The sequence below is a fragment of the Hymenobacter cavernae genome, from assembly GCF_014641455.1.
GTDB lineage: Bacteria > Bacteroidota > Bacteroidia > Cytophagales > Hymenobacteraceae > Hymenobacter > Hymenobacter cavernae.
The window spans coordinates 230,014-287,684 of the sequence record NZ_BMHT01000001.1 but is presented as its reverse complement, the minus strand read 5'-3'; the positions used below and the strand labels follow the sequence as shown (position 1 = coordinate 287,684).

The 57,671-nt window shown below is 53.7% G+C and carries 47 protein-coding genes (1 of these 47 running past the window's edge); 22 read left to right on the top strand and 25 right to left on the bottom strand.

Annotated features, from left to right (window positions below):
- Nucleotides 1-101 carry the 5' portion of a methylmalonyl-CoA mutase family protein gene (locus IEX74_RS01160; RefSeq protein WP_188810131.1) on the bottom strand. Its footprint begins 1,678 nt before the window's first position, so only the first 101 of its 1,779 coding nucleotides appear in the window; the start codon lies at nucleotides 99-101; its stop codon lies beyond the left edge, outside the window.
- A 247-nt stretch (nucleotides 102-348) separates the two neighbouring features.
- On the opposite strand from IEX74_RS01160, the gene IEX74_RS01155 reads away from it, so the two are divergent.
- The 3 genes from IEX74_RS01155 to dnaA all read left to right on the top strand — a co-directional run bounded on the left by IEX74_RS01155 (nucleotide 349) and on the right by dnaA (nucleotide 3,828).
- Nucleotides 349-1,110, top strand: a complete 762-nt coding sequence (locus tag IEX74_RS01155) for a 5'-nucleotidase C-terminal domain-containing protein (protein WP_188810129.1) — start codon at nucleotides 349-351, stop codon at nucleotides 1,108-1,110.
- A 158-nt stretch (nucleotides 1,111-1,268) separates the two neighbouring features.
- Nucleotides 1,269-2,189 (top strand): bifunctional metallophosphatase/5'-nucleotidase, encoded by a 921-nt coding sequence (locus tag IEX74_RS01150; protein ID WP_188810128.1) that lies wholly within the window; start codon nucleotides 1,269-1,271, stop codon nucleotides 2,187-2,189.
- Nucleotides 2,190-2,331: 142 nt separating this feature from the next.
- Nucleotides 2,332-3,828, top strand: coding sequence for a chromosomal replication initiator protein DnaA (gene dnaA, locus IEX74_RS01145; RefSeq protein WP_188810126.1), 1,497 nt, complete (start codon nucleotides 2,332-2,334; stop codon nucleotides 3,826-3,828).
- 70 nt (nucleotides 3,829-3,898) lie between these two features.
- Here dnaA and IEX74_RS01140 read toward each other — a convergent pair whose 3' ends face one another.
- Together IEX74_RS01140 and IEX74_RS01135 are read right to left on the bottom strand one after the other, a co-directional pair.
- Nucleotides 3,899-4,387 carry a hypothetical protein gene (locus tag IEX74_RS01140; protein ID WP_188810124.1) on the bottom strand — a complete coding sequence of 163 codons (489 nt, stop codon included), beginning with the start codon at nucleotides 4,385-4,387 and terminating at the stop codon, nucleotides 3,899-3,901.
- A gap of 114 nt (nucleotides 4,388-4,501) precedes the next feature.
- On the bottom strand, nucleotides 4,502-4,930 hold the full coding sequence (locus IEX74_RS01135; RefSeq protein ID WP_229755070.1) for an OsmC family peroxiredoxin: 429 nt from the start codon (nucleotides 4,928-4,930) through the stop codon (nucleotides 4,502-4,504).
- Between the two features lie 198 nt (nucleotides 4,931-5,128).
- Here IEX74_RS01135 and IEX74_RS01130 point away from each other — a divergent pair, with 198 nt between their 5' ends.
- The 7 genes from IEX74_RS01130 (at nucleotide 5,129) to IEX74_RS01100 (ending at nucleotide 12,032) form a co-directional block, all read left to right on the top strand.
- Nucleotides 5,129-6,622, top strand: coding sequence for a GH3 family acyl-acid amido synthetase (locus IEX74_RS01130; protein WP_188810122.1), 1,494 nt, complete (start codon nucleotides 5,129-5,131; stop codon nucleotides 6,620-6,622).
- A gap of 521 nt (nucleotides 6,623-7,143) precedes the next feature.
- Nucleotides 7,144-7,608, top strand: a complete 465-nt coding sequence (locus tag IEX74_RS01125) for a nucleotidyltransferase (RefSeq protein ID WP_188810120.1) — start codon at nucleotides 7,144-7,146, stop codon at nucleotides 7,606-7,608.
- Nucleotides 7,609-7,667: 59 nt separating this feature from the next.
- The gene (locus IEX74_RS01120) at nucleotides 7,668-8,291 is read left to right on the top strand and encodes an SMI1/KNR4 family protein (protein ID WP_229755069.1); all 624 of its coding nucleotides are present in this window, start codon (nucleotides 7,668-7,670) and stop codon (nucleotides 8,289-8,291) included.
- On the top strand, nucleotides 8,275-8,724 hold the full coding sequence (locus IEX74_RS01115) for a 3-oxoacyl-ACP synthase (protein ID WP_188810117.1): 450 nt from the start codon (nucleotides 8,275-8,277) through the stop codon (nucleotides 8,722-8,724). The genes IEX74_RS01120 and IEX74_RS01115 overlap by 17 nt, the downstream gene beginning before the upstream one ends.
- 31 nt (nucleotides 8,725-8,755) lie before the next feature.
- Nucleotides 8,756-9,925, top strand: coding sequence for a 1-deoxy-D-xylulose-5-phosphate reductoisomerase (locus tag IEX74_RS01110; RefSeq protein ID WP_188810116.1), 1,170 nt, complete (start codon nucleotides 8,756-8,758; stop codon nucleotides 9,923-9,925).
- A 151-nt stretch (nucleotides 9,926-10,076) separates the two neighbouring features.
- The gene (rseP, locus tag IEX74_RS01105) at nucleotides 10,077-11,417 is read left to right on the top strand and encodes an RIP metalloprotease RseP (protein ID WP_229755068.1); all 1,341 of its coding nucleotides are present in this window, start codon (nucleotides 10,077-10,079) and stop codon (nucleotides 11,415-11,417) included.
- 120 nt (nucleotides 11,418-11,537) lie between these two features.
- Nucleotides 11,538-12,032: a DUF6702 family protein gene (locus IEX74_RS01100; protein WP_188810115.1), complete on the top strand. Its 495-nt coding sequence runs from the start codon at nucleotides 11,538-11,540 to the stop codon at nucleotides 12,030-12,032.
- A 92-nt stretch (nucleotides 12,033-12,124) separates the two neighbouring features.
- On the opposite strand, the gene IEX74_RS01095 is transcribed toward IEX74_RS01100, so the two are convergent.
- Nucleotides 12,125-14,128 carry an OmpA family protein gene (locus IEX74_RS01095; RefSeq protein WP_188810114.1) on the bottom strand — a complete coding sequence of 668 codons (2,004 nt, stop codon included), beginning with the start codon at nucleotides 14,126-14,128 and terminating at the stop codon, nucleotides 12,125-12,127.
- 276 nt (nucleotides 14,129-14,404) lie between these two features.
- On the opposite strand from IEX74_RS01095, the gene lon reads away from it, so the two are divergent.
- The 4 genes from lon to IEX74_RS01075 all read left to right on the top strand — a co-directional run bounded on the left by lon (nucleotide 14,405) and on the right by IEX74_RS01075 (nucleotide 20,477).
- A complete protein-coding gene (gene lon, locus IEX74_RS01090) occupies nucleotides 14,405-16,912 on the top strand; it encodes an endopeptidase La (RefSeq protein ID WP_229755067.1) in 2,508 nt (835 codons plus the stop codon).
- 125 nt (nucleotides 16,913-17,037) lie between these two features.
- The gene (porQ, locus tag IEX74_RS01085; RefSeq protein ID WP_188810113.1) at nucleotides 17,038-18,096 is read left to right on the top strand and encodes a type IX secretion system protein PorQ; all 1,059 of its coding nucleotides are present in this window, start codon (nucleotides 17,038-17,040) and stop codon (nucleotides 18,094-18,096) included.
- A gap of 129 nt (nucleotides 18,097-18,225) precedes the next feature.
- Complete coding sequence (hslU, locus tag IEX74_RS01080) at nucleotides 18,226-19,641, top strand: ATP-dependent protease ATPase subunit HslU (protein ID WP_188810112.1); 1,416 nt, start codon at nucleotides 18,226-18,228, stop codon at nucleotides 19,639-19,641.
- A 104-nt stretch (nucleotides 19,642-19,745) separates the two neighbouring features.
- On the top strand, nucleotides 19,746-20,477 hold the full coding sequence (locus IEX74_RS01075; RefSeq protein ID WP_188810110.1) for an SDR family NAD(P)-dependent oxidoreductase: 732 nt from the start codon (nucleotides 19,746-19,748) through the stop codon (nucleotides 20,475-20,477).
- A gap of 56 nt (nucleotides 20,478-20,533) precedes the next feature.
- Here the strand turns inward: IEX74_RS01075 and IEX74_RS01070 are convergent, their stop codons facing one another.
- Genes IEX74_RS01070 through IEX74_RS01060 form a run of 3 tightly spaced genes read right to left on the bottom strand, consistent with a single transcriptional unit; the run spans nucleotide 20,534 to nucleotide 26,000 of the window.
- Entirely contained in the window at nucleotides 20,534-21,169 is a 636-nt protein-coding gene (locus IEX74_RS01070) for a hypothetical protein (RefSeq protein WP_188810108.1), read from the bottom strand.
- A 38-nt stretch (nucleotides 21,170-21,207) separates the two neighbouring features.
- Nucleotides 21,208-22,800 (bottom strand): SusD/RagB family nutrient-binding outer membrane lipoprotein, encoded by a 1,593-nt coding sequence (locus IEX74_RS01065; RefSeq protein WP_188810106.1) that lies wholly within the window; start codon nucleotides 22,798-22,800, stop codon nucleotides 21,208-21,210.
- Between the two features lie 20 nt (nucleotides 22,801-22,820).
- Complete coding sequence (locus tag IEX74_RS01060; RefSeq protein WP_188810104.1) at nucleotides 22,821-26,000, bottom strand: SusC/RagA family TonB-linked outer membrane protein; 3,180 nt, start codon at nucleotides 25,998-26,000, stop codon at nucleotides 22,821-22,823.
- A gap of 404 nt (nucleotides 26,001-26,404) precedes the next feature.
- Between IEX74_RS01060 and IEX74_RS01055 the strand changes: the two genes are divergently transcribed.
- Nucleotides 26,405-26,845 (top strand): hypothetical protein, encoded by a 441-nt coding sequence (locus IEX74_RS01055; RefSeq protein ID WP_188810102.1) that lies wholly within the window; start codon nucleotides 26,405-26,407, stop codon nucleotides 26,843-26,845.
- A 138-nt stretch (nucleotides 26,846-26,983) separates the two neighbouring features.
- Here the strand turns inward: IEX74_RS01055 and IEX74_RS01050 are convergent, their stop codons facing one another.
- The 3 genes from IEX74_RS01050 to IEX74_RS01040 are packed head-to-tail and all read right to left on the bottom strand — an operon-like array spanning nucleotide 26,984 to nucleotide 32,372.
- On the bottom strand, nucleotides 26,984-27,637 hold the full coding sequence (locus IEX74_RS01050; protein ID WP_188810100.1) for an immunoglobulin-like domain-containing protein: 654 nt from the start codon (nucleotides 27,635-27,637) through the stop codon (nucleotides 26,984-26,986).
- A gap of 25 nt (nucleotides 27,638-27,662) precedes the next feature.
- Nucleotides 27,663-29,138 carry a SusD/RagB family nutrient-binding outer membrane lipoprotein gene (locus tag IEX74_RS01045; RefSeq protein ID WP_188810098.1) on the bottom strand — a complete coding sequence of 492 codons (1,476 nt, stop codon included), beginning with the start codon at nucleotides 29,136-29,138 and terminating at the stop codon, nucleotides 27,663-27,665.
- 21 nt (nucleotides 29,139-29,159) lie between these two features.
- Nucleotides 29,160-32,372, bottom strand: coding sequence for a SusC/RagA family TonB-linked outer membrane protein (locus IEX74_RS01040; protein ID WP_188810096.1), 3,213 nt, complete (start codon nucleotides 32,370-32,372; stop codon nucleotides 29,160-29,162).
- A 744-nt stretch (nucleotides 32,373-33,116) separates the two neighbouring features.
- Between IEX74_RS01040 and IEX74_RS01035 the strand changes: the two genes are divergently transcribed.
- On the top strand, nucleotides 33,117-36,386 hold the full coding sequence (locus IEX74_RS01035; protein WP_188810094.1) for a SusC/RagA family TonB-linked outer membrane protein: 3,270 nt from the start codon (nucleotides 33,117-33,119) through the stop codon (nucleotides 36,384-36,386).
- A gap of 12 nt (nucleotides 36,387-36,398) precedes the next feature.
- Nucleotides 36,399-38,009, top strand: a complete 1,611-nt coding sequence (locus IEX74_RS01030; RefSeq protein ID WP_188810092.1) for a SusD/RagB family nutrient-binding outer membrane lipoprotein — start codon at nucleotides 36,399-36,401, stop codon at nucleotides 38,007-38,009.
- Between the two features lie 84 nt (nucleotides 38,010-38,093).
- Here IEX74_RS01030 and prfB read toward each other — a convergent pair.
- The 8 genes from prfB to IEX74_RS00990 all read right to left on the bottom strand — a co-directional run bounded on the left by prfB (nucleotide 38,094) and on the right by IEX74_RS00990 (nucleotide 46,884).
- Nucleotides 38,094-39,171 (bottom strand): peptide chain release factor 2 gene (gene prfB, locus IEX74_RS01025; RefSeq protein WP_188810090.1). Its coding sequence is split into 2 segments (ribosomal slippage): nucleotides 38,094-39,119 and nucleotides 39,121-39,171, totalling 1,077 coding nucleotides; the frame shifts between segments, so codons are not numbered across the junction.
- A gap of 212 nt (nucleotides 39,172-39,383) precedes the next feature.
- Entirely contained in the window at nucleotides 39,384-40,448 is a 1,065-nt protein-coding gene (locus IEX74_RS01020) for a branched-chain amino acid aminotransferase (protein ID WP_188810088.1), read from the bottom strand.
- A gap of 73 nt (nucleotides 40,449-40,521) precedes the next feature.
- The gene (locus IEX74_RS01015) at nucleotides 40,522-41,070 is read right to left on the bottom strand and encodes a cob(I)yrinic acid a,c-diamide adenosyltransferase (protein ID WP_188810087.1); all 549 of its coding nucleotides are present in this window, start codon (nucleotides 41,068-41,070) and stop codon (nucleotides 40,522-40,524) included.
- Nucleotides 41,071-41,193: 123 nt separating this feature from the next.
- The gene (locus tag IEX74_RS01010) at nucleotides 41,194-41,919 is read right to left on the bottom strand and encodes an ABC transporter ATP-binding protein (RefSeq protein ID WP_188810085.1); all 726 of its coding nucleotides are present in this window, start codon (nucleotides 41,917-41,919) and stop codon (nucleotides 41,194-41,196) included.
- An 8-nt stretch (nucleotides 41,920-41,927) separates the two neighbouring features.
- A complete protein-coding gene (locus IEX74_RS01005) occupies nucleotides 41,928-44,987 on the bottom strand; it encodes a tetratricopeptide repeat protein (RefSeq protein WP_188810084.1) in 3,060 nt (1,019 codons plus the stop codon).
- Between the two features lie 3 nt (nucleotides 44,988-44,990).
- Nucleotides 44,991-45,278: an Asp-tRNA(Asn)/Glu-tRNA(Gln) amidotransferase subunit GatC gene (gene gatC / locus IEX74_RS01000; RefSeq protein ID WP_188810083.1), complete on the bottom strand. Its 288-nt coding sequence runs from the start codon at nucleotides 45,276-45,278 to the stop codon at nucleotides 44,991-44,993.
- Between the two features lie 18 nt (nucleotides 45,279-45,296).
- Nucleotides 45,297-46,166, bottom strand: coding sequence for a lysophospholipid acyltransferase family protein (locus IEX74_RS00995; protein WP_229755066.1), 870 nt, complete (start codon nucleotides 46,164-46,166; stop codon nucleotides 45,297-45,299).
- Nucleotides 46,167-46,308: 142 nt separating this feature from the next.
- Nucleotides 46,309-46,884, bottom strand: coding sequence for an NUDIX domain-containing protein (locus IEX74_RS00990; RefSeq protein WP_188810082.1), 576 nt, complete (start codon nucleotides 46,882-46,884; stop codon nucleotides 46,309-46,311).
- A 376-nt stretch (nucleotides 46,885-47,260) separates the two neighbouring features.
- Here IEX74_RS00990 and IEX74_RS00985 point away from each other — a divergent pair, with 376 nt between their 5' ends.
- Together IEX74_RS00985 and rnhB are read left to right on the top strand one after the other, a co-directional pair.
- Nucleotides 47,261-47,497 (top strand): hypothetical protein, encoded by a 237-nt coding sequence (locus tag IEX74_RS00985; protein ID WP_188810081.1) that lies wholly within the window; start codon nucleotides 47,261-47,263, stop codon nucleotides 47,495-47,497.
- 99 nt (nucleotides 47,498-47,596) lie between these two features.
- Complete coding sequence (gene rnhB / locus IEX74_RS00980) at nucleotides 47,597-48,172, top strand: ribonuclease HII (RefSeq protein ID WP_188810080.1); 576 nt, start codon at nucleotides 47,597-47,599, stop codon at nucleotides 48,170-48,172.
- Between the two features lie 146 nt (nucleotides 48,173-48,318).
- Here the strand turns inward: rnhB and IEX74_RS00975 are convergent, their stop codons facing one another.
- The 3 genes from IEX74_RS00975 to IEX74_RS00965 are packed head-to-tail and all read right to left on the bottom strand — an operon-like array spanning nucleotide 48,319 to nucleotide 50,753.
- Nucleotides 48,319-48,762 carry a response regulator gene (locus tag IEX74_RS00975; protein WP_188810079.1) on the bottom strand — a complete coding sequence of 148 codons (444 nt, stop codon included), beginning with the start codon at nucleotides 48,760-48,762 and terminating at the stop codon, nucleotides 48,319-48,321.
- A gap of 55 nt (nucleotides 48,763-48,817) precedes the next feature.
- On the bottom strand, nucleotides 48,818-50,362 hold the full coding sequence (locus IEX74_RS00970) for a sensor histidine kinase (RefSeq protein ID WP_188810077.1): 1,545 nt from the start codon (nucleotides 50,360-50,362) through the stop codon (nucleotides 48,818-48,820).
- A 28-nt stretch (nucleotides 50,363-50,390) separates the two neighbouring features.
- Nucleotides 50,391-50,753 (bottom strand): CZB domain-containing protein, encoded by a 363-nt coding sequence (locus IEX74_RS00965; protein ID WP_188810074.1) that lies wholly within the window; start codon nucleotides 50,751-50,753, stop codon nucleotides 50,391-50,393.
- A gap of 189 nt (nucleotides 50,754-50,942) precedes the next feature.
- On the opposite strand from IEX74_RS00965, the gene gcvT reads away from it, so the two are divergent.
- Nucleotides 50,943-52,043 carry a glycine cleavage system aminomethyltransferase GcvT gene (gene gcvT / locus IEX74_RS00960; protein WP_188810072.1) on the top strand — a complete coding sequence of 367 codons (1,101 nt, stop codon included), beginning with the start codon at nucleotides 50,943-50,945 and terminating at the stop codon, nucleotides 52,041-52,043.
- Nucleotides 52,044-52,264: 221 nt separating this feature from the next.
- Nucleotides 52,265-52,975, top strand: a complete 711-nt coding sequence (locus IEX74_RS00955) for a 2-phosphosulfolactate phosphatase (RefSeq protein WP_188810070.1) — start codon at nucleotides 52,265-52,267, stop codon at nucleotides 52,973-52,975.
- Nucleotides 52,976-53,087: 112 nt separating this feature from the next.
- Here the strand turns inward: IEX74_RS00955 and IEX74_RS00950 are convergent, their stop codons facing one another.
- Together IEX74_RS00950 and dtd are read right to left on the bottom strand one after the other, a co-directional pair.
- Entirely contained in the window at nucleotides 53,088-53,420 is a 333-nt protein-coding gene (locus IEX74_RS00950; protein ID WP_188810068.1) for a nucleotide pyrophosphohydrolase, read from the bottom strand.
- A 69-nt stretch (nucleotides 53,421-53,489) separates the two neighbouring features.
- Nucleotides 53,490-53,945, bottom strand: a complete 456-nt coding sequence (gene dtd, locus IEX74_RS00945; protein WP_188810066.1) for a D-aminoacyl-tRNA deacylase — start codon at nucleotides 53,943-53,945, stop codon at nucleotides 53,490-53,492.
- 256 nt (nucleotides 53,946-54,201) lie between these two features.
- Between dtd and IEX74_RS00940 the strand changes: the two genes are divergently transcribed.
- Nucleotides 54,202-55,674, top strand: a complete 1,473-nt coding sequence (locus IEX74_RS00940; RefSeq protein WP_188810064.1) for a hypothetical protein — start codon at nucleotides 54,202-54,204, stop codon at nucleotides 55,672-55,674.
- A gap of 74 nt (nucleotides 55,675-55,748) precedes the next feature.
- Here IEX74_RS00940 and mltG read toward each other — a convergent pair whose 3' ends face one another.
- Both mltG and IEX74_RS00930 read right to left on the bottom strand, forming a co-directional pair.
- Nucleotides 55,749-56,819 (bottom strand): endolytic transglycosylase MltG, encoded by a 1,071-nt coding sequence (mltG, locus tag IEX74_RS00935; protein ID WP_188810062.1) that lies wholly within the window; start codon nucleotides 56,817-56,819, stop codon nucleotides 55,749-55,751.
- 20 nt (nucleotides 56,820-56,839) lie between these two features.
- Nucleotides 56,840-57,616 carry a class I SAM-dependent methyltransferase gene (locus IEX74_RS00930; protein WP_188810059.1) on the bottom strand — a complete coding sequence of 259 codons (777 nt, stop codon included), beginning with the start codon at nucleotides 57,614-57,616 and terminating at the stop codon, nucleotides 56,840-56,842.
- Nucleotides 57,617-57,671 lie beyond the last annotated feature (55 nt).

The window sequence follows — 57,671 nt, the reverse complement described above, 5'->3', positions numbered from 1 at the left end:
GCGCCTTTCAGGTCACGGCGGATGCGCTCCTGCCAGGCGGCCGTGGTTAGCGGCTCGAATTCAGAAAAGGAAACCGGGGTGGGCTGCGGCGTATCGGGCATAAAGCAAGCTGGGTGGTAAGCCGTTTATACGAAAAGGCTAGGGGCTAAAGATACCGTATTGGCTCAGAACCGGCGTGCTCTGGGTGGGGTTGTGCCGGTAACGCAAAAAGGAAGCAGCATGTAGGCTCCCGATTGAACAACTACCTGCAAGCATCTGGCGTTAGTCGCAGTTCTGCGCTTTCTTCTGCACATAACCTTCGTTGAAGTTATCTTTGCGGTTTCGCTTTTTCTTTTTTCTCATCCACCGATGTCTTTCCTTCATTCACGCGTTGCTGCCCTAGGTCTGTTGGCGTCCGTGGTGTTGGCACCCGCTTGTCAACGCGCTGTTTATCAACCCAGGCCGCAGCTAGCGCCGGTTACGGCGCAGCCCGTCGGCAAAGCGCAGCCAGAAGATGCTCAGGTATCTGCCGTTATTGAGCCGTACCGCCAGCGCGTGACGCAGCAAATGAGCGAAGTGCTGGGCACCGCGCCAGTGCCGCTCAGCAAGAACTCCGGCGAGTCGCCGTTGGGCAACTTTGTGGCTGATATTCAGCGGCAGCGGGCCTCCGCGGCGCTCCGTCAGCCCGTCGATGTGGGTGTCGTAACTAACGGTGGTTTGCGTACCTCGCTGCCCGCCGGCTCGATTACCCTAGGTTCAGTGTTTGAACTAATGCCGTTCGAGAATGAGTTGGTGGTTCTCGATACGCCGGGGTCCGTCATGCAGCAGCTCTTCGACTACGCGGCCCGCATCAAGATGGCACTTTCCAATGTTACCTACACCGTAGATGCCGCCGGGAAACCCACAAACATTCGGATTGGCGGTCAGCCCTTCAATCCGAGTAAAACGTACACCGTCGCTATTTCGGACTACCTGGCCGGGGGCGGCGACAACATGGTGTTCTTCAAAACCATCAAGCCCCGCGACACAGGCGTGCTGCTGCGCTCGGCCATCACCGACCACATTCGGCAGCTTACCAAGCAAGGCCAACCCGTAACCGCCAAAGTAGAAGGAAGAGTGAAAGTCATTTGACAGTTAACATTTATCAGTTAACATCTACCATTTAACAGTGACCAATCTTAGAAGCCTATAGGCGGACAAAAATTGGTAAACGTTCACTGAGAAGCGAGCAAATGGTAATTGATAACTAGTAATGGATAATTGTTAAATGGTAACTGTTAACTGAAAAAATGAATCGCCGCGATTTTCTTAAAAACTCGACTCTCGGAGCTGCAAGCCTAGGTTTGCTCGGGCTGAGTCTGCCTGCTAACGCTGCCAGTGAAGCCAAGCTTACCATTCTGCATACCAACGACATGCACTCGCGCATCGACCCTTTCCCGGAGAGCGATAAGCAATGGGGTGGGCTAGGGGGCATGGCCCGGCGCGCGGCGATGATTGAGCAAGTCCGGAAGCAGGAGCCGCATGTGCTGCTCCTCGACTCGGGCGACATCTGGCAGGGCACGCCGTACTTCAACTTCTTCGGTGGCGAACTGGAGTACAAGCTTATGACCCAGATGGGCTACGACGCCACTACCTTCGGCAACCACGACTTCGACAATGGTCTGGAAGGCTTGCAGAAGCAGCTACCCAACGCGGGTTTCCCCTTCCTCATTGCCAACTACGACTTCTCTCAAACGCCGCTGGCCGGTCGGTTTCAGCCGTACAAAGTGTTTGAAAAAGCTGGGCACCGCATCGGAGTGTTTGGCCTAGGTATCGAGCTGAGCGGCTTGGTAGCTGATAAGAACTTTGGTGCTACGCAATACCTCGACCCCGTAGCGAAGGCTAAGGAGATGGTAACGCAGTTGCGCGGCCCCGAGCGTTGCGATATGGTTATTTGCCTTTCGCACCTAGGTTATAAATACGAAAGCCAAAAAATTGACGACCGAAAGCTGGCCGCGCAGGTCAGTGGCATCGACCTGATACTAGGTGGGCACACGCATACGTTCATGGATGCCCCCGAGCCAATCACCAGCCCCAACGGTCGAGCTACGCTGATTAATCAGGTGGGCTGGTCCGGCATCAACCTAGGTCGGTTAGATTACACCTTTGCCCGCGGCACGCGCCAGCCTACGGTGGCTATGGCCTCGGTGCTCCCCGTGTTATCTGCGTGACAATCGCAAGAGTTTGGAGGTTTTTTTGTCTCCTGACTTTTCCACATTTTTGTCTCCCCTTGTCAAAAACGGGCTCGATTATGCCCGTGCCTACGCCCTTTGTTTTCTACGTTGCACCTGCTGTTTTTGCTATAACTGATTGATGCTGAAGGATTGTCGAACCGTATGGGTGAACTGCCTTCGTGTCATCAAGGCAAACGTGGGGGAGCAGAGCTTCCGCACTTGGTTCGAGCCTATCGTGCCCGTGCAGCTCCACAATAATGTTCTCATCATTCAGGTGCCCAGCCAATTCTTTTATGAATGGCTGGAAGAGCACTACGTGGATGTGCTGAAGAAAAGCATCTACCAGGAGCTAGGTCCGGACGGGCGCCTGGAGTACAGCATCGTTGTAGATCAGGGAAATAGCCAGAATAAGCCGCGGACGGTCAACATCCCGACAGCCCGCAAAGCCGCGGCGCCGGCGCAAGCCGCGACGGATGCAGCCGTAGTTGCGGCTGGTGCTATGACGTCCTCGGCGCGCAACGTGGCCGCGGCAGCTGGTGCCCCGGTTAAGTCGGCCGACATGCTGCGCAACCCTTTCGAGGCGACCAAAGGCATCGACCGGAACTACCTACAGTCGCAGCTCAACAACACGTATTCGTTCGATAACTACGTGGAAGGCAGCTGCAACCGGTTGGCGCGCTCAGCGGGCCTTGCGGTTGCGAATAAGCCGGGTACCACGAGTTTCAACCCGCTGATGATTTATGGCGGCGTGGGTCTAGGTAAGACGCACCTGGTGCAAGCTATCGGCAACCACATCAAGGCCACCAACGCCGATAAGTTCGTGCTGTATGTGTCGGCCGAGAAGTTCACGAATCAGTTTATCGAGAGCTTGCGCAACAACGGTGTGCAGGATTTTGCTAATTTCTACCTGTTGGTCGATATCCTGATTCTAGACGACGTGCAGTTCTTAGCGGGCAAGGACAAGACCCAGGAGATGTTTTTCCACATCTTCAACCACTTGCACCAGGCCGGCAAGCAGATCGTGATGACCTCCGACCGGCCACCGCGCGACCTGAATGGTCTGGAAGACCGTCTGCTTTCACGCTTCAAGTGGGGTCTGACCACCGACCTGCAAAGCCCGGACTTCGAGACGCGCATGGCCATCATCCAGAACAAAATGGAGCAGGATGGCATCGATATCCCGCCGCAGGTGGTAGAGTACCTGGCGCATTCGGTGCACACCAACGTGCGCGAGCTCGAAGGCGTGCTCATCTCGCTGGTGGCGCAATCGAGCCTCAACCGGCGCGAGATTGACCTCGAAATGGCCAAACAGGCGCTGCGGCACATCATTGAGGAAGTAGAAGCCGAGGTGAACCTAGACTTTATTCAGAAGACGGTAGCCGAACATTTTGGCATCTCGCTCGATCTGATGAAGGCCAAGACGCGCAAGAAGGAAGTCGTGACGGCGCGGCAGGTGGCCATGTACTTTGCCAAGGAGCACACTAGTCATTCGCTCAAGAGCATTGGTCATAACTTCGGCGGACGCGACCACAGCACCGTGATTCACTCCGTGCAAACCGTTTCGGACCTGATCGACAGCGACAAGAGTTTCCGCAGCACCATTCAGGAGCTACGTAAGAAGTTTGCTGGTAAATAGGAATCGTAACAACCTAGGTTGCACAACAAAAAAGCCCGCTATAAGCGGGCTTTGTATTTCCTGATAGCTATTAAACCGGCGGCAGATTATCGTGGAGTGGGATGTTGTTCTTGCTGGCAAAGCTGCGAACCTGCTCGCGAAGAATACGCTTGCGGCGCGAGCCTTTTACCTCGCGTAGGCTCAGGGCATACATTTCCCCGTTTTTCAGACTCACGCGCAGCTGTTGGGGCACAAATTCCAACAAACCGATTTCTTCTACCGGAAATACCTGCTTGGCCCGGAACAAACCGCTTTTGTGCACAATGTAGCCCGGCGTAAACTCTAAGTAGCTCTGAGTGCCAAATATTGGGGCGTTGTGTACTAGCACGTAGCCCACGTACACGAAGCTGAAGATCAGGAATAAGTAGTGCAGAAAGTGGTAGTCGTTCAGACCCGAGTCGGACCAGATCAGGAAAATCGTGTAGAGAATCCAGAGGGTACCAATGAACAGCTGACCCCAAAACGGAATGCGGGCCGTGTTGGCGGGCTGAAGACGAATACGCGTAAAAGCTGGAGGCATAGAGGCAGAAAACGGTGCGAAGAAAGGAGTTGCCAGTCGCCGGGCGCGAATAAGCTAGGTTATTCAGCGGCCAAAACTACAACCGACAACTGGCAACTCATAGTTAAGCCCTGATTACTTCAGGGTGGCAGAGGCTAGCTCCATTTCAGGCACGGCGCTCAACACCTGCGAAACCGGGCAGTGCTCCTTAGCTTTTTGGGCGTATTGCTGAAATTCTTCCTGCGAAACGCCTTCAACTTCGCCTTCCGTGGTTAGGGAAATCTTGACGATTTTCGGAACCTCGCCCGACGTATCCAGGCTCACCTTCGACTCGGTGCGGATTTGCTTTACTTGCTTGCCGTCTTTGGTCAGGATGCTGGTCAGGAACATCGTGTAGCAGCCGGCGTGCGCCGCCCCGATCAGCTCCTCGGGGTTGGTGCCTTTCTGGCCTTCAAACCGGGCGCCGACGGAGTAGGGCGCGCTGACCGTGCCGCTCTGGGTGGTGATGTTGCCGCTGCCTTTGATGTCGCCGTTCCAAACGGCGTTGCCACGTTGGTTAATCATAATAGAGTAACTGAGTAGGTGAGTAAGTGAGCTAGGCATACGTGCCAAGCCCCGCGAAAGATAGGAACTCAACCATGATTTGGTAGAACAGCCTATACCTTTGCCACAAACACGTTTCTTACGTAAGAAACTGCGTTGTACGCTGCCAGGCACTAAAACCTAGGTTCGCGTATTCACTTACTCCGTTACTCCAACAGAATGGGTTTGAAATCGGCGCTTAGTCGCCCGCTGGCAGCGCTTGTGCATCGGCAGTATCAGCAGTGGATGCAAAATCCGGTGGCTACGCAACAACACGTACTGGCCGACTTGCTGGCACAAGGTACGCGTACGGCCTTCGGTCACGACCATGACTTCCGCGCCATTGCTACCGCCACCGACCTAGCCCGCCAGGTGCCCGTGCGCGACTACGAGGCGCTGTACCCGTACATCAGCCGCGTGAAGGAGGGCGAAGCCGACGTGCTCTGGCCGGGCCAGCCGCTGTATTTGGCCAAAACGTCGGGCACCACCTCCGGCGCCAAGTACATTCCGCTGACAAAAGCGAGCATCCCGAACCATATCAACGGCGCCCGCGATGCGCTGCTGCACTACATCTACCGCACCGGCCGCAGCCAGTTTCTCGATGGCAAGCTGATCTTTTTATCCGGCAGCCCGGAGCTAGAGCAGGTGAATGGCATTCACACCGGGCGGCTTTCGGGTATTGTCAACCATCATGTGCCAGCTTACCTGCGTCGTAACCAGCTGCCTAGCTATCAAACCAACACCATCGAGGATTGGGAAACCAAGCTCGACCACATCGTAGGCGAAACCCTAGGTCAGCGCATGACGCTGATTTCGGGTATTCCGCCGTGGGTGCAGATGTACTTCGACCGCATCACGCAGCGCACTGGCAAAGCCGTGAAGGATGTGTTTCCCGACTTCAACCTGTTCGTGTACGGCGGCGTCAACTTCGAGCCGTACCGCAAGAAACTTTTCGATACCATCGGCCGGCCGGTGGATAGCATCGAGACGTTTCCGGCTTCCGAAGGCTTTATTGCTTTCCAGGATGAGCCCGGCAACCCCGGCCTGCTGCTGCTGCTGAATGCGGGTATTTTCTACGAGTTCATCCCGGCCGAGCGGTTCTTTGAGGCAAATCCACCTAGGCTCACGATTGGCGATGTCGAGCTGGACAAGCAATACGCCCTCGTACTCAACACCAACGCCGGCCTGTGGGGCTACAGTCTCGGCGACACCGTGCGCTTCGTGAGCAAGAACCCGTACCGCGTGGTGGTGAGCGGCCGTATCAAACACTTTCTCTCGGCTTTCGGGGAGCATGTTATTGGGGAGGAAGTGGAGCAAACGTTGCGCGAAGCGATGGTGCAATTTCCGGAGGTCGATGTGGTCGAGTTTACCGTGGCGCCCCGCGTGAGCGACAATCCTGCCGAGCCTTCGCAGCACGAGTGGCTGGTAGAATTCGCCACGCCGCCGCGTGATGCCGCTGCTTTTGCCGCCGCATTGGATGCTGGTTTGCGCCGTCGCAACGTGTACTATGATGATTTACTCAGCGGTAATATTTTGGCGCCACTCCGGCTCACGGCGCTGCCGACGGGAGCGTTTCAGCGCTACATGAAAAGCCTCGGAAAGCTAGGTGGACAGAACAAAGTACCTAGGTTAAGCAATGATCGGAATGTAGCTGAGGGGTTACTTTCTACCTGATGCGTGATAAAGCGGTATGTCTAAGTTAGCTCGCTTACTTTGCTCATATCCAGTAACCTGTGTTGGACTCTTGCTGTATTGCACTGGCTGGTTTCGCGTATATCAAATAATCACGGCTGACCACTCTCGCTTAGATGAGTGCGGCCGAGGCACAATTATCGTCTACCCGGTTTTACTTGCTTTGCTTGTCTCGCTATTTTACTGGCTGGTGATTGGAAGTTTTGCCTTATTCAGTAGCTCCAAGCGCTTCTACGGCTGCTTGTTAGCATTGAGCTTTTTAGCACCTGTATTGGTGATAAAGTTTGGCTGGTGATTCAAGCAAAGGGTCACAACACAGTACCGAATAAACCCCGTACCTTGAGTCATGATCAAATTCGACCGCACTGCTGCCCGCAAGACCTCGCTGCATCACGATCAGGATGCCGATGACGCCGCTTATTGGCGCACGAAAACAGTGGAGGAGCGTATGGAGGCATTAGAATTTCTCCGGCGGCAAGTATATGCCTTTTACTTTCTCAGCAATGGCACAAGCCAACCAGCTTACAGAGGAATACAAAGAGTTTGTCGAGTTATTAAACGCCAACCGCGTTGAGTACCTGATTGTAGGTGCTTACGCAGTAGCCCGCTACGGCTACGTGCGTGCCACCGGCGACATTGATGTGTGGGTGAAACCAACCGCTGATAATGCCCAACGCGTTGTCGCAACTTTACAGCAGTTTGGCCTGGGAGGCTTGGGCTATACCGTTGCTGATTTCAGTACCCCCGATACCATCGTCCAATTAGGCGTAGCCCCGCTGCGAATTGATCTGCTTACTTCCGTTGATGGAGTCGACTTCGACCACTGCTATGCGCAACGGGAGACAAAGGTTTTAGACGAAGTGCCGATCAACTTCATCAGCTTGGCCGATTTGCGTCAGAACAAAGCCAGCACTGGCCGCCTCAAAGACCAATTGGATCTGAAAAACCTTGCCGATACTGATTTATAGCTACTGCTTGCAGCCCTTTTAACGATAAAGCAGCCGAAATGCTAGAAACCAAAATTATCGTGAATTGGCCCGATCTTCTGAAACAGATCAGCCAAGAAGTTCTATCTGATCCAGAATTTATAGACGGTAATGCGTCAAACATTCTGAGAAACAAGTATCGACAAAGTGGATGGTTAGGCGAACCGGGTGCAACCGAGCAGGAAATTTTGAATTTGGAGCAGCGATTAGGAGTAAAGTTGCCTTCATCTTACCGAGAGTTTCTGCTAACAGCAAACGGGTTTGGACCCATTGACTATTTTACTTACTGGTTGCGCTCTTGCACGAAAGTAGATTGGCTGGTAAATACTGATAAAGACTTGGTGGAACTTTGGGAAAGCGATGTCGAGACAATTCCCAGCGTACCGGATGAGGAATACTTCCGCTATGATGATAGCCAGATTGATGGACAAGTGCGTGGAGAATACTTTCGAGGCTGTCTGATGATTTCTGATTGGGGAGACGCCGGGTTCCTAGCCTTAAATCCGGCAGTACAGCACGATGGTGAATGGGAAGCATGGCATTTCGCCAATTGGATGCCAGGAGCGAACCGCTACCGTTCGTTTGCCGAGCTAATGCAGGAAGCATTAAGTAGTTACAGAGAACTCAAACAGGAGGAGTCGGAATCGGATGAGTCTGAAAAGTAAACTCCACGCCGCCTGCCAAGACTACGTGCAACAGCGCATCGATGCTTCCCAGCAGGCTATGCAGGCTGCCCAGGAATCCGCCAACAACGAAACCAAAAGCAGCGCCGGCGACAAGTACGAAACAGGCCGCGCCATGGCCCAGGAAGAGCGTAACCGCAACGCCGTGCAGCTGAACGAGGCCCTAAAGCTGCAAGCCGAGCTAGCACGCATCGACCCCGAAAAGCTGTGCGACACCGTGCGGCCCGGCGCCTTGGTACAGACCAACCTAGGTTTGTTTTACCTCAGCATCAGCGCGGGCAAGCTGGCGGTAGATAGCAAGGAATACTTTGCTGTATCAGCCGCGGCACCCATAGCCGTTGCTTTAAGTGGTAAACGCGCAGGCGAGGAAGCGCTATTTAATGGGAAGAAGATTCAGGTGGAGCAGGTGCAATAACGCGTAACCAATTTGCGCGCTACTTTTGTATATGTCCTTCACCCACCCCAAACGCGTCACGCTGCTCGGCTCTACTGGTTCTATCGGTACGCAGGCGCTCGACGTTATCCGTGCGTATCCTGGCCGTTTCACGGTTACGGCTCTTTCTGCGCAGTCCAACGCTGATCTGCTGGTGCAGCAAGCACGCGAGTTTCAGCCGGCCGTCGTAGTTATCGGCGATGAGGCGAAGTATGAAATTGTAAAAACGGCCCTGGCGCAGCAGCCAACGGAGGTGCTGGCTGGCCCTGCCGCCCTGGCCGACGTAGCCGGCCGCGACGATGCCGATGTGGTGCTTACCGCAATGGTTGGCTATGCCGGGTTGCTGCCCACAGTGCGCGCTATCCGAGCCGGCAAGACGATTGCGCTGGCGAATAAAGAAACGCTGGTAGTTGCCGGACAGCTAATTACGCAGTTAGTCAAAGAGCACGGCGTAGGCTTGTACCCCGTCGATTCAGAGCACTCCGCTATTTTTCAGTGCCTGGTAGGGGAGGAGCGGAACCCCATTGAAAAGATTATTCTGACGGCTTCCGGCGGACCGTTCCGCGGCCGCACGGCCGAGCAGCTCGCTACTGTCACGAAAGCCCAAGCGCTGAAGCACCCGAACTGGGACATGGGCGCCAAGATCACCATCGACTCGGCCTCGCTGATGAACAAAGGCTTGGAGGTGATAGAGGCCAAGTGGCTGTTCAATCTCACCGATGAGCAGATTGACGTGGTCGTGCATCCGCAGAGCATCATTCACTCGCTCGTGCAGTTTGAAGATGGTTCGTTGAAAGCGCAGCTAGGTCTGCCCGATATGAAGCTGCCTATCCAATACGCCCTAGGTTACCCCGAGCGTTTGCCGTCCAGCTTTCCCCGTTTCTCCTTCCTCGACTACCCGCAGCTCACCTTCGAGCAGCCCGACCGCGCCACGTTCCGCAACCTTCCCCTAGCTTTTGAAGCTATGCGCCGGGGCGGCAATGCGCCTTGCGTGCTCAACGCTGCCAATGAAATTGCCGTGGCCAGGTTCTTGCGCGACGAAATCGGCTTTCTGCAAATGCCGGATCTGGTGGAAAGCTGCCTCACAAAGGTTTCGTACCTTGCCGAACCGTCGCTCGACGATTATGTGCTCACCGACCAGGAAACCCGGCGCGTGGCGCAAGAACTAGTCAAGCGGTTGTAAGTGTTCTTACACAGCTACCTACGATACAACGTCATGCTGACGCAAGGAAGCATCTCGCGTGCAATGCTAATCTCAATTCTTGGGGATTAACCGCGCAACCTCAGCATGACCGACGTTTTTACCTTCTCCTTAACTCCATTCCCTTCTCCTCTTGGAAATTCTCATCATGGCCGGCCAAATGTTGCTTGGCCTTTCCATATTGGTCGGCTTGCACGAATTCGGGCACTTCGCTTCCGCCAAATACTTCAAGATCCGCGTCGATAAGTTTTATATCTTTTTCGATTTCCTGTTTCCGCTGCCGGGTGTTGCCAACTTCGCTCTTTTCAAGAAGAAAGTCGGGGAGACAGAATATGGCCTAGGTTGGTTTCCGCTGGGTGGCTACGTGGCCATTCACGGCATGATCGACGAAACCCAGGATGCCGATTCGCTGGCTGCTGAGCCTCAGCCCAACGAGTTCCGCGCCAAGCCAGCCTGGCAGCGCCTGATTGTGATGCTGGGTGGCATCATCATGAACGTGATTACCGGCATCGTCATCTTCTCCGCCCTCACGTTCAAGTACGGTGAAAGCTACCTGCCCGCTTCCGAGGTTCGCTTTGGCGTAGTGCCCAATAAGCTAGGTCAGGAAATCGGCTTCCGTACGGGCGATAAGATCGTGAAGATTAACGGTCGGCCGTTCACCGAATTCAACGACGTGTACAGCGCTGATGTAGTTCTCGGCAACCATAGCTACTACACCGTCGACCGCAACGGGCAACTCATCGACATCCGGGTACCGGCTGATTTTATGGACCGCCTCTCCGATCAGGACCAGGCAGCTTTCGTGGTGCCGCTCGATCCGTTTCAGGTAGATGAGGTAGTGCCAGGCGGACCTGCCGCGAAAGCTGGTTTGCAGCCCGGCGACCGAATCACGCAGGTAGGTAAGCAGAGAATTCAATTTTTTCCGGAATTACAGCAAGCCTTAAAAACCAACGCCAGCAAGCCCACGCCCTTAGTCGTGGAGCGGAGCGGAGCACCTGTGACTCTCACCGTGAACGTGGATGAGGAAGGGAAAGTAGGTTTCCGGCCCAAGTCGCTGCTGAACTATGCCACGCGCAACTACAGCCTGGCCGAGTCGGTGCCGGCGGGTGCGAAACAGGCGTTTGGCGTGATTGGTACGCAGGTGAAAGCCTTCGGCAAAATCTTCCGCGGTGAGGCTTCGGCTCGTAAGTCGCTGGGTGGCCCCATGGCGATTGCGCAGCAATACGGTGGCAAATGGGACTGGATTCGCTTCTGGACCCTAACGGGAATGCTCTCGATGGTGCTGGCCTTCATGAACCTGCTGCCCATCCCGGCCCTCGATGGCGGCCACGTCCTGTTCCTGCTCTACGAGATGATAGCCGGCCGCAAGCCTTCCGACAAATTCCTGGAAAACGCCCAGAAAGTAGGAATGGTGTTGATTCTGAGCTTAATGGTCTTTGTGATCTTCAACGACTTGTTTAAGTCGCTGTTTTAGAATAAATAATTGTCATCCTGACGAAGGAAGGACCTTTTAGTGCCAGAACGAGCCGTTGTATGGGTAGTGTTTGGTACTAAAAGGTCCTTCCTTCGTCAGGATGACAGTTTACAGAATGTTATGCGCCACTTTGCTGTCCTGTTCTTCGCGCTCCTCGTTAGCCTTGTGGCTGCGGCTCATGCCTACCATGCCAGCATTATGGAGCTGCACTACAACCCGCCTAAGCAGCAGCTTGAGGTTTCGCTCAAGGTCTTCACCGATGACTTTGAAAAGGCGTTATCCGTTGGGCAACCTAGCTCCATTAGCCTCGATCAGTCGCCCAAGCCGCAGGTGAATGCACTGGTGACAGCACTGCTCCGGCGTTCCATTATCTTCGGAACCAAGCCCGGCGAGGCGCTGCCCATCCAGTTTATCGGCATTCAGAAAGAAACCGACGCACACTGGCTGTACTTCGCCGTGAAGCTAGCAAAGCCAGTAAATGGCATCTACTTGCGCCACTTGCTGCTAGAAGATACCTTCCCCGACCAGATGAACATCGTGAACGTGGAGGCCAACGGCAAAAAGCAAAGTGCCCTGTTCAAAGAAGGCGACGAAAGCCAGAAGCTGACCTGGTAACCTAGGTTGTCATTCCGAGCAGCGCGAGGAATCTAAGTTACAAACCTAGGTGTCTAATCCAGATTCCTCGCGCTGCTCGGAATGACAGTTGACTACCAACCCGCGCCAGCACCGGCGGCCGGTTTGTCGCCGTCCGGCTTAATAAGTCGGAATTCCACTCGGCGGTTAATGCGGGCATCTTCCTCCGTTACTTCGGGTTTCAACGGCTGCGTACTGCCGTAGCCCATACTTTCGATGCGGTTGGGCTTGAGCTTGCCTTTCTGCTCGATGTAGCGGCGGATAGCTTCGGCGCGGTCTTGCGACAATTTCTCGTTCACGTCCGGGTCGCCGTTGCTGTCGGTGTGACCCGAGATGCTGAGGCGAAAGCTAGGGTTCTCGCCCAAAAACAAGGCAATACGATCGAGGGTGCTGTGCATAGAAGGCCGAATGGTGGCCTTGCCCGCGTCGAACTCGATGTTCTTGAAAATCAGGGGCAGCTTGTAATCAATGGAGTTGGTCAGCAGCTTCATCACCGTGTCGCCTTTTAGCACGAACTCGCGCTGCACGCTGAAGGATTCGGGGCTTTGGATGAGCATAACGTAGTGCGAGCCTTCGATCAGGTCGAAGTCGAAAGAGCCATCGGGGCGCACATATTTGCTGGCGACCTCAATGCCGTTGTCCGTGTCGATGATGCTGACGGTACCGTTCAGTGGTTTGTTAGATACTGAGTCGATCAGGCTGCCTTCAACGTGCGTGGTGGCGAGCGGCTGGGCTTCCATCGGCAGCGGGAAGGAGTAGAGGTCCAGGTTCTTCATGTCCTGCGTCTCCGAGCGGGCGTAGTACAGGTTCTTCGATTCGCCATCAATAGTGAAGTAGTATTCTGAACCTTTGCCGTTCACGAGCGGGCCAATGTTGCGCGGCTCCTGCCAGCGACCCTGCACCCGATAGGTTTTGTAGATGTCGAAGTCGCCGTAGTTGAGCAGCTGACCGCGCGAGCTGAAATATAGTACGTTGTACAGCGGGTGGAAGTACGGGCTTACCTCACTCTCCCGCGTGTTCACCACCGGACCCATATTCTCAGCCTTCGCCCATTGGCCATTTTTGAGCTTGTGCGTGTACCAGATATCCGACAAGCCAAAGCCGCCGAGGCGGTCGGAGGCAAAATACAGCGTGTCCTCGCCCGGCGACAAGGTCGGCTGCGAATCCCAGGCCGACGAGTTGACTTGCATACCTAGGCTCCGGGGCACCGACCACTGCCCGTCCTTGAAGGTAGAAGTGAATAAGTCGCAGTTGCCGTGGCAGTTGGGGCACTCGCATCGGGCGAAGTAGATGGTGCGGCCGTCTTTAGTGATGCAGGCCGAGCCTTCGTTGTAGGAACTGTTAATAGGCTTCGGCAGCGGCTCGGCATCGGTCCACGACACACCTTCTTTGCGCGACGTGTACAGATCTTCATCAATTACACCATGTATGCCGCGCATCTTCCGCTTGGAAGAGAAGATAAAGATGCCCGCCTCGGAGTTCAGCGTCGGGCCATAATCTTCGACTTTGGAGTTGATGGCGTCGCCCATGCTCGTATAAACGCCCTTGGGCGGATGAAACGTCGCGATGCTCTTGCGGTACTCCACCAAGTCATAATACACCTTGAGCGGCACGTAGAAATCAGCCTTCTTTTGCTCCAATGAATCGTAGTAGAGCTGAACTTTGGTCATATCCTGGCGGCGATGCTTCAGCGCCAGCCGGAAATAGGCCTTGGCTTTTTCCTCGTTGCCGGTCCGCTCCCAAAGCTGGCCCAAGCGCCAAAGTAAAGGCGTATCTTTATAGAAATTCTGAATGCCAAACTGCCCCACGTACGCCGTCAGCAGATTGCGTGCCTGGTTCCAGTTGTGTCGCTTTTCGGCTTTTTGAATGGCTTTCAGCTCTTTTTTGTTCTGATAATACGCCGTGCGATTTACGTTCGGGAAGTCGGGAGTAGCATCGGAGTGCAGGCGCAAGCGAGGACTGACTTTTCCGGTGAGCTTGCGCTGCTGCAACGGAGCGGAGCTAGGTTGCTGGGCATAAATGCCCTCCGATAGCGATAAGAGCAGCAAAAGCAGGAATAAGCGTAAAGAACAAAGCATAAGGAATTATCAAACTAAAACTGACCCAAAAAGACAGGGGAAATCAAAAATAGCAGTTTTTTGATGCCCCTGAGCGTACCTGTAATCTGCCGCGCTGGCTGATCCTCAAGTTGCTTTTGTGCCGCCTTGGCGGAGTGAAAAGCCAAAATTGAGCCGGCCTGGACGTGGCATAGCACTTGACAAACCTGTATTTTTCGGAAAACGCTCTTCCCCGAGCGTATAGGTGCCTCGTTTAACTGTCATTCTGACAACGGCGCCTTTTTCGCCTTTTCTTCCATGAGCCAAAATCGCAATTCGCGTAAGCCCAAACCGTTTTCCTCGCTATTGATGGCCGATGACCCGACCGAAATGGTGTCCATCGTAGCTACTGACCCCGACCAGCCCATGAACGAGCAGGACGCGCCTGCCGAGCTGCCGCTGCTGCCGGTGCGCAATACGGTCCTTTTTCCCGGCGTCGTATTGCCCGTTACGGTCACTCGTAAGAAGAGCATTCGCCTTGTGCGCAAAGCCTACCGAGGAAATAAGATTGTCGGCGTAATCGCGCAGCGCAGCCAAAGCGACGACCCTGGCTTGGCCGACATCTACGAAATAGGCACGATGGCGCGCATCCTGAAGCTGCTGGTGCTGCCGGATGGCAACACCACCATCATCATTCAGGGGCAGAGCCGCTTTAAGATTGAAGAAGCCACGCAGGATACGCCCTATCTGACGGCGCGCGTTAGCTACTTCCCCGAAACGTTCCCGAATAAGAACTCGCAGGAGGTAAAAGGCTTGGTATCGTCGCTGAAGGATGCGGCGGTGAAGATGCTCAAGCTGAATCCCGAGATTCCGCAGGAAGCCCAGGTCGCCCTCGATAACATTGATTCGCCCTCTTTCCTGACGCACTTTCTATCCTCAAACATCAACGTAGAGGTTGGCCTGAAGCAGAAGCTGCTGGAAATCAACGACGGCGTGGAGCGCGGCACCACGCTCCTGGAGATGATGCTGAAGGAGATTCAGCTGCTGGAAATCAAGCACGAAATTCAGAGCAAAGTCCACACCGACATCGACCAGCAGCAGCGTGACTACTTCCTGCGTCAGCAGATCAAAGTGCTGCAAGACGAGCTAGGTTTCGACGGCCCTGATCAGGAAATTGAGAAGCTGCGGGTACGCGCCAAAGACAAGCAGTGGCCCGAAGCCGTTGCCAAGCACTTCAACAAAGAGCTGGATAAGCTAGGTCGCATCAACCCGCAGGCGGCCGAGTATCCGGTGAGCCTGAACTACGTGGAGTTTCTGCTCGACCTGCCCTGGGCCGAGTACACCAAGGATAACTTCAACCTGAAGCGTACTAAGAAGATTCTTGATGCCGACCACTACGGCCTTGAGAAGGTAAAGGAGCGCATCATCGAGTATCTGGCCGTGCTGAAGCTGAAGCAGGATATGAAGGCGCCGATTCTGTGCCTTTATGGCCCGCCCGGCGTGGGCAAGACTTCGTTGGGGCGATCCATTGCCAAGTCGCTGGGGCGCAAGTACGTGCGCATGTCGCTGGGTGGCGTGCGCGACGAAGCCGAGATTCGCGGCCACCGTAAAACCTACGTGGGTGCTATGCCGGGTCGCATCGTCTCGCAGATCAAAAAAGCCGGCGCCTCTAACCCGGTTATCGTGCTCGATGAGATTGACAAGATTGCTTCCGACTTCCGCGGCGACCCTAGCTCGGCGCTGCTCGAAGTGCTCGACCCGGAGCAGAACTCGACCTTCACCGACAACTACCTGGAGGTGGAGTACGACCTGTCGAAGGTGCTGTTCATTGCCACGGCTAACTCGCTGGACACGATTCAGCCAGCCCTGCGCGACCGGATGGAGATTATTGACCTGACCGGGTACACGCTGGAAGAGAAAACGCAGATTGCCAAAAAGCACCTGTGGCCCAAGCAGCTCACTGATCACGGTCTCACCTCGAAAGATGTGAGTATTACAACGCCGGCATTGCAACGGGTTATCGATGATTATACCCGCGAGTCGGGTGTGCGGAGCCTGGAGCGCAAGCTAGGCGCGGTGGCCCGCAACATTGCTAAAAACAAGGCAATGAAGGAGTCATTTCCGGAAGTGTTGGAGCCGAAGGACATAACGCGCATCCTAGGTGCTGCTACCTTCGACCGCGACTTGTACCAGGACAACGAAACGGCGGGCGTCGTAACGGGCTTGGCCTGGACGTCCGTTGGGGGCGATATCCTCTTCATCGAAAGTCTGCTCAGCCGTGGGCGTGGTAAGCTGACACTCTCCGGCCAGCTAGGCGACGTGATGAAGGAATCGGCGGTTACCGCCTTGTCGTACCTGCGCAGCCGGGCCGAGTCGCTGGGCATCGATTACCGCCTCTTCGAGCAATACGATCTGCACATCCATTTTCCGGAAGGAGCCGTGCCGAAAGACGGGCCGAGTGCCGGTATTGCCATCTTCACCAGCATTGCGTCGGTTTTCACCCAGCGCAAGATTCGCAGCCACCTAGCCATGACGGGCGAAATTACGCTACGCGGCAAAGTGTTGCCGGTGGGCGGTATCAAGGAGAAGATCCTGGCGGCGAAGCGTGCCGGTATCCGCGACGTAATTCTGTGCGAAAAGAACCGCAAGGATATCAACGAAATACCGGCCGATTACCTCAAGGACTTGACCGTGCACTACGCCGACCGCGTGGATGACGTGCTGAAAGTGGCTCTGCTGGAAGAGCAAGTAAGCCAGCCGATGCCGCTAATAGTGCGCGATGAGCCAACACCAGCTTTGAGTGGACCTAGCATCGAAGTAGCTTAGCCAATGGGGAGCGGGAGAAAAGAGCGACAAACCTAGCTTTTCTCCCGCTCTGGCTTCGGCGTACAATAAAATGCCCACCGCTGCGTCTTATCTTCGCTGATCACAACCCCCTATATAGCAGGCCAATGATTCGATTGCTACGCGGTTCCGTTATTTCTGCCCTGGTTCTTACAAGTAGTTTGCTAGCTAGTCGTGCGGGATACGCGCAGATTGGGGGACAGCAGGCGTTTTCCTTTCTGAACCTGCCAACCAGTGCCAAGCTGGCGGGCCTGGGTGGGGCCAACGTCAGCTCCCGTGACGGCGACGCAACGATGCTCTACGCTAACCCGGCGCTGCTCAATGCCGATATGGACGGCACCCTAGGTCTGGGTTATGTCGATTATCTGGCTGATATCAAGCAAACTACGGCCGCTTACGTCTTCAATACGGAGCATGCTGGTCGGTTTGGAGTTGGCCTTACCTACCTGAACTACGGCAGTTTCGAACAATTTGACGCGGCCGGTAACAGCATGGGTAACTTCTCGGTGAACGAGTACGCGCTAGGAGTTACCGATGCCTACACCAGCGGCAACTTCACCCTCGCTGGCACGCTCAAGCTAGCTGTTTCAGGTATTGCCGGCAACCACTCGGTAGCGGCACTGGCTGATGCCGGCGCCTTGTTCAAGCATCCTACAAAGGATTTCAACGTGGGGCTTACGGTGAAAAACGTTGGCTATCAGCTGAAAACCTACACCGGCGCCGGGCACGAGCCCATGCCGCTCGATGTGCAGCTAGGTGCCTCCATCAAGCCCGAACACATGCCGCTGCGCTTCTCCCTGACGGCACATCACCTGCAGCAGTTCGACATCGTGTACCTCGATCCGAATCAGCGCGGACAGATAGACGAAAACAACAACGAAGTGAGGCCGAAGAAAACCATCGGCGACAAGATTGCCCGTCACTTTGTGGTAGGCGCCGAGCTTATTCTGAGTAAAAACCTGAACCTGCGCCTGGGTTACAATCACTTGCAGCGCAAAGAGTTGCGCCTCGATACGCGCTCAGCAGGTGCCGGCATGAGCCTGGGCGTGATGATCCGCATCAGTCAATTTCAGCTTGACTACACCCGCGCCTACTACCACGCGTCTGGGGCCAGCAACTACTTCACTGTGGCCCGCAACCTCAATTCCTTGTTTAAAAAAGGCTAGGATATGCACGAGGATTGCGTTTAGAAATAAGAGTTTACGACAATCTACGGCTTTCCTGCGTAGACGACCTAGCTTATTTACGGTTTGCCGCGCCCGCAGCAGCTGTTCTACTTACACCTATTTATTCTCATGCTAGATTCCGCCAATTTCCTCACGCCGGTCCAGATCGTGGCCGAGCTGGATAAATACATCATTGGTCAGCACGACGCCAAACGGCACGTGGCCATTGCGTTGCGCAACCGCTGGCGGCGGCTGCACGCGCCCGCTGAGATGCAGCAGGAAATCGTGCCCAATAACATTCTGATGATTGGCTCGACGGGTGTGGGTAAAACCGAAATTGCACGCCGTCTGGCGAGCATTGCCGGTGCTCCTTTCACCAAAGTGGAAGCATCCAAGTTTACGGAAGTAGGCTACGTGGGCCGCGACGTGGAAAGCATGGTGCGCGACCTGGTGGAGCAGTCAGTGAACATGGTAAAGCAGCGCCGCAAGGAAGAAGTGAAAGTGCAGGCGGCGCAGGCCGTGGAAGATGTTATTCTCGATGCCCTCATTCCGCCCGTTACTGCCAGCGCCCCCGCTGCGCCGAAGCCAAACCTAGGTTTCGGCGGCTCCGATGGCAATGCTGTCCCTGATTCTGACCACGAGCTAAACGAGCGTACCCGCGAGAAGTTCCGCCTGAAGATTCGTAGCGGGGAGATGGACGACCGGAAAATTGAAATCAAGGTGCAGCAAAGCAATACGCCCGGCGTGGGCGTAATCGGCGGACCGGCCGGCCTGGACGAAGCTTCGCTATCGGGTTTGCAGGACATGCTAGGTTCGATGCTGCCCAAGAAAACCCGCAAGCGCAAAGTCACCATTGCCGAAGCGCGCAAGCTGCTGCTCGACGAAGAAGCTGCCAAACTCATCGACATGGATGAGGTGAAGGACGAAGCTATTCGTCAAGCTGAAAATGCCGGCATCATCTTCATCGACGAAATCGACAAGGTGGCCAGCCGTAGCGGCAAGGGTGGGGGAGGCCCCGATGTGAGCCGGGAAGGTGTGCAGCGCGACCTGCTGCCCATCGTGGAAGGCAGCGCCGTGAGCACCAAATACGGCGTCATCCACACCGACCACATCTTGTTCATTGCCGCCGGCGCGTTCCACGTTGCCAAGCCCAGCGACCTGATTCCAGAGCTGCAAGGCCGCTTCCCTATCCGCGTGGAGCTGCAAAGTCTGACGAAGGAGGATTTCTTCCTGATTCTGAAAGACCCGAAAAACGCGCTGACGAAGCAGTACGAAGCGCTGTTAAAAGCGGAAGAGGTAGAGCTTTCCTTCGATGAATCAGCTCTGGAGCGTATTGCCGAAATTGCTTCCGAAGTAAATGAAGAAGTAGAGAACATCGGTGCCCGTCGGCTGCATACGGTGATGAGCCGCTTACTTAATGACATTCTCTTCGATGTGCCGGATCGGATTGGCGCAAATGCGCAGATCCTTATCACCCGTGAGCTAGTAGAAGAACGCCTGCGCGATATGGTGCACAACCGCGACTTAACGCAGTATATTCTTTGATCTTAGAGTAGCAAGGCTAAAAAAGAGAAGGCGGCTTATTAGCCGCCTTCTCTTTTTTAGCCTGTTTACGTATGTGAAGTGCAACTCTCTTTCCCACTTCGAACATGCATTACTACATCATTACAGGAGCTAGCCGTGGCCTAGGTAAAGCGTTGACCCAAGCTATTCTCGCCGAAGCTAATACAAAGGTTATCGGGGTTTCACGCCATGCTACTATCGAACATGATCGGTACCATCATCAACCCTTGGACCTGTCGGATAGCATAGCCGTAGAGAACAACTTAGCTAAAGTGTTTGGGCAGTGGCCTGATGCGGAGAGTGTCACGCTGATCAACAATGCTGCTGTGCTCGGAGAAATAGGCTACCTAGGTGAGCAGCCGAATGAACACTTCACCTTCGTCTTTACCGTGAATACGGTAGTACCGGCCATGTTCATGAACACCTTCCTGAGCGCCTACGCCAGCTACCAGGTTCCCCGCACAATTCTCAACATCAGCAGCGGTGCTGCCCAGCGCCCGGTCGATGGCTGGAGCGCTTACTGCGCCTCAAAAGCTGCCTTAGAGATGCTGACGCTTACTGCCCAAAAGGAACAGGACTTGAGAGGCTCCGGTATCCGCGTCCGGGCACTTTCACCCGGTGTCATCGATACCACCATGCAAGAACAGATTCGCTCGACTGACGCGCAGCAGTTCAGCGAAGCACCTAGGTTTGCTGAACTGCATGCGGAAGGAAAGCTACAGAATGCTGAAGAAGTGGCTGGGAAGGTGGTAAGATGGATTCTGGATACTAATAGTAAGGAATCAGATGTCATCTTACATATAACAGACTTATCCTAAGTAAAAAGCCCTCGTCAACTGACGAGGGCTTTTTACTTAGGATAAGTCTGAGCAAGTTATATTACCCGTACTCGCACTTCAGTCGGAATTATTTCTGTGCCGTCTTCTAACGTGATCAGGAAGAACATCCTGATTTGTGTAGGAGCAGTTACTGAAGTAGCTACGGTTGGTGCTGGTCCAATCAAAGCTAGGCCAGTAGCACCAACATCTAACAGTGGGCCTACCCGGTTACGATACGTATTATAAGCTCGTAGGCTAGACGTGAAGGTGATAGAGTTTGTGCCATTGCCCAAAACCGGGTTAGTGCCTGGCGAAGCGGCATTTCCGTTGTAATTCAAAGACAACTCAGCTGGCGTGATGCTGCGTGGTGGTGTCGTTATTGTGCTGCGAACACTGCTTTGTAAGTACGTCAAGCCAGCAGCACCTGTCACAACTCGGCTGATTTCCTTGATACGACCTTTGTCAGCGGGAATCTCAAAAGTAATAGAAAAGTCACCTGCTTCTGTGGTAGTAGGGGCTTTAGCTGTTACGATGGCGTACCGCTCAAAGTAGGTAGCATTCGTTACGGTTACAGGAATAGGTGCTATACTGTCTTCCGTTGGTCCCAGGTTGACACCATAGTCCTTCTCACAGGCAACGGTGCCCAATGAGAGCAGACAGAGGGTAAGCAGCTTTGCTATATTATTTTTCATGAGAAGCGAAAGTTGGAATTTTACCGTGTGGGCTGTTATTAGTCGATATCCCACCATACTCTTTCCGCAGTGCCCGGTAGTGGATTAGGCGTGTTGTTGGCGTTACCCGAACTCTCCGAAGCTGGATACACAAATCGAACAGGTAGGGTACCATTGTCACCTTGCGGATTCAGGGCGAGTGCCAAACGTGGGAAGCCAGTCCTACGGTAGTCGTTGTACGCCTCGTAACCATTACCTACCCAAGCAATCCATTTTTGGGTCATGATCTTGTTAAGATCCTTTTGCTTGGAAGCAGCGTCTGTACGCCCGGATAGGGTTACGAGCGTAGGGTTAGCAGCAAAATAAGCCGTAACAGCTACATCAGCCACACCAGCTTTCACCATGGAAGCGCGTACGGCATCACGCAGTAAGGCCTGTGGATCACCTTGAGTACCTAGGATAAGAGCTGACTCAGCTTGGATAAATAACCGTTGAAAGTTCGTAAGCAGACGAATCGGAGCACCACCCACACCTCCTGGGGTCGTACTAGATCCTATCACATAAGAACCATAACGGGAACGATTAGCCAAGACGCCTGGGCCTGCACCAGGAGTACCGTTTTGATAGCCAGTAAACGTGAGGAATGTGCCAGCAGTAGGGCCAGGTAAGGTAGTAGTAGTACCTGTTGGATTTACCTGTGGGTTGGACTTCAAATCCGGTGTTGGAGTAGTAGTAAAAAAGAAGGGAAGACGTGGGTCATTACGCACTGCCATGCTATCCAACAATCGCTGACTTAGTAGAATGTCAGTAGTCCTATTGTCGTAGTTGAAGGTATAAATGGGATTCCGGCTGCCTACCGATGATCCGAAAGGCACTTCGAAATCATCTGCGTTGGCCGAAATATAGCTTGCAGCTCCTTTGTTCAGCACCTCATTGATAATAGACTTAGCTAAATCAGGATCACGACGGCTAACAGTATTTGCTAGCTTTAGCAACATCGTATTACCCATCTTCTTCCACTTAACTAAGCTTCCGCCATAGATAGGATCGTCAGTACCGCTGGGATTAAATGTGCTCGTCTTATCAAGATCGGCAAGGCCTTCTTTCACTAAGTCGAACAAGCTTTGAACGCCTAGTGCTGCATTTCCCTTGTAAATGTCTTGTTGGGTGTCGAACCGTGGTTGAAGGTTTCCTAAGCCTTGCAGTGCTTGAGAATAAGGGATATCTCCCCACAAATCCGTAGTCATTGCAAAATTATAAGCCTTAAGGAGCTTGCCAATGCCAGCATAAGCTGGACTATTGAGCCGGTCGGCGGCTTCAATCATGCTTTGCGCGTTCTGCAAAGCTCCCGCGTAAAGCTCGTTCTGCCATTGATTGTCCAAGCCGCCACGGATGTTGTAAACATCTTGAGGAGCACTTTGAGTACCAGTACCTGCGACATGCTGGACGAGCAGCGAAGTGATGCGATTTATTTCATTACCATTAGCAAAACCAGTAGTAATGGCTGTACTAGGCAGCAAGTTAGAAGGCGCAGCTACTAAAGGGTTATTCGGATCAGTATTTACATCCAAGAATTTGTCCTTGTCGCAACTAGTAATTCCTAGAATAACTGCTGCCGCAAAGGTGAACCCTATGATTTTATGTGATTTCATATTTGGTCTGAGTGGCACTATTAGAGGGTAAAGCGAATGTTGACGCCGTAGTTGCGGGCGTTAGGCGAGCCTTGCAACTCTAGACCACGGATGTTGCCAGCACCCTGCGTGTTTACCTCTGGATCAAATGGAGCATTAGGCGCATAGTAGAACAAATTGCGTCCTGAGATTGAAATGTTAGCTTGGCCAAAAGGTGTATGCTCAAGCCATTGTTTTGGCAGCGAGTAACCTAGGGTAACTTCACGAAGGCGGGCGACGGTAGCGTCATAGATGTTTATGTCGCTTTGCAAACTTCCAAGTGCACCCCAATACGATTGGGCATCAACCTGGATGTTGTTAGGCTTATATGTTGGTTTGCCATCAGCACCAGTACCGGTTTGAATAACACCTGGGATGATGCGAGGAAGCTCACGGCTTACACCTGTCTCTTTCAGAGCACCTAAGCTCTTGTACTGGCCAGCAGTGAATGAAAGAACGTCGCCACCTGCGTTGCCGTCGATTAGGAACGACGCAGAGATACCTTTGTAGCTAAAGGTGTTGGTGATGCCACCTTGCCACTTAAAGTTGGGGTCGGCAATCACTTGGTTGGTCAGCTCAGGAGCAAATAAGCCCGACGTCGGATTGATGATGTATTGGCCGTTGTAGGGGCTGGAAGGATCTTCAACACGCGGCTTTTTTGGACCACGAATTACACCGTAAGCTCTGCCAACCACGAAAGAAGGACTAGAGCCAGAGAAGATATTACCATTGATCTGCGATTCGGTTACACCTTCTGAGATTGATTTTACCTTGTTGCGGATACGGGTGTAGTTAGCCGTGACATCCCAACGGAAGTTTGTTCCCTTGATAGGTGTGATATTCACCAGAGCCTCAATGCCCTTGTTATCCATGCGGCCTACGTTTGCATAACGCTGGATAAAGCCGGACGAAGGAGCCGTTGATACAGGAACAATCTGGCTTTCGCTGATCGTGTTGAAGTATGTTGCCTCCAGACTGATGCGGTTATTAAAGAAGCCTAGATTAGTGCCGATTTCGTAAGACTTCGTGAATTCTGGAGTCAGAACTGAGCCACCACCCGCTGTATTTGTGTAATCGAAACCAGCGTAAGTGCCACTGCTTACCGTAACGGGGAAAGTAATGCTGGCTACGTTGTTGCCCACGGTACCAGTTGAGCCATAAGTACTCTGCAGGCTGTAAACCTGAGCGTCACGTCCAACACGTGATGCATTAGCGCGGATTTTACCGTACGAGAAGAAATCGTTGGAGATCTTAAACGCATCGGTAAATACGAAGCTCAGAGTAGCAGAGGGATAGAAGAACGTGTTATTGTTCTTCGGCAAAGTGGAGGACTCATCAGCACGCCCTGTCAGTTCTAAGAACAAGTAGTTGTTGTAAGAGAGTGACAACTGGCCGTAGTAGCCTAGCAAGCGACGAATTTCGCTGGTCTCACCTGAGCCAGTAAACACTTTAGCGTTTGATGAGTTGAAGAAGTCAGGGAAGATCAGATCACCAGCTTGCGAGGTAATCGTCTGGATACGGCGCTGGTTCACGTTCTGACCTAGCAACAGGTTTGCATTAAAGCCTTCGGTGAAGATGTTATCCTTCTTCAACGTCACTAACAAGTCGCCGTTCAATTCGCTGCGCCAGAATGTTTGGTCGATTACCTGCCCAGAGGAGGCACGAATCGAACCTACGTCATAAATCTGCTTCCGCCGGTCGGTGTAAGTGTCATAACCTGCCCGATAAGCAATGTTCAACCAAGGAGCTACCTCGTAGCTTAGGTTAGCTACGTTGATAAAGCGGGTAACATTTGAGCGCGTGGAGTTTCGCTCTAAGCTCCAGTAAGGGTTTTCAGTAGCTGTGGAAATGAAAACGCTGCGCTTGGAGATTGGGTCGATATAAGGCAAGCCCTGCAGGTCATAGCTACGTGGTACTACGTTAAGACGACCAAAAGGCGACCCGCTATTGCCTTGTTGCGGGCCTAATTGGTTGCTTTGGATGAAATTGACCGATCCACCAGCACGTAGTTTGTTGATGAGTTTGGTGTTACCTGCTAGCTGTACACTAGTACGGTTCAAGTTCGAGAACTTCGTAATGCCTTGCTGAGCAGTGTTATTAACATTCAAGGACAAGTTCTGGTCTGCGTTACCACCAGCGATATTTACCCCATTCTGCCAGATGTGGCCTTGACGGTAAAAGTCTTTTGTATTGTTGGGGTAAGCGCGGTAGTCGAGGGTAGAGCCATCCGCTAATAGAAGTCCGTTAGCAAGAGTAGGCGTCGTGCCAAACCGGGGGCCCCACGATGTGGTAACACCTGTGTTTGGGTCACCATTAGTTAGGACGTTAGTGCCGTTAGTACCTTGACCGTAGTCATTTTGCAGGTCCATCAGACCATATACGTTTTGCAGCGAGAAACCAGAAGTAACGGTCACTTCCAGCTTCTTATTTATGTTACGCCCTGACTTGGTAGTGATGATGATAGCACCTGCGGAAGCTCGGGAGCCATAAAGAGCTGCCGCGGCTGGTCCTTTCAGGATGTTGATGCTTTCTACGTTTTCTGGATCTATATCCAAAGCACGGTTGGACTGTTGCGCGCCAAAAAGTGTGTTAGAGGTACGATCTAGGTCGTTGCTAATCGGAATGCCATCTACAACGAACAAAGGCTGGTTATTGCCCTGTAGCGAAGTGATACCCCGGATGTTGATGTTCGTAGAGGAACCAGGTAAGCCGCTGGCAGTTGTGATTCTAACGCCCGAGACCTTGCCCTGCAAAGCACTTAGGACGTTTGGCTCTGACTTCTGCGAAATTTGCTCCGCTTTGATTTCTTGGGTTGCATAACCTAATGAACGTTTGTCACGTTCAATACCTAGCGCTGTTACAACAACTTCGCTAAGCTGCTTGCTGTCAGAACCTAGGGCAATATTGATCTGGTTGTCAGTGCCAATTGAACGCTCTGTGGTAGTAAAACCAATAGAGCTGAATACTAACGTTCCACCAGCCTCCGGCACGCTTAGGTTATAGGTGCCCTCTGAGTTAGTTGAGATACCATTGCTAGTTCCTTTTAACAGCACCGTTACACCTGGTAAGCCCTCGCCTGTTTGTCGATCTGTTACTCTGCCGGAGATACTCCGGTTTTGGGCTGCCACCTGCTGAAGCAGGATGACCATGAGCAACAAGCTCATGAGTAAGATTCTTTTCATGCAAAAAAGGTTTGAAGAAATGGATTGATGGGTGGCTTACCCATCTTTTAAGATTGCTAAAATACTAATGGTTTGAATATTCTCGCAATCTGTCAACTCTTTCTATAAAAAATCTGCAAATAAGCGCACCTATGACTGTCGTAACAGGCCTTGTGACACATAATCATTGTTTCCTAATGGCCTTAGGGGTGTCCAAGATACCCTTTCTTAGAACCTAGGTTTAGGAAGGTAGTACAAGCTACAGAAAATAAGTATAAGCTATGTTAATCTTGAAAATGGAATAATCATATTCTTGCGAGGTATTGTCATACTATCGGGTAAAAAGTAGGATGCAACTTTCTTGACTTCAAAAAAAGCGCTACCTTCAAACTTAAACTTTGATTTTTCCAAGGAATTGAGTTAACATGAAAAAACCTAGAGTACTCTTATTGGCTTCTTGCCTACTATTTGCGGGCATGAGTTCCTGTCAAAAGGATGATGCGGATGTTACCATTCTTTCTCCGGTAGCAGGAAGCTATTATGGTGAAGAACCATGCAATAGCGAACCTTATACCGTTGATATCTATAACCAATCGGATGCTAAGAATGGTAAAGTATTCATCTCCAACCTGTATGGACTTGGCGACGTCTATGAAGCTACTGTAAGCGGCAACACCATCACCTTGCCTCCTACGCCCTACAGCTATGTAGCGGGTGGTAAAACGTATAAAGGCAACATAACTGCTACAGGTACTTTGGAAGGTTCTGTCATCACCATCAAGTATACGTTAGATGGTGATGATCCTGAGCAATGCACGTTCGTTGGCGACCGTGAGTTCCGTGGACCAACGGTGCAAGGAGGTTAAGCAAGTACTCAGAGCCTGCAGAAAAGCTTCCGTTATATCCGATAAACAGTAACTGTTGCTTGAAAAAAGCCAAGGTCTTCAGCAAACAAAAAGGGCAGCGATTTCGCTGCCCTTTTTGTTTGCTGAAGACCTTGGCTTTTACTGTCGCACAAAAGTGCGGGTTGCAGTGCCGAATAGGGGGTTGATTACTGAATACGAGAACTGCGTAACAATTCCGCTGGAATTGAATACAGCAGCATCTCCGGTGAAGTCTACCGTGCCAGCGCCGGGAACCTGCTGCGATGGGAACTCCAGGCGGGTAGGCGTCAACTGGGCAAAGTAGGCCGGAAAAAGAGCCGTGGATGGAACCAGGACGCCACCTAGGTTACTAGTTGTGTAAAGGCCTTTGCCGATCTTCTTAACAATAGAAGGCGTGAAGCCAGTCCGTAAGTAGGTGCCGCTCTGGTCAATGTTGTTCACGGCAGGATCTACAACGGCTACTACGCGGCTGGTTGCAACCGTGTCGCCCTCAGTGTTGGCACCACGATATTGGATCGTGTAAAAGCCAGGCACTTTATTGTTGACGGATCCCACTACCTGCGTTGTAATCTCAGCGCCATCAAGAGTAGCTGACGCGCCAGGATCTGTGTAAGCTTCACCTACGTTGATGCTCGTCAGGGCTGGGCCTTTGAGGGTAATCGCGGCGTAGTTTTTTACCCGTGATAAGTTCTCGGTTTCTGTTTTTTTACAGCTGGAAACAGCAATTGAGAGTAGGATGGAAAGGCTAAGAAAAGAAAATCTGAGTTTGCGCATGTCCGGAAATGATTAGGAATGTTGACTATTTCTTGTCCCACCAAACAGGCACATCTGCTAAAGCCACTGCTGGCGCATTTGAATTGCGCTGAGTTTCCAAAGTAGGGTACAGAAAACGCTTAACGATAACACCGGCTGGCAGCTCACTGGCTGGTGACGGAGCAATGAACGAAGGATACCGCGTCCGGCGCAGTTCAGTCCAGGCTTCAAAGCCTTCCGAGCCGTTGAACGATACCCACTTCTGCGTAATGATGCGGTCGAGCTTGGCTTCGAAAGTAGTAGCTGCTGTGAAGCTAACCAGCGGGCTAGCCAGGAAGGTAGCTGGCAATGTCCGACCTACCCGAGCAAACGAAGCGGCAATACCTTGCTCGTAAAGAGCTTGAGCGTTGGCGCCAGCTGCGTAGCCACGTAGGGCAGCTTCTGCCTGTAGGAACAAGCTCTCCGCACCACTGATGAAAATAACGGGGGCAGAAGACCCGGCGATTTTCACCAGATTAGGCCTCGACCTGGTCGAAATAGCCGCCGATCCGCCGGCTACTGCCTGCCCTTGGGGCGTTCCGACGTGGTTGGCTGTAGTAGCGGTGGTAGTCGTGCTGCCCGGACGGCTGAAAAAGTCGTCGATACGAGGATCATTTGTATCAGTCAGATAACCAATGCTGGTCTGGCTGGCAATGATATTGTTTGCAATGCCGGAGCTAGAGTACACTTCGGTGAGATACAGCGGGTTGCTGTTCTGCGAAACGGTAGTGAAGCCGGTTACCTGAGCATCTTCGGCTGCCCCCAGAAACTGAGCACCACTTGCATAAAGCGCCTGAATGCCTGCCGCCGCCACAGTAGGACGAGCATATACCTGCCGCAGATAGATTTTAAGCTTCAGCGTGTTGCCAAACCGACGCCACTTCTCCATATCGCCACTGAACACAAGATCTTGTGGTCCAACGGCAACATTGGTGGTCGTGTTAATTTTAGCCAGAGACTCGTCAATCAGCGTGATAAGGCCATCATATACTACTGAACCCTCATCAAATTTCGGCTGCGTGTTGGAAGCTCCCCGCAACGACTCCGTAAAGGGAATCTGATCGTAGGCATCGCTAAGTACCTGGTAGGTATAAGCTGATTCCAGGCCCGCGATGGCAGCATAGTTTGAGCTGTCGCCTTTGGCGCGGTCCATCACATAGCGGAAGTTCTTCAGCGCACCGGTGAACAGGTCCTGGTACTGCCTATCGAAGGTGGTCTGACCGATGCGGTACCGGTCATAATCCTTGTACTGGTTAGCTAGCAAGCTTTCCGTCCAGTGTTGGGCGAAGAAATTACCGGCAATATTGAAAGGTGCCCCCATTACGTAGAGCAAGTTACCGGTACCGGCTGGCAGTACCAGATTGGGGCTGGCCGTGCCAGGTCGGGTCGGCTCAACGTTTATATCAAGCTGCTTTTCACAGGCTGTTAGGCCTGTTGCGCCTGCTAAAGCCAGAGCAACTAAACCTTTATGTATTTTTTTCATGAGATTCTAAGGATCGAACGACTAGAAGGTAACGCGCAGATTAGCACCGAAGCTGCGCAACGAGGGAGAGCCGGAGAAATCGAAGCCCTGCACGTTGCCATTGCCGAAGTTCGAGGTTTCTGGGTCCACGTAAGTGTTTTCTTTAGCTCTCCACAACGCAAGGTTGCGACCTGTAAGACCTACTGATAGGGCGCCGAAAGGAGTTTTCGTGAGCCACTTGCTCGGTAGGGTGTACGACAGTGCTACCTCGCGCAGCTTCGTGTAAGAAGCGTCGATGATGTTGGTGCCGGGAGGGCCACCAGCGCCTTCTAAAGCACTGAAGTAATCGAAGGCAGTAGTTGGGGTTGTATTTGGAGAATACGAGCCGTCGGCGTTCTGAATCACACTATTCGCTACAATGAAGGGCTGACGGTCATTGATCAGCGTCTCAGGAGCGGTGCCCGCGAAACGTTGCGTACCCCGGGTACGGGAGTAGATCTTACCACCTTGCTTGGTATCAACTACTACTGTCAGCGAAAGGCCACGGTAAGAGAACGTGCTGTTTAGACCAGCCGAGTAGCGCGGTGAAATCGTGCCCAGCGACTTCACTTCGCTGGCCAATGGCACACCCGTAGTAGCAGCAACAACTACCTGACCGGCTTCATTGGTCAGAATATCAGTTGCGCGGAATACGCCGTATGGTTCGCCCTTGCGAGCAACCAGGCTCACGCCACCAAGACCACCTAGGTTAATCTCATCAATACCTTCGATGATAGACAAAACCTTGCTGACGTTCTTGGTATAGTTCACCGACAGGTCCCAGGTAAAGCCACCTACTTTGACAGGGGTGCCACTTAGCAACACCTCAATACCTTTGTTCTGAATCTCGCCTACGTTACCTACCAAGCCCGTAAAGCCCGAGCCTGGAGAAAGTGGAATAGTGACAATCTGTTTGGTGCTTCGCGTGTCGTAAACTGACACGTCAGCCGTCAAACGATCCTGGAAGAAGTGTAGTTCAGTACCTAGCTCCAACGACTTCGTGATTTCAGGTTGCAGCGTTGGGCTACCAATCGTGTTGCCCTGGCTGTAGCCTACCACATTGCCTAAGGGGAACTGTAGCGTACCACCCGAGTAGCCATTGGTGGTGCTAGCGACGCTGAAGGTAGAGCCAGTCAGGTAAGGAGATGCATCGTTACCTACTTGGGCAACGTTAGCACGCAGCTTGCCATAATTGAAGTAGGCGTTTTCCTTCAGACCAAGCAGATCAGTGAAGACGAAACCTAGGTTCACAGCCGGGTAGAAGAAGCTCCGGTTGCTGCTGGGCAGGGTAGAAGACCAGTCATTGCGAGCCGTCAGGCCTAGGAATAGGTAGTCACGGAAGCCAAAGTCTACCGTTGAGTAAACCCCTACTATACGGCGTAAGTAGTGCGGCGTGCCCACTGATGCTGTTGACGGGTTTGCCAGTGGGTTCAGGTAGCCGGTATTTGCGTTGTTCAGCAGCGTAGGACCGAAGGCATTGCTCACCAGGTTATTCGTGGCAATGCTGGTCTGGTCGTAGCGGCGCTGGTTGAAGTTCTGCCCTAGCAAAGCGCTTACCGTGATGTCCTCCGTGATATTGCCGTTATAAGTAGCAATCAGGTCGGAGCTTAACTCATTGTAGTTGATCTGCGTTTCCTCGTAGTAACCGTTGCTGCTGGTGTTGCCACTCGCATTCTGGGTACCTGGGGCTAGGTCGCGGCGGGCCGAGAACTGCTTACGCCGGTCGCTGTACGTATCCATGCCAATGCGATAATTCACTTTGAAATGGTCGTTGAACTGGTACCCGAGCTGGGTATTTCCTACAAGGCGGTCGACATCATTATGGAAGCTGTTGTCGTGCAGAATCTGCCAGGGGTTTACCGTGTAAGGGCTATAGTAGCCGTTGATGTTATTGAACGGATTATTAAGATCACGCAGATCCAGCAAGCTGATGTCGCGCGGAGTTTGGATAAGCTGATCGTAGATGGAGTTGTTGCCCTGGCCGGTTACTGCCTGGTCGCTTCCAGTGCGGGTATAAGTAGCCGTAAAGCTGCTCGTAATTTTATTGGTCAGGTGCGTTTCGCCTCCCAGCTTCACGGAGCTACGCTCGTACTTTGTGCCGGGTGTGATACCAGACTGCTGCACATTGGAAGCCGAAACGATGTAGTTCGTTTTGGCATCGCCGCCGCCCAGCGAAACGGTGTTCGTCCAGGTTTTACCTAGGTCGAAGAAGTCCCGTACGTTGTTCTTCAAGCCTACATAAGGCTTCGATTGCTGTTGGTTGTTGATGATCTGACCCCATACGCGGTCCTGACCATCAAAGCGCGGGCCCCAGCTGGTATTTTCCCGGGTATCCGATACTCTGGCAAAACCGTTTTGCGGAAAGCCTTGGCCAAACTCATTCTGGAACTTAGGCAGGAAGAGAATGTCATCAATAACGTACGAAGAGGTGAAGGTAACCTCCGCTTTCCGGCCGCGTTTAGCAGCGCTACGACCCGATTTGGTCGTGATGATGATAGCGCCGGAGGCAGCCCGCGAACCATAAAGGGCAGTAGCAGCAGGTCCCTTCAGAATGTTCACTGACTCAACGTCTTCCGGGTTGATGTCGTTGGCGCGGTTGCCGGTATCTACCCCGTTATTGAGGTTGTCGCCGCTACCAACAGAGCTGTTGTCAATCGGAATACCATCCACGACATAGAGCGGCTGGTTGTTACCGGTGAAGGACTTGTTGCCACGGATAACAACGCGGGTAGAGCTACCAACCCCACCCGAAGCGTTGCTGATCTGTACGCCGGCCACTTTACCCTGAAGCTCATTCAGTACGCTACGGTCGCGGCCTTGGGTAAGCTGAGCAGCTTCGATCGTCTGCGTTGCGTAACCTAGGGTGCGCTTCTCTTTTTCTATCCCCAGTGCCGTTACAACTACTTCATTAAGCTGCTTAGTGTCAGTAGACAGCGACACTGTCATTGGACCGCTGGCAACAGCCTGCTCCAATGTGATATAGCCAATAGAGCTGAATATCAAAGTGTTGCCGGTAGCAGGAACTGACAAGGAGAAGGTGCCATCGCTGTTTGTAGCGCCCCCTACTGTAGTGCCTTTAACCAGTACTGTGACTCCCGGTAGTCCTTCATTGGTCGAACGATCAATGACTCTTCCTGATACTGTTCGATCCTGCGCCACGGCCTGCTGCAACAGCGTGGTTATCAGGAAAAAACATAGTAGAATCAGTTTTTTCATGTGAATTGTAATTTGGTAAAATGAACTAGGAAAGAATAAAAAGCGAAAGCGAAAATCGTGAACAAGTTAATGAAAACAGATTTCTCCGTATTGATTTCTTCCGGACTATATGGATTGATAAAAGCTGTCTTGCGAATTGAAATACAGAGTATTCACTAAGATTTGTTTAGTAATCAAGAGGATATGTGCATAACTGGTATCTGTATTATTATAAGGAACAGTATGGAGCTAGCTAAGGAATTCGTAAGGTTTTATATGGTAGGAAATAGATTAATGGAGAAAGCAGGCCTAGGACATACTAGGAAATAGCAGGAGAATAAATAAAGAGTATAATAGAAATAGGTTGGGCCTTGTAACTGGTAGCACACGAGCCTATAGTTGTAGCTGAATAGCTTATAGGATGAACACAGCCGCTTAAGATGGCAGTGCGAGCAGTTCGCACCTCGATTACCTACCTAGGTTTCAATGTCGGCGAATCTTGGCAACGCCTTCTTGATATGCATGAGCACACTGCTAGAGAAATGGAAGAGCCACCATACTGTATTGTTCATAGGTAGACAGTCGTATATCGATTATGTGCTATACTAGTTTTATACAGGAAAATGCTGGAATACAAACACTTTTAGGTGAGTAATAGATGAAGTGATATTTTTTTTTGTTTAGTTTGGATCCTGTACCTTTCTTATATCAATCTTTTCCTCACCATCGTCCTTTTCTTACTTTCTAAAACCAAATTCATCATCCATGAAAAAACCGTTACTTGTGTTCATTCTGCTAATGATTAGTCTGCTACAGCAGGCTATTGCGCAGGATAGGACTATTTCAGGGCGTGTGACTGATCGGACTAGCGGTCAGGGCTTGCCAGGAGTGACCGTTGTTGTGAAAGGCACAACGGTAGGTGCTTCCACGAGCGCAGATGGTACCTATTCGTTGAGCGTACCTACTACAGCTACAGCGCTCACTTTTAGCTCGATAGGGTATCTTACCTTGGAGCAGCCTATTGGGAGTGGTACTACTTACAACGTGTCGCTGGCTACTGACACCAAGCAGTTGGGCGAAGTAGTGGTAACAGGTGCCCTAGGTATCCAGCGTCAGGAGCGGCAGGTGGGCTATGCTACCGCTACGCTTGATACTAAGGAGATTACCCAAGCTCGTGTAACCAACGTAGCGAATGGTTTAGCTGGTAAGGTATCAGGCCTGCAAATTCAGACGCTAAGCAGTGGGGTTAACCCTAGTGTGCGCGTTACGCTGCGTGGAACTCGGTCACTTACTGGTAACAACGAAGCGCTTGTTGTAATTGACGGTGTTATTTCAACGAACGATGTTCTAGTTGCACTTAATCCTGATGATATTGCATCTATATCAGTGCTGAAAGGTGCTAATGCGGCTGCGCTGTACGGCTCACAGGCCTCAAATGGCGCATTGATCATCACCACTAAAAAAGGTGGTGTTACGCCTCAGGTTACCTTCTCGCAAACCTCGCAGTTCGAATCAGTTTCGTTCATGCCCAAGTTACAAAAGGAGTTTGGGCCTGGTGCTAACACATACACCTCTGCTTACCCAACTTTTACTACCGACAACACCCCAGACTCCGACTACAGCACTCAGTATCAGGGGTTCGAAAACCAGCAGTATGGCCCCCGCTTTGATGGATCACTAAGACCTTTTGGCGAGCGGCTTGCGAATGGTGATGTGCAGATGCTGACATTTGAAGCTCGTCCTAATGAGCGTCGTAAGTTCTTCAATACCGGCTACCAAATGCAGAATGGTGTCTCGTTTTCAGGTGGAGATGAGAAAACGAAGTTTTATACCTCTTACCAGAATTTGCAGAACAAAGGAATCATTCCGAAAGATAAGTTTGATCGGAATACCTTCCGCTTCAATGCTTCGCGGGAGCTAGGTCGCCTGACTGCTGGCTTCAATGTATCGTACTCGCAGCAGCGGTCTAATATCACTTCCAATGCAGACCGGAATTCAACGGTGTACTGGAACCTGCTCAACAATACGGTAATGGCTCCTATTACGTCCTATAAGGATTGGCAGAATGATCAGTTTGCCAATCCAAATGGCTATTTTAATGCCTTCTACGATAATCCCTACTGGATTATTGATACCTACCGTACCAACGATCGGCGCAACACGCTGCAGGGCAATATTGATTTGTCGTACAAAGTTCTTGATTGGTTGAAAGTTCAGTACCGCCTAGGTACTACCAACACCACCCAGCAGCGCTTGGCTACGCAAAATAAGTTTACCTACAATGCCTATCAGCAGGCACACAATACGAACAAATCAGGTGCTGGAACGCCCGGCTATGTGCAGGATTTGAGCGCGAGCCTGACCCGCATTAACTCGGACCTGTTCATCAGCATGGATAAAACGTTCGGCGACTTTACAGTACAAGCTATTGTAGGTAATAACATACAACAGTTCGATAGCCGCTTCAACTTTGCCGCTTCCACTGCCTTAGCTAAGCCGGACTTGTTTAACCTCTCAAACCGGATCGGCAACCTGATCGGGTTTGATGGCAGAGCCCAAACTCGCCTGTACGCATTCTATGGCGACGTGACCCTAGGTTACAAAAATTTTGTCTTCCTGCACGGCTCGGGTCGTAATGATAACATCTCGTATCTGGATCCTGACAACCGTAGCTTCTTCTACCCTGGGGTAGATGCATCGGTTGTATTCACGGAGGCTATTCCAGCCCTCAAAGACGTTTCTTTCCTGGACTATGGCAAGATCCGCGGAGGTATCACGAAGGTTAGCCAGGTAAACCTACCTAATGCTCCATTGCCGACTGAATTGCCAACAAGTGTTACCGACCTAGGTATATACCAGACGGGTGGGGCGTATGCACTGAATTCCACCTATGGTCTTGGTACTGGTTTCCCGTTTGGTTCATTAGCTTCGTTCACGGCAGACAATGGCCTTGTACAACAGGGGCTTAAGCCTGAGGAAACCCGCTCCATTGAGACTGGTATCGAACTTAGCTTCTTGCAGCATCGGGTAACGGGTGCTTTCACCTACTATTCGCAGAAGAGCACTAATCAGACGATTAGAACTAGCATTTCAACTGCTACCGGCTACAGCACTCTACTCCTTAATGCGGGTGAAGTACAAAACCGCGGTGTTGAAGCTGACCTGAATATCACTCCCGTTCGTCTTGACAATGGACTGACCATCACGGTAGGTGGTAACTTCAACTACAACAACAATGAAGTTATTTCGCTGCCTCCGGGCCTCTCTCAGCTAACTCTGACAAGTGGCGGCGGAGCTGGTAGCGCATCGCTTTTTGCGATTCCCGGTCAGGCCTATCCTGTACTGCGGGGTAGCTACTACCAGCGCACTGATGATGGGCTAATCAAGATGGTTACGACCAAAGATCCAAATACCGGCGAAGCCCGTTATTTCCCTCTTAAATCGACTGACCTGAAAAGCTTTGGCAATACCCAACCTAAATACAAGTACGGCTTCAATGCTAGCGTAACGTACAAAGGGCTGACGTTATCCGGCCAAGGTGAACTCCGCACGGGTTACGTAATTTATAACGCTATCGGTGAGACTCTCGACTTCACAGGGGCTGGACAGCGGACTGTTACATACGGTCGTGAGAATTTTGTGTACCCTAACTCAGCTATTCTGGCTCCCGATGGTACAACGTATGTTCCGAACACCTCAGGGCTAACGCCTGGTGGATCAGAGTTCTGGTCTAGCGCAGCTTATAACACTACTGTGTCAGAGAACTACGTGACCTCCGGAAAATTCTTCAAAATCCGGGAGCTTTCCCTGAGCTATGCGCTACCTACTGCTTTAGTATCGAGAGTAGGTTTCATTAAGGGTGCTTCAGTTAACCTGTTTGGCCGGAATATCTTTACGTGGGTACCGAAAGCCAACATCTACACTGACCCTGAGTTCAGCAATGCTACTACCAACCCTAATGCCGTTGGTATTAACAGCTATTTCCAGACCCCGCCGACGAAGTTCTACGGAGCTACTCTCAGCGCAACTTTCTAATCTCACTTGTTCATGAAAATACTTTTTAGAGTCCTGCTTGCAGCGGCGCTTACTACTGCTGCAACCGGTTGCGAGAAGTTTCTCGACGTCAATGAGAACCCTAACAACCCGACGGCAGCAACGCCGAGTGAGTTATTGGCATCAGCACTGACCACTACGGCTTTTAACTACTCGTCGGGTTCTAACACGAGTACTCTCCCAGGCTATAACAGCTATGCTAGCTTTGCTGCTGATTATTGGGGTAAGTCGGGGGTTGTAAACGGTTATACGGAAGAACGCACGTATAACTACACGAACCAGTTCTATCAAAGCTTGTGGAGCAACACCTATGATAACCTGAATGACTACAACCTCATTCAGCAGCAAGCCGTGGGTTATCCTAACCATGCAGCTATCGCCCGGATCATGAAGGTGTATAACTTCCTGCTATTGGTCGATGAGTTTGGGGATATCCCTTATTTCACTGCTCTGCAAGGAGCTGCGAGCACAACGCCTACCTACGACAAAGCTGCTGATATCTACAAGGACTTTATCGTACAGCTAGATGGCGCTATTGCGGATGCTAATGCAGCTGCCAGTGGTGGTGTTGGGGTAGGTGCCGAGGACGTTGTTTTCCGCGGCGACATGAAAAAGTGGAAGCAGTTTGCTAACAGCTTAAAGCTGCGGATTCTGTTGCGTGAATCGCAAACTGGCGATGCAGCACTGGATACGTACGTACGGACGCAGCTAGCTACTCTTCAGACGGCACCTGATGGATTTATTACGAATGATGTAGTAGTACAACCAGGCTATGCCCAAAGTGCTAACCAGCAAAATCCATTCTTTACCCGTTATGGACTGACAGCTGCTGGTACAAGTGCTACCGAGCAGCTCTACCAGATTCCTACCAACTTCATCCTCAACCAATACGTCAACAACAATGATCCTCGCGTTTCTCAACTCTACGCGTTCGGAGTTAAGGATGGGGCTAGCAATGTTTATGTAGGTACTGATCTGGGCGAGCGCAGCCCTGCCGGAGCTACAGCTACGTTGAGGGCATCATTTTTCCTGCAAGGCGGTGGCCTGTTGAAGGGGCCTAATGCGCCTACTCCGCTGATGCTTTTGTCTGAGCATCTCTTCTCAAAAGCAGAAGCTGAAACCCGGAACTTGTTCACTGGTGGCGATGCTGCTGCTAGCACCGACTTCCAAGATGGTATTAAGGCCTCCTTTGTTTATTTCTACCGTACCAGTACATCTCTTACTGACATAAATAGCACGCCGTTATCTGCTACTACTTCAGGAACTCCTGGCATAGCACAGTATAACACGTACATCGCTGCTAACACCAATAATCCATTGGTGAACTACGCACTTGCTCCGTCGGCAGGTAGCTTAGGTAAGCAATCGGTTATTATCTACCAGAAGTACTTGGCCGAAAATTCAGTGGCTAGCACCGAAGCCTGGGATGATTATCGCCGTACTGCGCAGCCAAAAATTCAAGCTTCGCTGGAGTCTATTTCGCCTCGTGCGGATAAACTACCAACCCGCCTGCTGTATCCACTGACCGAGACCAACACAAACGCAGCAAATATTCCTGCTAATGTTACTCAGTTCACGAAGATCTTCTGGGACGTAGTAGATTAATCTATTACAAGTAGCTTATCAACAAAAAGGGCTGCCCAATCGGGCAGCCTTTTTGTTTTGCTCAGGCTTAAGCTAAGCGGGAACCTAGCTTTCCATCAGAAACCCTTTGATATACTCATCTAGGTCGCCATCCAGCACGTTCTGCACGTCGGTGCGCTCGATGCCGGTGCGCAGGTCTTTGATGAGCTTGTAAGGGTGCAGCACGTAGTTGCGGATCTGCGAGCCGAAGTCGATGCGCTTCTTGCCGGCTTCAACCTTGTCACGCTCGGCGTTGCGCTTGTCGAGCTCTAGCTGGTAGAGGCGCGACTTGAGCATGCGTAGGGCATGTTCCTTGTTCATGAGCTGGCTACGCTCAATCTGACACTCGATAACGATACCAGACGGGGCGTGCTTGAGCCGGACGGCTGTTTCTACCTTGTTCACGTTCTGGCCACCGGCGCCACCGGAGCGGAACGTATCCCAAGAAATATCAGCGGGGTTGATTTGGATGTTGATGGTGTCATCCACAACCGGATAGGCAAATACGGAAGCAAACGACGTATGCCGCCGGCCGCTGGAATCGAAGGGGGAGATGCGCACGAGGCGGTGGACGCCGATTTCGCTCTTCAGATAGCCGTAGGCAAAGTCGCCGTCAATTTCCAGCGAAGCCGACTTGATTCCGGCACCTTCACCGGGCTGGTAGCTCACTTGACGCACCGCGAAGCCGTGCTTTTCGCCCCACATGATGTACATGCGCATGAGCATCTCGGCCCAATCCTGGCTTTCGGTGCCGCCCGCGCCGGGGTTGATGTCGATGATGGCGGAGAGCTGATCTTCCTCATCGGAGAGCATCCGCTTGAACTCCAGCTGCTCAACGGCTTTCTGCGCCGTCTCGAATTCCTGCTGCATCTCCTGCTCCGCCACGTCGCCGTCACGGTAGAAGTCATAGAGCACTTCTACATCGCCGACGGCCTTCTCCACGGCTTCGTAGTCATCCGTCCAGACCTTGATGGATTTGATTTCCTTCAATACCTCTTCCGCCTTTTTGGAGTCGTCCCAGAAGTCAGGAGCCGTGGTCTGCTTTTCCGTTTCTATAATCTGCTCTTTGCGATTATCGTAGTCAAAGATACCTCCTCAGAGCCTCAGCGCGGCCCTTCAATTCCTTCACCTGATCTTGCGTCATGGGGAATGTTAAATGGTGATGTTGAATTTTGAATGGGTAAAGGTCGCTACCGGAACGTTACCATTGAATAATAGGCTCCTAAATACGCCAATGAGTCAAGCCAGCTTCGGGCTGCTCTCAAGCAAAGACCTAGGTTGCTCCTGAAAAAATAACAGCCAACCTAGGTAAGGTTGGCTGTTGTAGCAACACAGAAAAAGCTAGGTCAAAGCTGCTTAAATGGTAACTATCCAGTTGTGCGTGTCAGGCGCAACACCGGTGCGGATGTCATCCAGCGCCTGCAACACGCGCCGGGCGAACGAATCGGAAGTAAGCTCCGGCAGCAAATAGTCCTGACCCTGATAGCCAATAACCGTAATCGGCGCAATTGTAACGGCAGTGCCGATGCCGAAGGCTTCGGTGAGGGTGCCATTCTGGATAGCTTCCATCACTTCGGTGGCGGCTACTTTGCGCTCTTCTACGGGCATGCCCCAGTCGCGGGCAATTTGCAGCACGCTGCGGCGCGTGATGCCGTCCAGAATCGAGGTGCTGAGCGCGGGCGTGACGAGCGTGCCGTTGATAATGAAGGCCACGTTCATGGTGCCTGACTCCTCGATAAAGCGATGCTGAGAAGCATCCGTCCAGAGCAGCTGGTGGTAGCCGGCATCCTGGGCTAGCTTGGTCGGGTAGAGCGCCGCGCCGTAGTTACCGGCGTTTTTGGCAAAGCCAGCGCCACCTTCGGCCGAGCGAACATATTTCTCTTCAAAGCGCACGCGCAGAGGCTTGCCAAAGAAAGCGCCTACCGGGCACGTAATAATGGCAAAACGGTAGGTTTCCGAAGGCCGAACACCTAGCATACCATCGGTGGCAAACATGAAGGGGCGGATGTACAGCGCCGTGTTAGGTGCGCTCGGAACCCACTCAGCATCAAGGCGGACAAGCTGCTTGAGCCCTTGGATAAACAGCTCCTCCGGAATGGCCGGCATGCACATGCGCTCAGCGGAGGTATTCATGCGAGCCAGGTTGTCGTAGGGCCGGAAAATAGTAATAGCGCCCTGCTCATTTTTATATGCTTTTAGCCCTTCAAAAATGGCTTGGCCATAGTGGAGGGCCGAGTTAGCGGGGCTAACCGTAAAGTCACCATAAGGCAGAATCTGTGGATTTTGCCACTCGCCATCTTGATAATCAACCACAAACATGTGGTCGGAGAAGTGTTTGCCGAACTCCAGGTTCGCGAGGTCAAGTTGCGAAAGGCGCGAGGCCGAGGTGGTCTGGGTCGGAATGGCTAGGGTGTCAAGCATAACGGTAAATCGTGAAAATGAAGCTTGGTGAGCGTAAAAGGCAGCAAGCTGAAAACCTAGGTGCCAAAGCAGTTTAGAGGCGTGGCTTCCAGGTAACTTCTTCCGCGCCTAATTCGTGCGCCATCTGGCGACTAAGTACAAACAGGTAATCGGACAAGCGGTTTAGATAGATAACGACCAGCTCGGCCACAAACGAATCGTCCTGAAGCCCGATAACCAGCCGCTCGGCGCGGCGGCACACGCAACGGGCCACATGCGCAAACGAAACCGACTGGTGCCCGCCCGGCAGCACAAACATGCGCAGCTCAGGCAGGTGCTCGTTCATTCGGTCCATCTCGCGCTCCAACAAGGCCACGTCTTCGGCGTGCAGGTCCGGGATTTTCATCTTCGACTTCTCTGGGTCGGATGCCAGAGAAGCGCCGATCGTGAACAGCCGGTCCTGAATTTCCTTGAGCAAGTCGCGGCGCGGGGTATTCACTTCCTGGTCGCGCAGCAAACCTAGGTAGGAGTTCAGCTCATCAACCGTTCCGTAGCAATCAATGCGCAAACTGGACTTCGGCACCCGTGTGCCACCGATAAGTGAAGTAAGCCCTTGGTCGCCGGTCTTGGTGTAAATCTTCATGCTTTCATTTATCATTTAACATTTACCAACTACCATTTAACAGTTATCAGTACATACCTACCAGAAACCTAGGTTAGAGATACACTCTTTATTGGTAAATGGTAGTTGGTAAATGTTAAATGATTAACTGGTAGCTGTCAGATGGCTGTGCGTGGCGATGTCGGTGTTCACCATGTCTGATTCGACTAATCCATCGCGCAGGCGCACGATACGGTGCGAGTAGCGGGCGATGTCTTCCTCGTGCGTTACCATGATGATGGTGTTGCCTTTGGCGTACAGGGCCTCAAACAAATCCATGATTTCGTAGCTGGTCTTCGTGTCGAGGTTGCCGGTAGGTTCGTCGGCCAGGATGATGCTGGGGTTGTTGACCAACGCGCGGGCAATGGCAACGCGCTGGCGCTGTCCGCCCGATAGCTCGTTGGGGCGGTGCTTGGCTCGTTCACCTAGGCCTACGCTGCGCAAAGCTTCCATCGCAATAGCTTCTCGCTCGCTGCGGCCGTAGCCGGCGTAGATGAGCGGCAGAGCCACGTTGTCGAGCGAAGTAGCGCGGGGCAGCAGGTTGAACGTCTGAAAAACGAAGCCGATTTCCTTGTTGCGCACTTCCGCCAGCTGGTTATCCGACATGCGGCTCACGTCCTGCCCATTCAGCACATAGCTGCCGGCGGTTGGCGTGTCCAGGCAGCCCACAATGTTCATCAGCGTCGACTTGCCGGAGCCGGACGGGCCCATGAAGGCCACGTACTCACCGCGCTGTATGCTGATGGTAACGGACCGTAATGCCTGAATGGTCTCGGTTCCCATCTGGTAAACCTTCGAGATGCCGGTAGTTTCGATAACGGGATGCTGCATGGCCTAGGTTATTTCCAGGGAGCAGTTTCTGCGAGCTGCGCGGCGTGTCGCGCGTCGTACTGCTGTCGAAAGGTAGCGTATTCCGCAGGGGAAAGCAACGTGCGCAACTTCGCCAGCGGCTCTTCTGCATAGTCAGCCAAACCCGCCGAAACAGCGGTCATGGCATACGCTTTCAGCAACGTGGCCGACTCCGGGTTATAAGCCAGGGCTTGCTGCAACAAGGAATAAGCGGCGGTGTAGTTGCGCTGCTCCGCGTAAAAATCGGCAGCCGACAGCATAGCGGGCTCCAGCAAGGATGCCTGGCGACCAAGCTGAGCATACAAGCGCGCCGCGGCGGGCAGCTGCTTCTGCAACCTGGCCAGCGTGGCCTGGTAGTACAGCTTGTAAGACTGATCGGCAGGAGAGAAGTACGCTGTCTGCAAGAGCTGCCGTAGCTCAGTCGTGACTTTCTCTTGGGTATAAAGCTGCCCGCGGAGTACGTTCCAGGCCGACACAGTTGTAGTTTTAGCCGTGGCATCCGGGGCAAACCGCTGAATAGCCTCCCGTGCTTCCTGTACCTGACCAACTTGCAGCGCCCTTGGAATCTGAGCCAACAAGGCCGCTTCCCGCGCCGCCGGGCTGCGCAACGCAGCAGCCTGTATAATCAAGCTCTCCGGGTACAGCGAAGCGCCCCGAATAACTAGATATTGAGCCTTCACCGAATCGGAAGCTAGCCGGTAATCCCGGTTGAAATCCAGGGCTAGCACTTGCAGTAAACTGTGGGCCGGATGAGCTACTAATGCATCTTTCTCCTGTGCGGCCAGCTGCGCCAGCGTTCTGGCCGAGTCCAGCTGACCGTTCAGCGCAAAAGAATAAGCGCGAGGCAAAGCGGCTTCAGTGTAGCCACCCTGCGCCGCAACGGCCAAGCGTGCCGCCGCGGAGCTATACAGTCGTTGGTCAAGCAGCCAGGTACCCCAAAGGCTGTGATAGTAAGCGGCTTCGGGACCGGTGCCAATGGTGAGCGGCAGCAGTGTAACCTGTGCAGCTACTGCCTGACCGCCATAATACTGCGTCAGCGCCCGCAGGAAAGTAAGCTGCTCGAAGTACGAAGCATTAGCTGGCCGTTGCGCTAGCTTCGTTAGCGTCGGAAGCAGGCTCGTGTCGCGGCGCGTCAGGTTGTTGAGTGCCGCGTGATAAACCTGCGCAAAATCAGCCGGAGCTAGGTCCTGGCTGCCGAGTGGAGCAGGCGTTTTTGCGTTTGGTTTGCCGGTAAGCTGGCTCAAAAGCAACGCGTTGGCTTGCAGCGCAACAGCATCATTCGGCAGTGATTCGCTGGCTATTGTTTGTGCTGCTTTCCACTGCTGGTGTTTTAGCAGAAAAGCCAGCTTGTTGGCGCGTAGCACCAGGTTATCAGGCGCTACAGCTTCCGCCCGCGCCTGGTACGTCGCTACGGAGTCGGTGAGTGTGGAGCGGGTGTAAAGCTGCGCCAGGTCGTTGGCCAGAAAGGCGCTGCGCGGATGTGCCTTCAAGCCTTCCCGCAGCACTTGCAGGCGGTCGAAGAAGTCGCGCTGATCCATGTACAGTGCTGCCAAGCGCAACGATACCTTCTCAGAGGGCCGACGGCTGAGCGCGCGCCGCAGCGCGTTGATTTCGTTTTGGCGTTGCGCCCGGAAGCGGTAAAGCGCCGCCCGCCCAAAGCTAGCTTTGCGGTTGTAGCGGTCGAGTACATCACTTTCGGCGTAGTAGCGCTCGGCCAGCAGGGCCAGCGCCTCGGCTTGCGGTTGCTGTTCGCTTTGAAGGCGCGTCAGATCACCTAGGTTGTTATAATAGCCAGCCTCCACCTGATCCAGCACAAAGAAATCGTTGCGCGCTTCTACCGCTACCAAAGCGCCCAGCGCGAACAACAGCACGACGTAAAAGGGCAGACGCCGAGGCTCATACACCACCCGGTACACACGCAGCCGCTGCCGAATGAGCGGCGCGAAGTTGATCAAGACGTACAGCAAAAAGCCGATGCCGCCCGTAAGAAATACGAGCCCTACGAAGCTGCGGCCGGCCTCCAGCAGCGGGTCGTTGGCCGTGGCAAATGCGTAAGCCAGTGACCCCGCCGCCAAAGCCGTCAGCATCAGGTAGAGGTGGGCAGCACTGGGCCAATACGGCACCCAGTCGCTGTAGGTAGCGGCCCGCTGGCGCAAACCTAGCCACCCGACCAGAACCGCCGGTAGCAGCAGCACAAACGGATCGAGGTGCAGACCAGCCAGCAGCAACACCTCGCCGTCGTTGAGGTAGTACATCAGCAGAATACCTAGGTACAAACCGCTGGTTAGCAGGAAGGGCCACAACCCAAAGCGGCTCTTCGGGTTTTCGGCCTGCGTGTTAAACCACAACAGGGCATAGATATTCTCGAAGCTCACCCAGAAGGCCAGCAACCCCACCACTACGGCACTGCCCGCCGTGAAATAGCTGGCCAGATGCAGCACGATGAAAGGAGCCGGATAGTCGCTGCGCCACAGCAGCAAGCCGACGAGGCTAGCTATGAGCACTGCGAAAGCCAGCAAGCGCAAGCGCAGCGAGGTGTCGGGCCAGAACGCGTGAAACCCGTAAGCCGGCAGACCTAGGATAAGCAGCGCGGTAATCAGAAAGTACTGTTTGCCAGTGTCAAACACGCCAAGCTGATCGGCGTTGAGCGACATCAGCAGAAAAATGAGCAAGCCCATGGTCACCACAAACGGCGTGCGGGCCAGCGTACTCACCACGGCGAGGTAGTAGACCAGGCAAACAGCCAGCAATAGGAGCAGCATGGCCGCCGCCGCAGGCTGCACGTATGGCCCCGCTACGTCATAGGTCTGCGCGACGAGGTAGCCATTCACCCGCACCGGCAGCTCGGCCAAACCAACACGCACCGGCGGCAGTGTAGTAGGCACCGGCGTGAGCTGCGCTATCGGCTGAATAGGAAACGTGTGGTCGTCGCCGGTGAAATAGTAGTAACAGGCCAGCGCCAACGCTAGGCCGGCTACCAGGCCCAACACCAGCAGCGGGCTGCGCCAACTCACGGGGCGGTCGGTAGGGAGGGGGGAAGGAGGCGCCAACGGCTAGTCCAATACTTTAGGTACGCGGAAGTAATCAGAGTCTTTGCGGGGCGCATTGCGCAGGCCGTCCTGGTGGCTTACGGTATTCTTCGCCTCGTCGGCACGCAACACGTTGATTTCGTGCGACAAGTGCACTAGCGGCTCCACATCAGTGGTATCCAGCTCGCGCAATTGCTCCACCCAGTTCAGAATCTTGTTCAGCTCACCGAGCATTTTCTGCTCTTTGGATTCGTCGAGTTCCAGGCGGGAAAGGTGGGCTAGTTTGCGCAGGGTAGCTAGGTCGGTACTCAAAGTAATAAGGATTAGAAGTTACGAGTTAGGAACGTGCAGCTTTTGCTTACGGTTGGCATCAGCGGCTTCAGATTTACCAGCGGCCGGAGCTGATTTCTCCTTCGGCGGTTTGGGCCGGTAGTAGGGCGTAGGCTCCGGGATACCAGCGGCTTCGGGGATGAATTCGCTGGCAATGATAGCGAATACCCGGTTTTTAAGTTCTTCCGCATCGGCTAGGGTGAGGCCTTGGGTGGAAATCGGCTCGTGAAGAACGATCTTCAGTGGCGTGTAGCGCACCCGGATTCCGCCAACATCGGGCATAAAGCGGTGGTTCAGCGGCATCGTAATCGGCACGATAGGCACGCCCGCGGCAATGGCCAGCTGGAAGGCGCCATCCTTGAACGGCATCATTTCTTCGGCTGGCTTTTTCGAGATAGTGCCTTCCGGAAACAGCACCACCGAACGCCCTTCCTCCAGACTTTTGCGCGCCTGCACCATCGAGCGGCCCCGACTCACGGCGCTTTCGCGGTTCACCGTGATGTAAGTGCTGCCGAAAATCGGTCCCCAAACCGGCACTTTCGCCAGGGCGCTCTTCCCGACGATGTTCAGAAACCCCGGTATAGCTTTGAACAGCAGCAGAATATCAATGTACGAGCTATGGTTTGCCACGTACACGTACGGCTGCTTGGCGGGCAGCGGCTGCTTACGCACAATTGTGACCGGCATCCCCCACATCCGAATCGACACAATCGACCAAACGCGGTTGATGGCGTGCAGATGACGGTGCCAACGCGGCTTTCGGGCTAGCATCCACTGCAAGGGATACGTCAGCACGAAAGGCAGCACAAACCAGAAGGTGCTCCAGGTGGTGTACAGCCGATGGCCAATGAAACGCAGAAATCGTCGCATGCCGCAAAGGTAAGAGGGAAATGGCGAGGTGGTGAGGTGGTGAGGTGGTGAGTAGTAAGATGGTGAGTCAACTTGCGTATTATCAACTCGCTAACTCAAACCTCTCTATTTCACCAGTTCACCACCTCACCAGTTCACCACCTCACCTGCTTGCCAGAATTTTATCAGCTTTCAACAGGCCGGCTACGCTGATGGCATCGGTGATGCGGTTGTCGAGGGCCATTCGCACGGCTTCCGCGAAGGGAAGCTTCCACAGGCGTAGGTCTTCGGTCTCTTCGGGTGCTACTTCGCCGGGGATAAGGTCTTCGGCCAGGAAGACAAAGCCTTCCTCGTTTGTCACGGAGTTGGAGGTGTGCAGCCGGGCAATGTTGGTCCAGCGCCCGGCACTGAAGCCGGTTTCCTCGCGCAGCTCCCGCTTCGCCGATTCCAGCACATCCAGCTCTATCGGCCCGCCGCCCATCGGAATTTCCCAGGAATACTCGTTGAGCGCGTAGCGGTACTGGCCCACCAGCCACGTATTGCCATCCGCATCAATCGGAATAATACCGATGGCCTTATTCTTCATCGAGATAACGCCATAGATGCCGCGGCCGCCAGCCGGATTGATAACCTGATCTTCACGCACGCTGATCCAAGGGTTCTGGTACTTCAGTTCCGTGGAGAGCGTCTGCCAGGGGTTGTGCGTTTCGTCGAGGTCAGGGAAAGCAGATGAACTCATTAGAAAAAGGAAGAAAGATGAGAATCGTAAAAGTTTAATATTGGGAAAAGTTGTCTAATTTTAGGAAACCCTATCGGGCACGATTCAGCATTGACCGAGTAGAACCGCCAGTTGAGCCAAAATACTTACTGGAAGCAAATAGGTTATCTACTTTTGTCGTAGAAATTTATTCAGCGCGGCTAAGGTCTATGGAAAGGAAGCCTTATCCGCGTGGCGAAATTCGGCAAAGGAAGAGTGGATAAAACTCGCCGAAGGAGCGTAAAAAGCCACTGCATTATGCAGTGGCCTTTTTGTTTTAGGCCACAACTGTCGGCAGCGGGCTGGCGTATCTACCGTAAGCGCTGACCGTTCACATTCCGGCAGCCTCGCAGATCCTATGGCTAATGAGCCCAAAAATAAGCCCACGCAACCAGAAGCCGGCGACCCGCTATTCAACCTCAAACATGCCGAAGCCGAAGCAGCGCTAGGCACAAATACCAGTGCTATCAACGAGGCTATCAATGAAGATGGACCCGAAGACGACGACCTGGATGAAGGCCCCCGCGATTCGCAAGGCAACCGCCGCGGCGAGAATGACCCTGCCGATGGCACCGCCGCGGGAAGCCACAAATAGCTAGGTTTTAAGCAACTAATCTGACGGCCGGGCCTCCGCGGTAACATTGTTGCCGCGGAGGCCCGGCTCACGTTTGGGGTAGCTACTTTTGCAGCTATTATGCTACTTGCCTCCTACACCGATCAGCCCCTGGAAGCGGGCCTCGACGAAGCCGGCCGCGGCTGCCTGGCCGGACCAGTATTCGCCGCCGCTGTTATCGTGCCGCCCGATTTTGCGCCCACTTACCTCAACGATTCCAAGCAGATGACCGCCAAGCGGCGGGAAGTGGCGCGGGCTGAAATCTGCCGGGAGGCCATAGCCTGGGCCGTAGCCGAAGCGTCGCCCGCCGAGATTGCCGACATTAATATTGAGCAGGCTAGCTACCTGGCGATGCACCGGGCCGTAGCAAACCTAGGTACTACGCCCACGCATTTGATTGTGGATGGCAAACGCTTCCGGCCTTACAATGGCATCGAACACACCTGCCTGATCGGCGGCGACGGGCGCTACCGCAGCATTGCCGCCGCTTCCGTTCTCGCCAAAACCTTCCGCGATGAACGCATGCGCGAGTTGGCCGCCGAGTTCCCTTTCTACGGTTGGGAACAAAACGCCGGCTATCCCACCGTGCGCCACCGCGCTGCCATCCGCACCCACGGCGTCACGGAACACCACCGCTTAGGCTTCCGACTCCTTTGATTTATTTAACATTTATCAATTAACATTTAACAGCTGCCAACTATCACCTGCCATTTAACAGTCAATTAATTACCACAACACTAACCTAGGTTTTGGGTAAGCATGGGTTGATAGATGATAACTGTTAAATGGTAGATGTTAAATGTCTATTCCTTGAGGCGGAGCAGGTCTAGGAACAAGCTGAAGCCGTCGACGGTGGAGCCGCCTTCGCCGAACTTGTCGAAGTTCAGAGGCTTTACAATGTAGCCGCTCACGGCTAGCTCTTTGGCTTTGAGCCGGTCGGTTTCGAGGTCAGAAGTGGTCATGATGAACACGTTCAGGCCCACAAACTCGGGGTCGGAGCGGAGCGCTTCCAAGAGTTCCAGCCCATTCATGCGCGGCATGTTGATGTCGATCATCACGATGCTGGGCTTATCGATTTTGGGCTGGTTGTTTTCGCCTCGGAGTAGGTGTAGGGCTTCGCGGCCGTTGCCGGCGATGTGCAGCGGAACGTTGATATTATGCTTGCGCAATTCGCGTTGCACATTCATGATGTCCATCTGATCGTCTTCGACCAGCAGAATACAGGGAGAACTAGGGGCGGTTGACATAGTAAAAAGAGAACAACAAGAGCCGTGGGTAGAGCTGGCGCGGACTTCTATACGATTAAGATCGGGATTGAGTCACATCTACGTTGGCTCCGCTTCGGGCAGCGACAGGCGGCGCTACTGATTTGGGCCAGGTGAAAATGAACGTAGCACCTTGTCCTTCGGCGGATTCTACGTGAATACTTCCGCCCTGACCTTCCACAATCTTCTTCACGATAGCCAGACCTACGCCCGTGCTTTCAAGGGTGTCGCGGGCGGTTAAAGTCTGGAAGATGACGAAAATACGCTCGTGGTACTCCGGCGCGATGCCGGGGCCATCGTCGGCAACGGCGAAGGTGTATTGCTCCCGGTCTTCGCGGCAAGTGACGCGCACGGTGCCGGTTTCGGGATGGTCGTGGTACTTTAAAGCGTTACTGATCAGGTTAGTAAATACCTGCTGAAGCGGTACCCGGTTGGTGGTGAGCACCGGCAGATAGGAGGGCAGCTCCAAGCGGAAACCCTCCGGCGGAGCCAACGAATCGATGATTTCGGTGAGTAGCTCCCGCACGTTGACGCGTTCCGTGGCCTGCGCCACGCGGCCTACCCGCGACAAATCCAGAATGCCTGTAATCAGGTTTTCCATGCGGTGCACGCGAGCCCGCATCAACACCAAGAATTCCTGCACATGCGGCGGCAGTTCCTGGCCCATGTCTTCTTCAATCCAGCGCGAAGCACTTTCAATGCCGCGCAGAGGCGCTTTCAGGTCGTGCGACACAACGTACGCAAACTGGTCCAGCTCCTGATTGCGGCGCTCCAGCTGCGTAATGGTGGTGCCAATGGTGTGCGACATCACGTTCAAAGAGGCCGTGAGCTGGCTCAGCTCGTCGCGCTCGGTGTCTTCAATGCGCGTTTTGTAGTCGCCGGAGGCCAAGCGTTTCGCCAGGTCCACCATCGTGCTGATGCGCCCGCCAATAAGCCGCGTGATGTAAAAAGCCCACGTAACACCCAGAATGCTAGCTACCAAGGTGACGGAAACCGAGATAATGCGGTTTTCCCGAATGCTGTCCGTCAACTTTTTGCGAAGCTCATTGCGGGCAGCTAGCTCCGTCGTTTCGAAGCCACGGAACAGCACCCGAATCTGATCCATGAGCAAACGGCCGGTGGAGCCCTCTGCCAGCAGGCGGTGCTCCATGCCTTGCAGGCCAATCTGATCAGGGATGCGGCGCTTGGCTTCTCGCTTCTCGCTCACCATCAGATGTGAATACGCCGCCCATTGCTGAAACAAGCGCTGGGCCCGCACGAGCCGCTCGTATTGAGGGGTGCCCACTTTCAGAGAGCTGCGGAGCTGCACAAAGCGACCTAGCAGGCTGCGTTCCCCATCATAATAAGGCTCCAGAATAGCTTCGTCGCCGATGAGCAGGAAGCCGCGAAAGCCGGTTTCCATGTCGATAATATTGCTGGCCAGGGTCGTGGCCTCGCTGGTAATTCGCTGCGACTCCGCCACGCGCTGGGCGTTGCGCAGCACCTTGCGCGAGAGCTGATAGTTGGTCAGGACCACGCCGGCGAACAGCAGCAGAATGGCCGTAAAGCCCGCAATAAGTTTGGTGGAAAGCTTCAGCTTCATGCAAGAGAAGGCTACAAACGGCGAATCATTAACCTTGCCGCAGCTTGTTTTCCATCGTGCGAAGCAGTTGCGAGATGCGGTCGGTCAGGACTTGTACGTCGGATAGGCCCGCAATGGCCTGCTCAGCTTGCCCGGCCACGTGCAGGTCCATCAGCCGGTTGGCTACCTGATGAACCTGCCGGTGCACACGGTCAAGCTCTTGCGCTTCAGGCAAATGCCCGTATTGTACCAGCGCCCGCTCGTTGATCCACTTCCCGAGCGCGCAAGTATTTGCATCACGAATGGGCTCTTCGGCCGTGCCGCTGCCATACAGGAAAGAGCGCAGCTTCGATTTGAAGAGCAGGTGCTTCACCAGGGCAGTTTCAAAATCCTGTTTCAGATCGTCGTTCATGGCTAGGAAAAAGGTCGGCGGCCGCCAGGAAGTAGCAGCGGAAAGCAGATAGTCTGGAAGCCAGCAAAGGTAGCACCTGCATCCGACGCGGCCGGACCCGGTGAAATAGTTAATTTCGCCCACCGCTTTTAGCACCTAGGTTCCATGCCGTTACCGCAGGCGCTTTCCTCTACTCTCTACGCATAAACTATGGCCGAAGACCTCAAGACCGTCACGCTGAATGAGGTGCACCAGCAGCTAGGTGCCAAGATGGTGCCCTTCGCCGGGTACAACATGCCCGTGCGCTATTCCTCCGACCTCGACGAGCACCACACCGTACGCCGGGCCGTGGGTATTTTCGATGTGTCGCACATGGGCGAATTTCGGGTGCGCGGCCCGCACGCCCTCGACCTGATTCAGCGCGTGACCAGCAACGACGCCAGCAAGCTCGCCGACGGCAAAGCGCAGTACGCCTGCCTGCCCAACAACGAAGGCGGCATCGTGGACGACCTGCTCGTGTACCGCCTCGCCGACCAGGAGTATATGCTGGTCGTCAACGCATCCAACATCGAGAAAGACTGGAACTGGATCAGTCAGCACAACACCGAAGGCGCGGAGCTGGAGAACGTGTCGGATGAAATCAGCCTGTTTGCCGTGCAAGGCCCCAAAGCCGCCGCCGCGCTTCAGCCCCTCACCGATGCCGACCTAGGTAGCATTCCGTATTACTCGTTTGTGCAAGGTACTTTCGCCGGTGCGCCCAACGTCATCATCTCGGCCACGGGCTACACCGGCGCCGGCGGCTTCGAGCTGTACGTGCCCAACGAGCACGCTAAAACCGTGTGGGACAAGATTATGGAAGCGGGTCAGCCGTATGGCCTGAAGCCCATCGGCCTAGGTGCCCGCGACACGCTCCGCCTCGAAATGGGCTATTGCCTCTACGGCAACGACATCGACGATAAGACTTCGCCGCTGGAAGCTGGCCTAGGTTGGATTACGAAGTTCACCAAGGATTTTACCAACTCGGATGCCCTGAAGCAGCAGAAGGAGCAAGGCGTGAGCCGTAAGCTGATCGGCTTTCAGATGGACGGTCCTGGTATTCCGCGCAGCCACTACCCGCTGGTAGATGAAGCTGGGGAGCAGATTGGAGAAGTGACTTCGGGCACGCAGTCGCCTTCGCTGAGCAAAGGCATTGGACTAGGTTACGTGAAAACGGAGCTGAGCAAGCCCGGCAGCAAAATCTTCGTGCAGGTGCGCGGCAAGAACTTGCCGGCTACCATTGTAAAGCTGCCGTTTGTGCCGGGTACGGAGTAATCCGGTTGTGTTTTTAACGTGATTTTCCGTCTGTCATCCTGAGCTTGCGAAGGACCTCCCTCTCTTAAGCGAAAAAGCTAAATACTGCCCTAAACTCTCTTTCACCAAGGTGCAAGGTGTAAAAGGTTTAGGGCATTGAAGAGAGCTTTTCGTTTATCAGAGGGAGGTCCTTCCTTCGTCAGGATGACAGACGTTTTTTGTGCTTTCTAAAAGAAAATAAGTTGCCTAGCCTCGACGTCTGCTTAACCCCTGAGCTTCTTTCCCTTTTCGACTTACGCGGCCGCGTGGCCGTGGTCGTGGATATTCTGCGGGCCACTTCCTCTATCGTGACGGCGCTGGCAGCGGGCGTTTCGCACATCGTGCCGCTGAGCGAGCTGGAAGAATGCCGCGCCTATGCCAGCCAAGGCTACCTCACCGCCGCCGAGCGCGATGGCCGGCAAGCCCCCGGTTTCGACCTAGGTAACTCGCCCTTCGGCTACCTCAACGAGGCCTTGCCCGTGCGCGGCCGCGCCGTCGCCATCACCACTACCAACGGCACCCGCGCCCTTCAGCTTTCCCTGGCCGCCGATGCCGTGATAGTGGGCGCCTTCCTGAACCTGAATGCCGTGGCAGACTTTGCGCGTCAGCAGCAGAAAGATGTGGTGGTCGTATGCGCCGGCTGGAAGGGTAATTTCAACCTGGAAGACACCGTTTTTGCCGGCGCTTTGGCGGAACTGCTAGCACCCGACTTCGACGTGACGAGCAGCGACGCCACGCTAGCCGCGCATCAGCTGTGGCAGCAAGCCAAACCAGACCTAGGTGGCTACCTGCTCCAATCGTCGCACGTACGCCGCCTCAACAGCCTGGAAGCCAACAAAGACATGGATTTCTGCGTGCGCCTAAACGAATACAACCTAGTCCCCATCTGGCGCAACGGACAGCTGGTCATTTAACATTTACCAGTTAACATTTAACAACTGCCAGTTACCAATACTTATCTGCTAGATACCTAGGTTGGGCAGTATTAACTGATAGTGATACCTGTTAAATGTTAATTGATAAATGTTAACTGTTTTTCAGCTTCTCGTTTTGGCGGTGGCGGTCGGTGTCGCGAGTTGTTTTCTTTTCCAGGTTTTTCTGGAGCGCCTCGGTGAGATTAATGCCGGTTTGGTTGGCGAGGCAAATCACCACAAACAGCACATCGGCTAGCTCGTCGGCCAGGTCTTTGTCGCGGTCAGATGCTTTGAAGGACTGCTCGCCGTACTGGCGGGAAATAATGCGCGCTACTTCACCGACTTCCTCGGTGAGTATCGCCATGTTGGTCAACTCGTTGAAATACCGGATACCTGTGGTTTTGATCCACTGATCGACGGTTTTTTGGGCCTCTTCGATGGTCATGAGAGTAGCTGCGTAAGTGAGTAGCTGAGTATGCGTTGGACGAACTTACTCAGTTACTCATTTACGCAGCTACTCTTTGCCCTCCGGCGAGTCGAGCACGATGGTAACCGGGCCGTCGTTGAGCAGGCGCACTTTCATATCGGCGCCGAACTCGCCGGTGGCGACTGGCTGGCCGAGCAGCTTTTCCAGCATCTGCACAAACTGCTCGTAGAGCGGAATGGCGACGGGCGGCGGGGCGGCACCGATATAGCTAGGTCGGTTGCCTTTGCGGGCATCCGCCAGCAGCGTAAACTGGCTGACAACCAGCAGCTGGCCGCCTATATCCTGAACGCTGCGGTTCATCTTGCCCTCGTCATCACCGAAGATGCGCAGTTGCACGAGCTTGCGCGCAACCCAGTCGAGGCTGCGCGTATCATCAGTGGGCGCAAAGCCGGCCAGCACCAGCAAGCCTTGCCCGATTTTGCCGGTAACACGTCCGTCGGCCGTCACGCTTGCCTCGCTAACGCGCTGAATAACTGCTCTCATTGTATCTGGTTCGTTGAAATTGTAGCACAAAATGCAGCACGCTGTAGCGCGAAGCTCCTGCTTCGCGTATCGTTGAACGATCGGACCTAGGTTGTGCTAGCGTAATCGTTCAACGATACGCGAAGCAGGAGCTTCGCGCTACATCGCGCTACATCGGTGTCGCTAGTATGCTAGCCTGACTGCAAAGTACAGCCTGCAAATCCTTACTTGCAGCTTGGCTGATGTTAAATGGTAGATGGTAAATGTTAAATGTTAAATGAATAAGCCGTTGTGGCTCCTGCTGGCGTTGCTGATGGTGGCAGGCGTGCGCCTGCACGGCTTGGCCGCGGCCGCTTTACCCGACTACGACTCAGTGCGCAACTGGCAGATTGTGCAGGAAGTGGCCGTTGGCGACCTTAGGAACCTTTACCACCACGGCAGCCCCGGCTTCTCATTGCTCTACGCGCCGGTAGCGTGGTTTACCACCGATTTCCACGTTTTTCAGTACCTGAATGCGTTGGTGGGGGTGGTAGCCGTTGGGTGGCTCACGCTGTTCATCAGTCGGGAAGCTAGGTTAGCGGGCTACGAAGCCGGGTTGCTAGTCCTCTTCATCGGAGTATCGACTTTCCTGACCTTCTCCGGGCGCGACTTTACAATGGGTTCCTGGGGCCTCGTCGTCTTCACCGGGTTGCTGCAAGCCTATTATGAACGGCTGCGCCAAGCTACACCTAGGTCTTTGTTACGCGCAGCAGTCTGGGTGACTATCGGCTTGTGTATCAACTACAAGTTCCTGCTGACACTGCCCATTCTCGCCGTTTTTGAGCTGTTGCAGCAAGATGGGTTATTACTTCGCCCGCGTAACCTGCTGCGCGTACTTGCCATACTTGCGACGCCGTATGTAGTACTGGCCGCCGTGAGCTTGGCCGTCGGCTTGCCGTGGTATCGATGGTTGGCGGTGTACTACAACATTGTGCGGCCGGGCGCCCCCAACGCTGCCGGCCGCCAAGGCATGGCGCACTTAGATGCGCTGTATTACCTCAAATTCCTCCGCGACTTTGAGTCGCCGCTGGTGCTGCTGGGGTTGGTGGCCGTCCCGCTGCTATGGCGGCGGGCGCTGTTTCAGAAGCTGAAACAACCGAATCTTGTCCGCTACCTGGCTATTTGGGTGTATTGCTTTCTGGTAGGTATGTCACTGCTGCTCAAGGCCCCACGCGGCTTGCTGCTCATCTACGGCTTGCTCTACGCCCTCACGTTTCTGAGTCTGCGCCAGGTGCTGGATCGGCGTTGGTGGGCACTGTCGCTCGTGGTGCTCGTGGCAGTCGGCTTCAACCTAGGTCATATTCAGCGTGAGATTTATGCCTACACGCCTAGCCACTATCCGGAAGTAGCCGCCTGGCTGCGAAAACACGGCAGTCCGCCGGTAATCAGCACGGTAGGGCAGGGGCTCGTGCCTTACGTGGTGCCTGGCTCGGTGGCTGTCATTACCGATGAGCATACTTTGCCCGCTCTCCGTCGGCAAGGCTACCGCTACGTGTTGCTTGATGATTATTGGCGCGTGACAAACGTCCTGAACTTCGATTCGTTGCGCCAACTGCCCGTCGTAGCGGCTTGGCCCGAGCCGCTGCTCACCGCGCCGCTACTCTTCCTGGAGCACTCCGAATACACGAGTCTAGGCTACGATGAAACCCTAGCCCTCCAAAGAGCCGCCCGCCGCGACTCCCTCCAACTTCGCCTGATTTCAATCAACTAACAGCTGATCAATTACCAGTTACCAATTCGCTACTAACCTAGGTTCTGAATTGGTAACTGATAACTGATCAGCTGTTAACGTAGGATTTGTAGGCTGTCGAGCGTGTGTTGGTAGCGGCGGGCGTTCTGCTTGTGCTCGGCGTAAGTTTCGGCAAAATCGGAGTAGCCGCTGCGGTCGGGGCGGGCGCAGAAGAAGTAGTAGGTGTGCGCGGTAGGCTTGAGCACGGCATCAAGGCTTTGGCGATTCGCGGAGGTAATCGGGCCGGGAGGTAAGCCTTTGTGCTTGTATGTGTTATAGGGCGAGTCGACGAGCTTGTCTTTGTTCAAAACCCGTTTCACCCCAAAGTTGCCGATAGCCCAGAGCAGCGTTGGGTCGGCTTGCAGGCGCATGCCGTGGTGCAGCCGATTGAGGTACACGCCGGCAATGATGGGTTTATCTTTGGGCTTGGCAGTTTCGCGCTGCACGATGCTGGCCAGCACATGCACTTCCGTGGGCGAGAGGCCAAGCGAATCGGCACGACGGCGGCGCTGTGCGGTCCAAAAACGAGCGTGCATCGCCGCCGCCGAATCCAGAAATTGCTGCGCGGAGGTGTTCCACACAAAGCGGTACGGCCCCGGCAAAAACAGCGTCAGGATGGTCGTCGTATCGAGTTGGTAGCGTTGCTTTAGGAAAGAATTATTCCGCAGCAACTTGCGCAAAGCGCTTGAGTCGGTTTCGAGCTGCCGGGCCACTTGCCGGGCTAGCTGGGGTTTGTACTTGAACGCATCCAGCTGAAAAGCCACCGTATCCTGCTGACCTAGCATCAGCTTATCGAGCAACCTGGCATTGCTAGTGCCGAAGTTTACAAGATAGCGCCCCGGCCGAATGTGCGTCGGGTAGCCACGCCGTTCGGCCAACCACGCGAAGGTAGCGGGCTCCAGCAGCAGTTCCTGGCGTTCCAGCGAATCCAGCACCTCCAGAAATGAAGCGCCCGTGCGGATGTATAAATAAGCCGGGCCGAAGGGCGACGCCGCCACATTAGGCTTCCAATATACCCGCCAGGCAGCATAGAAGACCGCGCCACCGAACAACAGCAGGAGCACGAGCAAAATCACCGCAATGCGGCGGCGCAACGGGGAAGAAGCAGAGGAAACGGGAGAAGGCAAAATGGTAAGCTACAAACAGATCAAGGCTTTATAGCCTTTAAGGCCACACGCTGCCAGGCAAACGAATAATCACCCTCGGGCAGTTCTTGGATGTTGAAAAAACGAACCGCCGCCGGTGGTGCCGTCGAGAAGGCGGCCCGTACAGCCTCAGCTTCCTGGCCCGTGCAGCCCGATTTCGTCATCCAGTCGTTGAGCTGCATGGCAATGTCGCTAGTAGGTTCGCCGAGTGCTACTACGTGCAGGCCGGCGGCTTCCACGGCCCGGTGCCACTCCTGCGGAGCCAGGTTGCGCATGTGCGAAGGGTCGCGCAGCGCCTCAACCCGGTTTTGCCATTCCGCCACTTCTGGCTCATCGTCGGGTACGCACGTATCAGCCAGCAGGAAGCGGCCGTGCGGGCGGAGTACCCGTTTCACTTCGCTCAAAAACTGCGGCACCGATTGAAAGTGGTGCGGCGCAATGCGGCAGGTCACGAGTGAGAAGGCAGCATCGTCGAAGGGCAGGGCTTCGGCGGCGCCTTCCTGCCAGGTTACATTACTGATCTGCTGCGCGGCCTGCTGCTGCCGGGCTTGCGTCAGCATCCCGGTCGACACATCGACGCCCACTACCGACTGCACAAAGGGCGCGAAAGCAAGGGCAGTGAAGCCCGTACCCGTTGCTACGTCCAGCACCGTGTCATCGGGCTGGCACTCGGCCTGCTCCAGCAGCCAGTTCAGGGCCGTGCCGGTCCAGGAGTTCCACTGCGCATTGTAATGGCTGGCCTGACGGTCAAATTGTTCTTTGGCGGAGCGAGTAGACATAGCCTTGAATAAATCAGGTAAGGAAAAAGCTAGCTTCCGAAGCGTTGTCAGTCAT

What these genes read in the sequence shown, in the direction of transcription:
- IEX74_RS01155 (WP_188810129.1), top strand. Translation starts at nt 349, where the DNA reads ATGTCTTTCCTTCATTCACGCGTTGCTGCCCTAGGTCTGTTGGCGTCC.
- IEX74_RS01150 (WP_188810128.1), top strand. Translation starts at nt 1,269, where the DNA reads ATGAATCGCCGCGATTTTCTTAAAAACTCGACTCTCGGAGCTGCAAGC.
- dnaA (WP_188810126.1), top strand. Translation starts at nt 2,332, where the DNA reads ATGCTGAAGGATTGTCGAACCGTATGGGTGAACTGCCTTCGTGTCATC.
- IEX74_RS01140 (WP_188810124.1), bottom strand. Translation starts at nt 4,387, where the DNA reads ATGCCTCCAGCTTTTACGCGTATTCGTCTTCAGCCCGCCAACACGGCC.
- IEX74_RS01135 (WP_229755070.1), bottom strand. Translation starts at nt 4,930, where the DNA reads ATGATTAACCAACGTGGCAACGCCGTTTGGAACGGCGACATCAAAGGC.
- IEX74_RS01130 (WP_188810122.1), top strand. Translation starts at nt 5,129, where the DNA reads ATGGGTTTGAAATCGGCGCTTAGTCGCCCGCTGGCAGCGCTTGTGCAT.
- IEX74_RS01125 (WP_188810120.1), top strand. Translation starts at nt 7,144, where the DNA reads ATGGCACAAGCCAACCAGCTTACAGAGGAATACAAAGAGTTTGTCGAG.
- IEX74_RS01115 (WP_188810117.1), top strand. Translation starts at nt 8,275, where the DNA reads ATGAGTCTGAAAAGTAAACTCCACGCCGCCTGCCAAGACTACGTGCAA.
- IEX74_RS01110 (WP_188810116.1), top strand. Translation starts at nt 8,756, where the DNA reads ATGTCCTTCACCCACCCCAAACGCGTCACGCTGCTCGGCTCTACTGGT.
- IEX74_RS01100 (WP_188810115.1), top strand. Translation starts at nt 11,538, where the DNA reads ATGCGCCACTTTGCTGTCCTGTTCTTCGCGCTCCTCGTTAGCCTTGTG.
- IEX74_RS01095 (WP_188810114.1), bottom strand. Translation starts at nt 14,128, where the DNA reads ATGCTTTGTTCTTTACGCTTATTCCTGCTTTTGCTGCTCTTATCGCTA.
- lon (WP_229755067.1), top strand. Translation starts at nt 14,405, where the DNA reads ATGAGCCAAAATCGCAATTCGCGTAAGCCCAAACCGTTTTCCTCGCTA.
- porQ (WP_188810113.1), top strand. Translation starts at nt 17,038, where the DNA reads ATGATTCGATTGCTACGCGGTTCCGTTATTTCTGCCCTGGTTCTTACA.
- hslU (WP_188810112.1), top strand. Translation starts at nt 18,226, where the DNA reads ATGCTAGATTCCGCCAATTTCCTCACGCCGGTCCAGATCGTGGCCGAG.
- IEX74_RS01075 (WP_188810110.1), top strand. Translation starts at nt 19,746, where the DNA reads ATGCATTACTACATCATTACAGGAGCTAGCCGTGGCCTAGGTAAAGCG.
- IEX74_RS01070 (WP_188810108.1), bottom strand. Translation starts at nt 21,169, where the DNA reads ATGAAAAATAATATAGCAAAGCTGCTTACCCTCTGTCTGCTCTCATTG.
- IEX74_RS01065 (WP_188810106.1), bottom strand. Translation starts at nt 22,800, where the DNA reads ATGAAATCACATAAAATCATAGGGTTCACCTTTGCGGCAGCAGTTATT.
- IEX74_RS01060 (WP_188810104.1), bottom strand. Translation starts at nt 26,000, where the DNA reads ATGAAAAGAATCTTACTCATGAGCTTGTTGCTCATGGTCATCCTGCTT.
- IEX74_RS01055 (WP_188810102.1), top strand. Translation starts at nt 26,405, where the DNA reads ATGAAAAAACCTAGAGTACTCTTATTGGCTTCTTGCCTACTATTTGCG.
- IEX74_RS01050 (WP_188810100.1), bottom strand. Translation starts at nt 27,637, where the DNA reads ATGCGCAAACTCAGATTTTCTTTTCTTAGCCTTTCCATCCTACTCTCA.
- IEX74_RS01045 (WP_188810098.1), bottom strand. Translation starts at nt 29,138, where the DNA reads ATGAAAAAAATACATAAAGGTTTAGTTGCTCTGGCTTTAGCAGGCGCA.
- IEX74_RS01040 (WP_188810096.1), bottom strand. Translation starts at nt 32,372, where the DNA reads ATGAAAAAACTGATTCTACTATGTTTTTTCCTGATAACCACGCTGTTG.
- IEX74_RS01035 (WP_188810094.1), top strand. Translation starts at nt 33,117, where the DNA reads ATGAAAAAACCGTTACTTGTGTTCATTCTGCTAATGATTAGTCTGCTA.
- IEX74_RS01030 (WP_188810092.1), top strand. Translation starts at nt 36,399, where the DNA reads ATGAAAATACTTTTTAGAGTCCTGCTTGCAGCGGCGCTTACTACTGCT.
- IEX74_RS01020 (WP_188810088.1), bottom strand. Translation starts at nt 40,448, where the DNA reads ATGCTTGACACCCTAGCCATTCCGACCCAGACCACCTCGGCCTCGCGC.
- IEX74_RS01015 (WP_188810087.1), bottom strand. Translation starts at nt 41,070, where the DNA reads ATGAAGATTTACACCAAGACCGGCGACCAAGGGCTTACTTCACTTATC.
- IEX74_RS01010 (WP_188810085.1), bottom strand. Translation starts at nt 41,919, where the DNA reads ATGCAGCATCCCGTTATCGAAACTACCGGCATCTCGAAGGTTTACCAG.
- IEX74_RS00995 (WP_229755066.1), bottom strand. Translation starts at nt 46,166, where the DNA reads ATGCGACGATTTCTGCGTTTCATTGGCCATCGGCTGTACACCACCTGG.
- IEX74_RS00990 (WP_188810082.1), bottom strand. Translation starts at nt 46,884, where the DNA reads ATGAGTTCATCTGCTTTCCCTGACCTCGACGAAACGCACAACCCCTGG.
- IEX74_RS00985 (WP_188810081.1), top strand. Translation starts at nt 47,261, where the DNA reads ATGGCTAATGAGCCCAAAAATAAGCCCACGCAACCAGAAGCCGGCGAC.
- rnhB (WP_188810080.1), top strand. Translation starts at nt 47,597, where the DNA reads ATGCTACTTGCCTCCTACACCGATCAGCCCCTGGAAGCGGGCCTCGAC.
- IEX74_RS00975 (WP_188810079.1), bottom strand. Translation starts at nt 48,762, where the DNA reads ATGTCAACCGCCCCTAGTTCTCCCTGTATTCTGCTGGTCGAAGACGAT.
- IEX74_RS00970 (WP_188810077.1), bottom strand. Translation starts at nt 50,362, where the DNA reads ATGAAGCTGAAGCTTTCCACCAAACTTATTGCGGGCTTTACGGCCATT.
- IEX74_RS00965 (WP_188810074.1), bottom strand. Translation starts at nt 50,753, where the DNA reads ATGAACGACGATCTGAAACAGGATTTTGAAACTGCCCTGGTGAAGCAC.
- gcvT (WP_188810072.1), top strand. Translation starts at nt 50,943, where the DNA reads ATGGCCGAAGACCTCAAGACCGTCACGCTGAATGAGGTGCACCAGCAG.
- IEX74_RS00950 (WP_188810068.1), bottom strand. Translation starts at nt 53,420, where the DNA reads ATGACCATCGAAGAGGCCCAAAAAACCGTCGATCAGTGGATCAAAACC.
- dtd (WP_188810066.1), bottom strand. Translation starts at nt 53,945, where the DNA reads ATGAGAGCAGTTATTCAGCGCGTTAGCGAGGCAAGCGTGACGGCCGAC.
- IEX74_RS00940 (WP_188810064.1), top strand. Translation starts at nt 54,202, where the DNA reads ATGAATAAGCCGTTGTGGCTCCTGCTGGCGTTGCTGATGGTGGCAGGC.
- IEX74_RS00930 (WP_188810059.1), bottom strand. Translation starts at nt 57,616, where the DNA reads ATGTCTACTCGCTCCGCCAAAGAACAATTTGACCGTCAGGCCAGCCAT.